This is a genomic window from Falsiroseomonas sp. HW251 (assembly GCF_050563545.1).
Taxonomy (GTDB): Bacteria; Pseudomonadota; Alphaproteobacteria; order Acetobacterales; family Acetobacteraceae; genus Falsiroseomonas.
Genome location: NZ_JBNXUM010000017.1, coordinates 54,565 through 109,873, shown reverse-complemented (window position 1 = coordinate 109,873; position 55,309 = coordinate 54,565). Strand labels below are relative to the sequence as shown.

The 55,309-nt window shown below is 72.0% G+C and carries 51 protein-coding genes and 1 tRNA gene (1 of these 52 cut by a window edge); 32 read left to right on the top strand and 20 right to left on the bottom strand.

Annotated elements, in window-relative coordinates; genetic code table 11:
- Nucleotides 1–1,760, bottom strand: the 5' portion of a protein-coding gene (gene secA, locus ACLF3M_RS20570; protein WP_430658849.1) for a preprotein translocase subunit SecA. Its footprint begins 1,006 nt before the window's first position; 1,760 of the gene's 2,766 nt are visible here — the first part of the coding sequence; its start codon is at nt 1,758–1,760; its stop codon lies off the left edge, out of view.
- Nucleotides 1,761–1,989: 229 nt separating this feature from the next.
- On the opposite strand from secA, the gene ACLF3M_RS20565 reads away from it, so the two are divergent.
- The 6 genes from ACLF3M_RS20565 (at nt 1,990) to ACLF3M_RS20540 (ending at nt 7,138) form a co-directional block, all read left to right on the top strand.
- Nucleotides 1,990–2,931: a peptidylprolyl isomerase gene (locus ACLF3M_RS20565; RefSeq protein ID WP_430658848.1), complete on the top strand. Its 942-nt coding sequence runs from the start codon at nt 1,990–1,992 to the stop codon at nt 2,929–2,931.
- Between the two features lie 147 nt (nt 2,932–3,078).
- Nucleotides 3,079–4,284 carry a bifunctional glutamate N-acetyltransferase/amino-acid acetyltransferase ArgJ gene (gene argJ, locus ACLF3M_RS20560; RefSeq protein ID WP_430658847.1) on the top strand — a complete coding sequence of 402 codons (1,206 nt, stop codon included), beginning with the start codon at nt 3,079–3,081 and terminating at the stop codon, nt 4,282–4,284.
- A 104-nt stretch (nt 4,285–4,388) separates the two neighbouring features.
- Nucleotides 4,389–4,583 (top strand): hypothetical protein, encoded by a 195-nt coding sequence (locus ACLF3M_RS20555; protein ID WP_430658846.1) that lies wholly within the window; start codon nt 4,389–4,391, stop codon nt 4,581–4,583.
- A gap of 60 nt (nt 4,584–4,643) precedes the next feature.
- Nucleotides 4,644–5,147, top strand: a complete 504-nt coding sequence (locus ACLF3M_RS20550; RefSeq protein ID WP_430658845.1) for a hypothetical protein — start codon at nt 4,644–4,646, stop codon at nt 5,145–5,147.
- Between the two features lie 205 nt (nt 5,148–5,352).
- Nucleotides 5,353–6,351: a bifunctional GNAT family N-acetyltransferase/(deoxy)nucleoside triphosphate pyrophosphohydrolase gene (locus ACLF3M_RS20545; protein WP_430658898.1), complete on the top strand. Its 999-nt coding sequence runs from the start codon at nt 5,353–5,355 to the stop codon at nt 6,349–6,351.
- A 25-nt stretch (nt 6,352–6,376) separates the two neighbouring features.
- Nucleotides 6,377–7,138, top strand: a complete 762-nt coding sequence (locus ACLF3M_RS20540) for a competence/damage-inducible protein A (RefSeq protein WP_430658844.1) — start codon at nt 6,377–6,379, stop codon at nt 7,136–7,138.
- 33 nt (nt 7,139–7,171) lie between these two features.
- Here the strand turns inward: ACLF3M_RS20540 and ACLF3M_RS20535 are convergent, their stop codons facing one another.
- Both ACLF3M_RS20535 and ACLF3M_RS20530 read right to left on the bottom strand, forming a co-directional pair.
- The gene (locus ACLF3M_RS20535) at nt 7,172–8,143 is read right to left on the bottom strand and encodes a peptidase M14 (protein ID WP_430658843.1); all 972 of its coding nucleotides are present in this window, start codon (nt 8,141–8,143) and stop codon (nt 7,172–7,174) included.
- 127 nt (nt 8,144–8,270) lie between these two features.
- Nucleotides 8,271–9,026: a DsbA family protein gene (locus ACLF3M_RS20530; protein ID WP_430658842.1), complete on the bottom strand. Its 756-nt coding sequence runs from the start codon at nt 9,024–9,026 to the stop codon at nt 8,271–8,273.
- Nucleotides 9,027–9,201: 175 nt separating this feature from the next.
- Between ACLF3M_RS20530 and ACLF3M_RS20525 the strand changes: the two genes are divergently transcribed.
- Entirely contained in the window at nt 9,202–10,599 is a 1,398-nt protein-coding gene (locus tag ACLF3M_RS20525) for a gamma-glutamyltransferase (protein WP_430658841.1), read from the top strand.
- A complete protein-coding gene (locus ACLF3M_RS20520; protein ID WP_430658840.1) occupies nt 10,599–11,780 on the top strand; it encodes a pyridoxal phosphate-dependent aminotransferase in 1,182 nt (393 codons plus the stop codon). The genes ACLF3M_RS20525 and ACLF3M_RS20520 overlap by 1 nt, the downstream gene beginning before the upstream one ends.
- Here ACLF3M_RS20520 and ACLF3M_RS20515 read toward each other — a convergent pair.
- The 3 genes from ACLF3M_RS20515 to ACLF3M_RS20505 all read right to left on the bottom strand — a co-directional run bounded on the left by ACLF3M_RS20515 (nt 11,758) and on the right by ACLF3M_RS20505 (nt 14,726).
- Nucleotides 11,758–12,621 carry a 4-(cytidine 5'-diphospho)-2-C-methyl-D-erythritol kinase gene (locus tag ACLF3M_RS20515; RefSeq protein ID WP_430658897.1) on the bottom strand — a complete coding sequence of 288 codons (864 nt, stop codon included), beginning with the start codon at nt 12,619–12,621 and terminating at the stop codon, nt 11,758–11,760. The two genes, ACLF3M_RS20520 and ACLF3M_RS20515, sit on opposite strands and share 23 nt — an antisense overlap.
- A 9-nt stretch (nt 12,622–12,630) precedes the next feature.
- On the bottom strand, nt 12,631–14,349 hold the full coding sequence (locus tag ACLF3M_RS20510; RefSeq protein WP_430658839.1) for a tetratricopeptide repeat protein: 1,719 nt from the start codon (nt 14,347–14,349) through the stop codon (nt 12,631–12,633).
- A gap of 62 nt (nt 14,350–14,411) precedes the next feature.
- Entirely contained in the window at nt 14,412–14,726 is a 315-nt protein-coding gene (locus tag ACLF3M_RS20505; protein WP_430658838.1) for a hypothetical protein, read from the bottom strand.
- Between the two features lie 191 nt (nt 14,727–14,917).
- On the opposite strand from ACLF3M_RS20505, the gene ACLF3M_RS20500 reads away from it, so the two are divergent.
- A complete protein-coding gene (locus ACLF3M_RS20500; RefSeq protein ID WP_430658837.1) occupies nt 14,918–15,565 on the top strand; it encodes a Tat pathway signal protein in 648 nt (215 codons plus the stop codon).
- Between the two features lie 72 nt (nt 15,566–15,637).
- Here the strand turns inward: ACLF3M_RS20500 and ACLF3M_RS20495 are convergent, their stop codons facing one another.
- Together ACLF3M_RS20495 and ACLF3M_RS20490 are read right to left on the bottom strand one after the other, a co-directional pair.
- Nucleotides 15,638–16,246, bottom strand: a complete 609-nt coding sequence (locus ACLF3M_RS20495; RefSeq protein ID WP_430658836.1) for a glutathione S-transferase family protein — start codon at nt 16,244–16,246, stop codon at nt 15,638–15,640.
- A gap of 62 nt (nt 16,247–16,308) precedes the next feature.
- Complete coding sequence (locus ACLF3M_RS20490) at nt 16,309–16,779, bottom strand: GlcG/HbpS family heme-binding protein (protein WP_430658835.1); 471 nt, start codon at nt 16,777–16,779, stop codon at nt 16,309–16,311.
- Nucleotides 16,780–16,847: 68 nt separating this feature from the next.
- Here ACLF3M_RS20490 and ACLF3M_RS20485 point away from each other — a divergent pair, with 68 nt between their 5' ends.
- A complete protein-coding gene (locus ACLF3M_RS20485; protein WP_430658834.1) occupies nt 16,848–18,494 on the top strand; it encodes a gamma-glutamyltransferase family protein in 1,647 nt (548 codons plus the stop codon).
- 172 nt (nt 18,495–18,666) lie between these two features.
- Entirely contained in the window at nt 18,667–20,796 is a 2,130-nt protein-coding gene (locus ACLF3M_RS20480; protein WP_430658833.1) for an ATP-binding protein, read from the top strand.
- A 4-nt stretch (nt 20,797–20,800) separates the two neighbouring features.
- Here the strand turns inward: ACLF3M_RS20480 and ACLF3M_RS20475 are convergent, their stop codons facing one another.
- The 5 genes from ACLF3M_RS20475 to ACLF3M_RS20455 form a co-directional block, all read right to left on the bottom strand.
- Entirely contained in the window at nt 20,801–23,890 is a 3,090-nt protein-coding gene (locus ACLF3M_RS20475) for an efflux RND transporter permease subunit (protein WP_430658832.1), read from the bottom strand.
- 5 nt (nt 23,891–23,895) lie between these two features.
- Complete coding sequence (locus ACLF3M_RS20470; protein WP_430658831.1) at nt 23,896–24,981, bottom strand: efflux RND transporter periplasmic adaptor subunit; 1,086 nt, start codon at nt 24,979–24,981, stop codon at nt 23,896–23,898.
- A gap of 61 nt (nt 24,982–25,042) precedes the next feature.
- Nucleotides 25,043–25,672 (bottom strand): TetR family transcriptional regulator, encoded by a 630-nt coding sequence (locus ACLF3M_RS20465; RefSeq protein ID WP_430658830.1) that lies wholly within the window; start codon nt 25,670–25,672, stop codon nt 25,043–25,045.
- 75 nt (nt 25,673–25,747) lie between these two features.
- Nucleotides 25,748–26,980, bottom strand: a complete 1,233-nt coding sequence (locus ACLF3M_RS20460; RefSeq protein ID WP_430658829.1) for an NAD(P)-binding domain-containing protein — start codon at nt 26,978–26,980, stop codon at nt 25,748–25,750.
- 59 nt (nt 26,981–27,039) lie between these two features.
- Complete coding sequence (locus ACLF3M_RS20455) at nt 27,040–28,173, bottom strand: 2-aminoethylphosphonate--pyruvate transaminase (protein ID WP_430658828.1); 1,134 nt, start codon at nt 28,171–28,173, stop codon at nt 27,040–27,042.
- 106 nt (nt 28,174–28,279) lie between these two features.
- Between ACLF3M_RS20455 and ACLF3M_RS20450 the strand changes: the two genes are divergently transcribed.
- From ACLF3M_RS20450 to ACLF3M_RS20435, 4 genes are all read left to right on the top strand, one after another.
- Complete coding sequence (locus ACLF3M_RS20450; protein WP_430658827.1) at nt 28,280–29,365, top strand: ABC transporter ATP-binding protein; 1,086 nt, start codon at nt 28,280–28,282, stop codon at nt 29,363–29,365.
- Nucleotides 29,366–29,393: 28 nt separating this feature from the next.
- Nucleotides 29,394–30,671 carry an ABC transporter substrate-binding protein gene (locus ACLF3M_RS20445; RefSeq protein ID WP_430658826.1) on the top strand — a complete coding sequence of 426 codons (1,278 nt, stop codon included), beginning with the start codon at nt 29,394–29,396 and terminating at the stop codon, nt 30,669–30,671.
- 94 nt (nt 30,672–30,765) lie between these two features.
- Entirely contained in the window at nt 30,766–31,638 is an 873-nt protein-coding gene (locus ACLF3M_RS20440) for a carbohydrate ABC transporter permease (protein WP_430658825.1), read from the top strand.
- The gene (locus tag ACLF3M_RS20435; RefSeq protein ID WP_430658824.1) at nt 31,635–32,441 is read left to right on the top strand and encodes a carbohydrate ABC transporter permease; all 807 of its coding nucleotides are present in this window, start codon (nt 31,635–31,637) and stop codon (nt 32,439–32,441) included. The genes ACLF3M_RS20440 and ACLF3M_RS20435 overlap by 4 nt, the downstream gene beginning before the upstream one ends.
- On the opposite strand, the gene ACLF3M_RS20430 is transcribed toward ACLF3M_RS20435, so the two are convergent.
- Nucleotides 32,434–33,192, bottom strand: coding sequence for a metallophosphoesterase family protein (locus ACLF3M_RS20430; RefSeq protein WP_430658823.1), 759 nt, complete (start codon nt 33,190–33,192; stop codon nt 32,434–32,436). The genes ACLF3M_RS20435 and ACLF3M_RS20430 overlap by 8 nt on opposite strands.
- Before the next feature lie 108 nt (nt 33,193–33,300).
- Here ACLF3M_RS20430 and ACLF3M_RS20425 point away from each other — a divergent pair, with 108 nt between their 5' ends.
- Together ACLF3M_RS20425 and ACLF3M_RS20420 are read left to right on the top strand one after the other, a co-directional pair.
- Entirely contained in the window at nt 33,301–34,260 is a 960-nt protein-coding gene (locus tag ACLF3M_RS20425) for a Bug family tripartite tricarboxylate transporter substrate binding protein (protein WP_430658822.1), read from the top strand.
- 2 nt (nt 34,261–34,262) lie between these two features.
- On the top strand, nt 34,263–35,057 hold the full coding sequence (locus tag ACLF3M_RS20420; protein ID WP_430658821.1) for a maleate cis-trans isomerase family protein: 795 nt from the start codon (nt 34,263–34,265) through the stop codon (nt 35,055–35,057).
- A gap of 8 nt (nt 35,058–35,065) precedes the next feature.
- Here the strand turns inward: ACLF3M_RS20420 and ACLF3M_RS20415 are convergent, their stop codons facing one another.
- From ACLF3M_RS20415 to ACLF3M_RS20400, 4 genes are all read right to left on the bottom strand, one after another.
- Nucleotides 35,066–36,766: a solute carrier family 23 protein gene (locus tag ACLF3M_RS20415; protein WP_430658820.1), complete on the bottom strand. Its 1,701-nt coding sequence runs from the start codon at nt 36,764–36,766 to the stop codon at nt 35,066–35,068.
- Nucleotides 36,767–36,839: 73 nt separating this feature from the next.
- Nucleotides 36,840–38,540 (bottom strand): solute carrier family 23 protein, encoded by a 1,701-nt coding sequence (locus ACLF3M_RS20410; RefSeq protein ID WP_430658819.1) that lies wholly within the window; start codon nt 38,538–38,540, stop codon nt 36,840–36,842.
- A 161-nt stretch (nt 38,541–38,701) separates the two neighbouring features.
- Complete coding sequence (gene glnA / locus ACLF3M_RS20405) at nt 38,702–40,141, bottom strand: type I glutamate--ammonia ligase (RefSeq protein ID WP_430658818.1); 1,440 nt, start codon at nt 40,139–40,141, stop codon at nt 38,702–38,704.
- A 191-nt stretch (nt 40,142–40,332) separates the two neighbouring features.
- A complete protein-coding gene (locus ACLF3M_RS20400; protein WP_430658817.1) occupies nt 40,333–40,671 on the bottom strand; it encodes a P-II family nitrogen regulator in 339 nt (112 codons plus the stop codon).
- 313 nt (nt 40,672–40,984) lie between these two features.
- On the opposite strand from ACLF3M_RS20400, the gene ACLF3M_RS20395 reads away from it, so the two are divergent.
- From ACLF3M_RS20395 to ACLF3M_RS20325, 15 genes are all read left to right on the top strand, one after another.
- Nucleotides 40,985–42,175, top strand: coding sequence for an aminotransferase (locus ACLF3M_RS20395; RefSeq protein ID WP_430658816.1), 1,191 nt, complete (start codon nt 40,985–40,987; stop codon nt 42,173–42,175).
- Nucleotides 42,172–42,570, top strand: a complete 399-nt coding sequence (locus ACLF3M_RS20390) for a hypothetical protein (protein ID WP_430658815.1) — start codon at nt 42,172–42,174, stop codon at nt 42,568–42,570. Before ACLF3M_RS20395 ends, ACLF3M_RS20390 begins: the two co-directional genes overlap by 4 nt.
- A gap of 41 nt (nt 42,571–42,611) precedes the next feature.
- Nucleotides 42,612–42,881: a MoaD/ThiS family protein gene (locus ACLF3M_RS20385; protein ID WP_430658814.1), complete on the top strand. Its 270-nt coding sequence runs from the start codon at nt 42,612–42,614 to the stop codon at nt 42,879–42,881.
- Nucleotides 42,882–42,883: 2 nt separating this feature from the next.
- Nucleotides 42,884–43,960, top strand: coding sequence for a WD40/YVTN/BNR-like repeat-containing protein (locus tag ACLF3M_RS20380; RefSeq protein ID WP_430658813.1), 1,077 nt, complete (start codon nt 42,884–42,886; stop codon nt 43,958–43,960).
- 39 nt (nt 43,961–43,999) lie between these two features.
- Nucleotides 44,000–44,075, top strand: a tRNA-His gene (locus tag ACLF3M_RS20375).
- Nucleotides 44,076–44,199: 124 nt separating this feature from the next.
- Nucleotides 44,200–44,985 carry an SDR family NAD(P)-dependent oxidoreductase gene (locus ACLF3M_RS20370; RefSeq protein WP_430658812.1) on the top strand — a complete coding sequence of 262 codons (786 nt, stop codon included), beginning with the start codon at nt 44,200–44,202 and terminating at the stop codon, nt 44,983–44,985.
- A gap of 6 nt (nt 44,986–44,991) precedes the next feature.
- Complete coding sequence (locus tag ACLF3M_RS20365) at nt 44,992–45,672, top strand: zinc metallopeptidase (protein ID WP_430658811.1); 681 nt, start codon at nt 44,992–44,994, stop codon at nt 45,670–45,672.
- A 153-nt stretch (nt 45,673–45,825) separates the two neighbouring features.
- Complete coding sequence (locus ACLF3M_RS20360) at nt 45,826–47,193, top strand: CmpA/NrtA family ABC transporter substrate-binding protein (RefSeq protein ID WP_430658810.1); 1,368 nt, start codon at nt 45,826–45,828, stop codon at nt 47,191–47,193.
- 170 nt (nt 47,194–47,363) lie between these two features.
- Nucleotides 47,364–48,212: a nitrate ABC transporter permease gene (gene ntrB, locus ACLF3M_RS20355; RefSeq protein ID WP_430658809.1), complete on the top strand. Its 849-nt coding sequence runs from the start codon at nt 47,364–47,366 to the stop codon at nt 48,210–48,212.
- Nucleotides 48,213–48,216: 4 nt separating this feature from the next.
- Nucleotides 48,217–49,080 (top strand): ABC transporter ATP-binding protein, encoded by an 864-nt coding sequence (locus tag ACLF3M_RS20350; RefSeq protein ID WP_430658808.1) that lies wholly within the window; start codon nt 48,217–48,219, stop codon nt 49,078–49,080.
- 15 nt (nt 49,081–49,095) lie between these two features.
- Nucleotides 49,096–49,578 (top strand): cyanase, encoded by a 483-nt coding sequence (gene cynS / locus ACLF3M_RS20345; RefSeq protein ID WP_430658807.1) that lies wholly within the window; start codon nt 49,096–49,098, stop codon nt 49,576–49,578.
- 102 nt (nt 49,579–49,680) lie between these two features.
- The gene (locus tag ACLF3M_RS20340) at nt 49,681–50,493 is read left to right on the top strand and encodes an aspartate dehydrogenase (protein ID WP_430658806.1); all 813 of its coding nucleotides are present in this window, start codon (nt 49,681–49,683) and stop codon (nt 50,491–50,493) included.
- A gap of 195 nt (nt 50,494–50,688) precedes the next feature.
- Complete coding sequence (locus ACLF3M_RS20335; protein WP_430658805.1) at nt 50,689–51,306, top strand: MarC family protein; 618 nt, start codon at nt 50,689–50,691, stop codon at nt 51,304–51,306.
- Between the two features lie 75 nt (nt 51,307–51,381).
- A complete protein-coding gene (locus ACLF3M_RS20330) occupies nt 51,382–51,882 on the top strand; it encodes a DUF5872 domain-containing protein (protein WP_430658804.1) in 501 nt (166 codons plus the stop codon).
- Nucleotides 51,866–52,219 (top strand): DUF3140 domain-containing protein, encoded by a 354-nt coding sequence (locus ACLF3M_RS20325; RefSeq protein ID WP_430658803.1) that lies wholly within the window; start codon nt 51,866–51,868, stop codon nt 52,217–52,219. Before ACLF3M_RS20330 ends, ACLF3M_RS20325 begins: the two co-directional genes overlap by 17 nt.
- A 3-nt stretch (nt 52,220–52,222) precedes the next feature.
- On the opposite strand, the gene ACLF3M_RS20320 is transcribed toward ACLF3M_RS20325, so the two are convergent.
- Together ACLF3M_RS20320 and ACLF3M_RS20315 are read right to left on the bottom strand one after the other, a co-directional pair.
- Nucleotides 52,223–53,911 (bottom strand): methyl-accepting chemotaxis protein, encoded by a 1,689-nt coding sequence (locus tag ACLF3M_RS20320; RefSeq protein WP_430658802.1) that lies wholly within the window; start codon nt 53,909–53,911, stop codon nt 52,223–52,225.
- A 68-nt stretch (nt 53,912–53,979) separates the two neighbouring features.
- Complete coding sequence (locus ACLF3M_RS20315; RefSeq protein WP_430658801.1) at nt 53,980–55,158, bottom strand: M20 aminoacylase family protein; 1,179 nt, start codon at nt 55,156–55,158, stop codon at nt 53,980–53,982.
- Between the last annotated feature and the right edge of the window lie 151 nt (nt 55,159–55,309).

Sequence of the window (55,309 nt, the reverse complement as noted above, 5' to 3'; positions counted from 1 at the left end):
CGCGACTGCCCGGGATCGCCCTGGCGGCCCGACCGGCCGCGGAGCTGGTTGTCGATGCGCCGGCTCTCATGCCGCTCGGTGCCGATGACGAGGAGGCCGCCGGCCTCCTTCACCTTCGGGCGCACCGCCTCGACCTCCGCCTTGTGCCGCGCCAGCGCGCCTTCGTATTCCGGGCTGTCAGCGTTGCCTATCTCGGCGCGCGCCAGCATGTCGGCGTTGCCGCCGAGCTGGATGTCGGTGCCGCGGCCCGCCATGTTGGTCGCGATCGTCACCGCACCCGGCCGGCCGGCCTGGGCGATGATGCCGGCCTCCTGCTCGTGGTAGCGGGCGTTCAGCACCTGGTGCGGGATCTTCTTCTTCTTCAGCAGCGAGGCGATCAGCTCCGACTTCTCGATGCTGGTGGTGCCGACCAGGATGGGCTGGCCGCGGCCGCGCGCCTCCTCGATCAGGCCGATCACCGCATCGTACTTCTCCTGCGCGGAGCGGTAGACCTCGTCGTCGTTGTCGATGCGCGCGACGGCGACGTTGGTCGGGATCTCGACGACGTCGAGCTTGTAGATCTCCGCGAACTCGTCGGCCTCGGTCGACGCCGTGCCGGTCATGCCGGACAGCTTGGGATAGAGCCGGAAGTAGTTCTGGAAGGTGATGGAGGCGAGCGTCTGGTTCTCCGGCTGGACCGGCACGCCTTCCTTCGCCTCCAGCGCCTGGTGCAGGCCGTCGGAATAGCGCCGGCCTTCCATCATGCGGCCCGTGAATTCATCGATGATGATCACCTTGTCCTGGGTGACCCCGTATTCCGTGACGGCCTTGACGATGTAATCCACGTCCTTCGTGAACAGCACATGCGCGCGAAGCGACTGGTTGGCGTGGTGCACCAGCGAGACGTTGTGGATGTCGTAGAGCCCGCCCTCGGTCAGCAGCCCGGCCTCGCGCAGCATCTCCTCGAGCTTCTCGGTGCCGTCCTCGACCAGGTGGACGGTCTTGAACTTCTCGTCCTTCTCGAAGAGGGAGGTGTCCTTGACCAGGTCCTTCATCACCGCGTTGACGCGGTTGTAGAGGTCCGACGTGTCGTCCGTCGGGCCCGAGATGATCAGCGGCGTGCGGGCCTCGTCCACCAGGATGCTGTCGACCTCGTCGACGATGGCGTAGTTGAAATCGCGCTGGACCATCTCATCCAGGCGATACTTCATGTTGTCGCGGAGGTAGTCGAAGCCGAACTCGTTGTTCGTGCCGTAGGTCACGTCGGCGGCATAGGCCTCGCGGCGCTCCTGGTCGGTCAGGCCGTGCACGATCACGCCCGTGGTCAGGCCGAGGAAGCCATAGACCCGGCCCATCCATTCGGAGTCGCGCTTCGCGAGATAGTCGTTGACGGTGACGACATGCACGCCCTTGCCGGAAAGCGCGTTCAGGTAGACCGGCAGCGTCGCGACCAGGGTCTTGCCCTCGCCGGTCTTCATCTCCGCGATCTTGCCGTCGTGCAGGACCATGCCGCCGATCATCTGCACGTCGAAGTGGCGCAGGCCGAGCACGCGCTTCGCCGCCTCCCGCACCGTGGCGAAGGCCTCGGGCAGCAGGTCGTCCAGCGTCTCGCCTCTGGCCAGGCGGTCCTTGAACTCGGCGGTCCTGCCGCGCAGTGCCTCGTCCGACAGGGCGGCCATCTGGGGCTCGAGCGCGTTGATGGCCGGAACCCGGGCCTGGTAGCGCTTGACCACGCGGTCGTTCGAGGTGCCGATGAAGGCGCGGATGAGGCGTTGGAACATGTCGTCCTGTCGTCTCCGGCCGGGGCCGGTCGCGCGCCCCGGACGGGGCGGGGAAGGCGGTACGGGCAGCCGGGCATGGAGGCGCGGCGCCGGCGTCGCCGCGGCGGTCGAGAGATAGGCGCGGCCAGGGGGCGCGTCAACGCGACGGGCCCCGCGGGACAGCCTCGCCCTGCCTTGTAGGGGCGGGACGCATCCGCCATCTTCCGGCGCCCTCCGGAGTTACACCTTGATGCGCCGTCCGGCCCTGTTCCTTGCCGCCGCCCTGCTGCCGGCCAGCCCCGTCCTCGGCCAGGCGCCGGCGCCCGCTGCGCCGCCTGTCGCCGCGCCGCCCGCCGCCGCACCGCCCGCTGCCGCGCCGGCCGCCGACCCCGTGCTGGCCCGGGTGGACGGGCAGGACATCCGCCAGTCCGACCTGGACGCCGAGGCGCAGCGCCTACCGGATGAGCTGCGCTCGGTCCCGCCAGCGGTGCTCCAGCCGCTGCTGCTCGACCAGATCATCACGCAGAAGGCGATCGTCTCCGCGGCCCGCCGCGCCGGGCTGGATCGCGACCCCGCCGTGCAGGCCCGCATCCGCCGGGCCGAGGACGAGGCCCTGCAGCAGGCCCTCATCATCCGCGAGGTCCAGCCCCTGCTGACCGAGGAGGCGCTGCGCGCCCGCTACCAGCGCGAGGTCGCCAGCCGCCCGGTCGAGGACGAGATCCGCGCCCGCCACATCCTCGTGCCGACCGAGGCGGAGGCGCGCGCCGCGCTCGCCGAGGTGCGTCGTCCCGGCGCCGATTTCGCGGCCGTGGCGCGCCAGCGCTCCACCGGCCCGGGCTCGCGGGAGGGCGGGGATCTCGGCTTCTTCAAGCGCGGCGACATGATCCCGGAATTCGAGGCCGTGGCCTTTGCCCTGCAGCCCGGCCAGATCTCGGCCAATCCCGTGCGGACCCAGTTCGGCTGGCACGTGATCAAGGTGGAGGAGCGCCGTTCCATGGCGCCGCCCACCTTCGAGGAAAGCCGCGACCAGCTTCGCCAGCAGACCTTCGAGGAAGCGGTGAACCAGGCCGTCGACCGCATCCGGGCCGACGCGACCATCGAGCGTCTGGCCGGCGGCGAGGCCCCGGCCCGCCCGCCGAGCCCGCTGGACAACGCCGCCCCGCCGCCCCCGCCCCAGCAGCAGCGGCGGTAGATAAACCTCCCGCCCCGCTTCGCTTTTTCCACCCTCCCCCGCTTGCGGGGGAGGGCATGGAGGGGGCTTCATCCGCGCGCCCTCGTGACCTCCCACCCTGGACCTGCGCCCATGGCCTCCGGCAAGGACCTGCCCGTCTCCCCTCTCATGCTCCCGCTTCCCGAGCTGCCGCCCGTTCCGGGCGTCATGCTCGCGACCGGCGTTGCCGGCATCCGCTACAAGGCGCGCGAGGACGTCACCCTGATGACCTTCCCCGCCGGCACGACCGTCGCGGGGGTCTTCACCAGGAACAAGTGCCCCGGCGCGCCGGTGGATTGGTGCCGCGCCGCGCTGAAGGGCGGCAAGGCGCGCGCCCTGGTGGTCACCGCCGGCAATTCCAACGTCTTCACCGGCAAGGCCGGCCGCGAGACCTGCCGTCAGACCGCCGACGCGATGGCGAAGCTCGCGGGCTGCAAGCCGATCGAGGTCTTCCTCGCCTCCACCGGCGTGATCGGCGAGAAGCTGCCGACGGAGAAGCTGACCGCGGCGCTGCCCGGCGTGCAGGCGGCGCTCCGCGCCGATCTCTGGCCCCATGCCGCGCGCGCCATCATGACGACCGACACCTTCCCCAAGGGCGCCACGCGCACCGCGAGGATCGGTGACGCCACCGTGACGGTCAGCGGCATCGCCAAGGGCAGCGGCATGATCGCGCCGGACATGGCGACGATGCTGTGCTTCCTGGCCACCGACGCGAAGGTCCCGGCCGGCGCGCTGCAGGCCATCCTGAAGAAGGGCACGGACCGCAGCTTCAATTGCGTCACCGTCGATTCCGACACGTCCACGTCGGACACCGTGCTGCTCTTCGCGACCGGCGCGACGAAGCATCCGCGCGTCCCGGCCGAGGGCGGTGCGATGCTGCGCGACTTCGCCCGCGCGGTGAACGAGGTGCTGATGGACTTGGCTCTCATGGTCGCGCGCGACGGCGAGGGCGCCCAAAAGCTCATCGAGATCAACGTCGCCGGGGCGGTCAGCGCGCGATCGGCGCATCGCATTGCCATGACAATCGCCAACTCGCCTCTGGTGAAGACCGCGGTCGCCGGCGAGGACGCGAATTGGGGCCGCATCGTCATGGCCGTCGGCAAGGCCGGCGAGCCGGCCGACCGCGACCGCCTGTCGGTGGCCGTCGGCGGCACCTGGATGGCACGGGAAGGGGAGATCGTGCCGGGCTACGACGAAGGCCCCGTGGTCGCGCACATGAAGGGGCGGGAGGTCCGCATCGACGTCGACCTCGGCCTCGGCAACGGCAAGGCGCGGGTGTGGACCTGCGACCTCACCCACGGCTACATCGACATCAACGGGGCCTATCGCAGCTAGCCCGCGATCGCTCTGAGTGGGCACGCCGCAGGCGGGCGACACGAAGGGCGTGAATCGCCGGGTCCAACGGGCGGCCGGCCCCGCCGTCGTCGTGGAAGGCTGCCATGGTCAGGCTGGTGCCGGTGATCCTGCTGCTTGCCCTCGCGGCCTGCGCGAACCGGGGCATCCCCGCCAACCAGAGCTCCGAGCGGCCGGACTGGCTGCCGGTCCAGCCCGACCACTACGACCGCTATCCCGCGCCCGAGGACTGGAACCAGGCGAAGCGCCGGCCGGCCGAAGCCCCGCCGCGGCGGGGCTGATCGCCCTCGCCGGCGCGTCGTTCCGCGCCGACAATGCATCGTCGCGACTCGGGAAGACGGATGCGCCACCGGAGAAGCCTGCTCGGCCTGGCCTGCGCCGCCGCCCTGCCGGGTTGCGTCGTCGTCGAAGCGCGGCCAGGGCCGCCGGCCGCTCCTGCGCCGCCGCCGCCCGAGATCGGCAGCCTGGCGGCCTACGCCACCGTGCAGGCGGTGGAGCCCGCGATGCGCCTGGTGCGGCTTGGCACGGCGGGTGGCGGCGTCTTCGACATGACCTTCCCGGACGGCCGCAACCTCGCGCGGCTCCGGCCCGGCATGACGGTGATCGCGGAATACGACGCGGCCGGCCGCCCCCTGATCGCGACCAGCCTGGGCGCGGCGCGCGAAGCGGCGCCCGGTCGCATCCGCGGCATGCTGGCCGAGGTGCTCGATGGCGGCGCTTTCCTGGTGCTTGTCGGGCCCGATCGGGTGCCGCGAACCGTCGCGGTGCCCAGCCAGACGATGATGGCCTTCGCAACCCGGCTCGGCACCGGCGCCGAGGTCGCGGTGACCCTGCTCTCGTTCTGATCGCGCCGCGGCGTGGCGCGCTGAGCGCAGCGCGCGGCAATCGACCGCGACCGCGCGGGCCGCCGCCTTACCCCCGTGCCGGCCATCCGGTATGACGGCGCACGCCAGGGGCGGGATTCGCGCCGCGGCGAGGCATCTGCATTGACGGGGCGGATTTGTCCTGACCGATACGCACGACCCGCTCGCCCCCCCGCCCTTCGAGGCGCTGCGCACCGAGCGCCTGACGCTCCGCCCGCTGCGCGCCGCGGATGCCGCCGACCTCCACCGCCTGGTCAACGACTGGGAAGTCGCCAAGACGCTCGCCCGCGTGCCCTTCCCCTATCCGCGCGAACTCGCGGATGAGTGGATCGCCTCCACCCATGCGATGATGGAGGAAGGCCGCGCCTGGCACCTGGCGATCGTCGGCGTCGAGGCGGCCGGCACCGCGGAGGAGAAGGAGGTCCTGGTCGGCTGCGTCGGCCTGACGCTCGACGCTGGTGCGAAGCAGGCTGAGCTCGGCTACTGGGTCGGACGGAGATTCTGGGGCCACGGGGTGGGGCCGGAGGCCGCGGCGCGGCTCTCGCGCTGGGCGCTCGCGCATCTCGACATCCGGAAGCTGGTCGCTTCCGCCCTGCTGGAGAACGCGCGCAGCCGGAAGCTGCTCGCGCGCATCGGCTTCCGCGAAATCGGCGAGGGCGCGCAGGACTTCCTCTCGCGTGGCGGCGCCATGCCGGTCGCGCTGTTCGAGATGACGCGCGCCGACCTGCCGGCGAATGCCCCGCCGCCCGCGCCCGCCGCCCCCGTGCGGGAGGCGGCGCCGGAGGGCAAGCGCATCGTGCTCGTCTCCGCCGTGGCGCTCATCGACGGGGATGGCCGCGTCCTGCTGGCCCGCCGGCCCGAGGGCAAGGCGCTGGCCGGCCTCTGGGAGTTTCCGGGCGGCAAGGTGCATCCCGGCGAGACGCCGGAGGTCGCGCTGATCCGCGAGCTGAAGGAGGAGCTGGCGATTGACGTCGCGGAAAGCTGCCTCGCCCCCTTCGCCTTCGCCTCCCACGGCTACGAGAATTTCCACCTGCTGATGCCGCTGTTCCTTTGCCGCCGATGGTCGGGCCAGCCGACGCCGGTGGAGGGCCAGGCGCTGGCCTGGGTGCGCCCGCAGAAGCTGGCGGACTATCCGATGCCGCCGGCGGACAAGCCGCTGGTCGCGCTGCTCAGGGATTTCCTGTAACCTTCGGCGCAGACACGGAGGGCCGATGACACAGCGGAACCCAACCGCCTGCCTGCTCGTGATCGGCAACGAGGTGCTCTCGGGCCGCACGCGCGACGCCAACATCCAGTTCCTCGCGACCCGTCTCGGCGCGATCGGCATCCCGCTGCGCGAGGTCCGTGTCATCCCCGACGTCCGTGCGACGATCGTCGCGACGGTGAACGAGGTGCGCGCCAGGTTCGACCACGTCTTCACCACGGGCGGGATCGGCCCCACCCATGACGACATCACGAGCGAATGCATCGCCGAGGCCTTCGGCGTGCCATGGGAGCCCCACCCGGAGGCCTGGGGGCGGCTCGAGCGGCACTACAAGCCCGGCGAGTTCAACGCCGCGCGCCAGCGCATGGCGACCATGCCGCGCGGCGCGGAACTGATCGACAACGCGATCTCCATCGCCCCGGGCTTCACCATCGGCAACGTCCATGTGCTGGCCGGCGTCCCGCGCATCATGCAGGCGATGTTCGAGAGCCTGGCGCCGAGCCTGCAGGGCGGCCCGCCCATCGCGTCGCGCACCGTGCACGCCGACGGCGTGATGGAAGGCCGGATCGCGGAGGGGCTGGCGGCGATCCAGGCGCGCTGGCCGGCGCTCGATATCGGCAGCTACCCCTATTACCGCATGGGCGGCGGGGGCGTCGCGCTGGTGGCGAAGGGCGCCGACGCCGAGGCGGCCGAGGCTGCGGCGCGCGACATCACCACGCTGCTGCGTGCGGTCGGCGGCAAGCCCGTGCAGGGCGAGCCGCCGGTCTGACGCTTCCCGAGGGGGTAGGCCGCCGGGAGTGCTCTATGCCTCGAACCTCGCCAGGCGGACCGCGGTATGTCCGCGCATCGCGCGGGGGCTCGGCATCACGAGCAGGCAGTCGTCATGCGGCGTGCGGATCTCGATCTCGCCGTCGAGTGCGATCAGCGTGTTGCGCCGGGCGATCACGTCACCGCCGCGGAACTCCCGCAGGAAGGCGAAGTCGCTGCCCTGCGCGGTCACGGTCCGCGTCACCCTGGCGATCCGGCCGGGCGGCGTCGGCAGGTTGGGCGGCAACGGCGCGCCCGGCTCGGCCATGTCGAGGCCGCGCAGCAGCCGTGCCGCCGTCACCTCCATCTGCGCCAGCGTCTCGGGCTGCCAATGCGGCCCGGCCTCGACCAGCAGCGCGCTCGCGCCGCCAGCGAAGCGCGCATGGTCGATCATGCGCATCCCCGCCGCATGGCCTTCGTCGCACACCACGACGGCCGGCGTCCCGAGCATCCGCCCGAGCTCCCGCGCCGCGCCAGGCCCCGCGATCATCAGCGGATCCGACGGCCAGAGCATGGAATGCAGGTCGAGCAGCACGTCGGCGTCGCGCACCAGCGGCAGCAGCGCCCGCGCGCGGTCCAGCTCCACCGACCGGCGCGATCCCGCCAGCATGTCCTCGGCCCAGACGCGGTTCAGATCCTCGTCCACGAAGCGGCTCGCCGTGGGATCGGCGCGGTCGAAGCGCTCGAAGGCCGCGAGGTTGGCGAAGCACAGCGTCAGCCGCCCCCGCCGGGGGCGCACGCCTTCCGCGAGCCAGCGCGCCAGCAGCAGCGCGCCCGCGATCTCGTTGCCATGCACAAGCGCGGTGACGAGGAGATGCGGTCCCGGCATCGCCGAGGCGAAGCTCCAGGCGCCCTCGATGCCGGTGTTCCCCTGCCGCCAGGCCGCGACGTCGGGCAGCGGCAGCCGCACCTCCAGCCGCGGCGGCGCCAGCGGTACGGGGACCTCCGGCAGCATGTCAGGCGTCACGACGCGGGGACGCGCGCGGCATATGCCGCGTCGGCCCTTCCGTTGCGTCGCGTCTCGCCCGCATCCCGCGTGCTCCCGTGCTACGGCAGTGTAGCCCGCGGCGACCGGGGCGCAATCCGTGTCCCGGTCAGCGTGACGCGCGCGCCTGCGAGACCATGCGCTCGAGCTGCGCCAGTTCGAGAGCGCCGGGCACGAGCTGCGCCGCATTCGCATCGGGTCCGATCACCAGCGCCGGCGTGCCGTCCACGCCGAGCGCCTGCGCCAGGCGCAGATTGGCCTCGATGCGCTGCGCTATCGTGGGGTCGTCCATGTCGCGCCGCAGCCGGTTCCAGTCCAGGCCCACGCGCTGCGCCTGTTCGCGCAGCACGGCCTCCGTCGGTTCGCCGCGCAGCGCTATCAGCGCGTCGTAGTAGGCGGCGTAGCGGCCCTGCCGGTGGGCGGCCAGCAGCGCGCGTGCCGCGACCACGCTGCTCGGCCCCAGGATCGGCAGGTCCTTCATCACGACCCGGATGTTCGGGTCGCGCCGCAGCAGCGCGTCCATCGCGGGCTGCATCTGCTTGCAATACGGGCAGCGCGCGTCGAAGAACTCGACGATCGTGACGTCTCCGCGCGGGTTGCCGCGCACGGGGTCGGCGGCGTCCGAGAAGAGCGCGCCGGCATTGGCCCGGATCGCGTCCCGCTGCGCCCCCGCCCGCGCGCGCTGGTCCGCCGCGTCGAGTCCCGTCAGGGCTTCGCGCAGGATGGACGGGTCCTCGCGCAGCGCGCGGCGGAGGATCTCCACGATCTCCGATCGCTGCGCCTCGGTGAAGGCGGATTGCGCCGCGGCCGGGACGGCCATCGGCAGCAGGACGAGCAGGAGCAGCAGGGCGGGGAGCTTGCGCATGCCGTGGTCATGTGGGCTCCCGCGCGCGGGCGCAAGGCCCGCGCCGGCGTGGGCGCGCCGGGGGGCGCGGTTGCCCGCTCCTCCGGATGCGGTTATCCCCGCGATCTGGACGTGCGTGAGGCGACCCGGCCGCCCGGCGGGCGTGCGCGGCGCCGGGTGCGAGGGCAGGGGCAGGATGGGGCGCAGCGCGCATAGCAACGGCCGGCATGGCAGCGGCCGGGCCACGGGCACGCGACGGCGCCTGGTCCCGGCGGCCGGCCTCGCGCTGATGCTGGCCCTGCCGGGCTGCAGCACCATCAACAGCGCCACCACCGCCGTCGGCAATTTCCTCGGCGGCAGTTCCGGCCCGCCGGCCGGCGCCGAGGGCTTCGTCCGCGGCTTCCTCGGCTATGTCGTGGCGGAGGAGCCCCGTGCGGCGCTGGCGGCCCGCAACGTGCTCTCGGCCGGCGGCACGGCGGCGGATGCCGCCGCCGCGGCGGGCTTCATGATGACGGTCACGCTGCCCTCCCGGGCCGGGCTTGGCGGGGGCGGGGCCTGCCTGATGTTCAACCCGCGCCGCGCCGGCACGGAGGCGATCGTCTTCCCCCCCGGCGCGCGGTCGAGCGTGCCGGCCGATGCGGATCGCCCTGCCGCGGTGCCGATGATGGCGCGCGGGCTCTTCCTGCTGCACACCCGCGGCGGGCGGCTCCCCTTCGAGCAGGCGGTCGGCCCGGCCGAGCAGGCCGCGCGCTTCGGCGTGGAGGTCAGCAACGCGCTGGCCACCGACCTCGCCGCGGTCGCCGGCCCGCTGTTCGCCGACCCCTGGTCGCAGGCGATCTTCGCCGGGCCGAACGGCCAGCCGCTGACCACCGGTGCCCGGCTGGTGCAGGGCGACCTGGCCGCGACCTTCGCGACGCTGCGCACCTCGGGCATCGGCGACATGTACCAGGGCGGCCTGGCGCGGCGGCTCGAGGAGACCTCGGCCACGGCCGGCGGCGGGCTGACGGTGGCCGATCTCCGCGCCTCGGTCGGCCAGGTCGTCGCGCCGCAGCAGGTGCGTGTCGGCAACGACGTCGTGTCCTTCCTGTCCGCCACCGATCGCGGCGCGGCGGCCGCGGCCTTCAACGATGGCAACCCGCAGGCCGGTCCCGCCGGCGGGGCCACGCTGCCGGCCTCGACCGGACTGGTCGCAGTGGACCGGGAAGGCATGGCGGTGTCCTGCGCCTTCACCATGAACAACCTTTTCGGCACCGGGCGCGTCGCGCCGGGGACGGGCATGGTGCTGGCCGCGGCGCCGAATATCGGCCGCGTCACGCCGCCGCTGCTGTCGGCGGCGGTCGCGCACAACGCCAATCTCCGCGCCTTCCGTGCCGCCGTCGCGGGCAGCGGGCAGGAGATGGCGGCGGCAGCCGTCGCGGTGCCGATGGCCGCCATGCTGCGCGGCCAGGACGCCACCAACGCCGTGCGCGCCGTCCCGGAACCCGGCCGCGCCGTCGCGGTGGGCTGCCTGCGCTACCTCCCCGGCGCGCCGGAGGCCTGCGCCGCCTCGGCCGATCCGCGCGGGTCGGGGCTGGCCGTCGGCTCCGATCGCTGATGGCGCTCAAGGTCGGGCGCGGCGCGGCGGCGCCGCCCTTCCTCGTGATGGACGTGATCGCCGCCGCCAATGCGCGCGCGGCGTCGCTGCCGCCCGGCGCGTATCCCGATTCCCTGGGCATCCTCCGCATGGAGGTCGGCCAGCCCGGCACCGGCGCGCCGCGCGGGGCGGCCGAGGCCGCGATCCGCGCACTGCAGGCCGGCGCGCCGATGGGCTACACCGAGGCGCTCGGCATCGCCTCGCTGCGCGCGCGCATCGCGCGGCATTACGCCGAGAAATACGGCGTCGCGGTCGCGAAATCGCGCATCGCCGTGACGGTCGGCGCCTCGGGCGCCTTCCCGCTGGCCTTCCTCGCGGCCTTTGATCCGGGCGATCGCGTCGCCATGGCCTCGCCCTTCTACCCGCCCTACGCCAATATACTGACCGCGCTCGGGATGGTGCCGCAGCTGCTGCCCTGCGATGCCTCGACGCGGTTCCAGCCCACCATGGCGATGCTGGAGAAGCTGGATCCCCGCCCTGCGGGGCTGATCGTGGCGAGCCCGTCCAACCCCGCCGGCACCATGCTGCCGCCCGAGGACTTGTCGGCCATCGCGCGCTGGTGCCACGCGAGCGGTGTGCGGCTGATCTCGGACGAGATCTACCACGGCCTGACCTGGGGCACCGTCGCGGAGAGCACGGCCGCTTCCTTCAGCGACAGCGCCGTCGTGGTGAACAGCTTCAGCAAGTATTTCAGCATGACGGGCTGGCGCATCGGATGGCTGGTCCTGCCCGAGGACCTGGTGCGCCCGGTCGAATGCCTGGCGCAGAACATGTTCATCTCCGCACCCCATGTCGCGCAGGTCGCCGCCGAGGCGGCCTTTGACTGCACGGAGGAGCTGGAGGCCAACAAGGCGTCCTATGCGCGGTCCCGCGCGGCGCTGCTGGCGGGCCTGCCCGCCGCCGGCTTCGACCGCATCGCGCAGGCCGACGGCGCCTTCTATCTCTGGTGCGACATCGGCGCGCTGACGAACGACAGCGCCGGCTTCTGCGCGCGCATGCTGGAAGGCGCGGGGATCGCGGCGACGACAGGCTCCGATTTCGACCGGGAGCGCGGCGCCCGTTTCATGCGCTTCAGCTATTGCGGGCGGGAAGCCGAGATCGTGCAGGCGCCGGCGCGGCTCAGGGCATGGCTCGGCAGGTAGCGCCGCCCCAACGCCACCATCCCTCGTGCAGTGCTGCTGCCGCGCGCGCCGCTTCCTCCGGGGTGGCGAAGATCCCGAAGCAGGTCGCGCCCGAACCGCTGATCCGTGCGAGCAGGCAGCCCGGCTGCGCGGCGATCGCGGCCAGCACCTCGGCGATCGTCGGGCAGAGCGAGATCGCGGCGTCCTGCAGGTCGTTGCCGAGCGGGCGCAGCCAGTCCGCGAGCGCGGCGGCATCCGCGATCCGCGCGGGCATCTCCAACGGCGCCGAGAAATCGCCGCGCCGCGCCCGGAAGACCGAGGGTGTCGGCAGCGCGATGCGCGGGTTCGCCAGCAGCAGGCCGAAGGGCGGCAGCGGCGGCGGGTCGGACAGGATCTCGCCGATGCCCTGCATGCGCACCGCGCGGCTTTCCACGCAGACCGGGACGTCGGCGCCGAGCGTGGCCGCGACCGCGCGCAGCCCATCGGTCCCGCAGCGCGTGCCCCAGAGCGCATCCAGCGCGCGCAACGCCGCGGCGGCGTCTGCCGATCCGCCGCCGATCCCCGACGCGATCGGCAGATGCTTGTCGAGCGTGATCGCCGCACCCTCCGTGGCGCCCGTCGCGGCGGCCAGCGCGCGCGCGGCGCGGAGCACGAGGTTGTCGGGCTCGGCCTGCAGCGCTTTGGCTTCCGGGCCGGTCAGCGCCAGGGTCAGCGCCTCCTGCGGCGTCGCCGCGATCACATCGCCGGCTTCGGCGAAGACGGCGAGGCTGTCGAGCAGGTGGTAGCCATCCGCGCGCCGGCCGGTGACGCGGAGATAGAGGTTGACCTTGGCCGGGGCGGGCTGAGTGATCACGCGGGGCAGCGAGATCGCTCAGTCACTCCGCTGCGCTGTGGCGGAGGGCGGCGTCGGAAGGCCGTTGCGCAGCTTCGCCTCGATCTTCGGGATGTCGGCGTCCTCGGGGTCGGCGCGGAGCGCGCGCAGCCATTGGAAGCGCGCCTCGTTGCGCCGGCCGACCGCCCAGTAGACGTCGCCGAGGTGATCGAGGATCACCGCGTTGCGCGGCTCGAGCTCGACCGCGCGCTCCATCCAGCGCACCGCGCCGGGCATGTCGCCCAGCTTGAACAGCGCCCAGCCCAGGCTGTCCACGATGTTGCCGTCGTTGGGCCGCAGCTCCACGGCGCGTTCCAGCATGCGCCGCGCTTCCTGCAGGTTCGTGCCGCGCTCGACCCATGTGTAGGCGAGGTAGTTCATGACATAGGGCTGCTCGGGCGAGAGCTGCAGCGCGCGCTGGAAGTCGGCCTCGGCCCGCGCCCAGCGCCCGGCGCGGTCGTTGGCGATCCCCCGGGCATAGAGCAGCGGCCAGACATCGGTCGCCGGCGCCTGCACGCGATCATAGGCCTGGTCGTAGGCGTCCGCCGCGTCGGAATAGCGCCCGCGCTGGCGCAGGATGTCGCCGAGCCGGGCATAGGATTGCGGCGCCTCCGGCACGGCGCGCGCCAGTTCGCGCAGCAGCCGCTCGGCGTCCTCCGTCCGTTCGCTGCGATCGAGCAGCTGCGCGCGGCGCAGCGCGGCGACGCGGGAGACGGGATCGCCGGCGGGGATCGTCTCCAACACCGCCATCGCCGTCTCGGGATGGCGCTGGTCGGCATACATCTCGGCGATCAGCAGCAGGGTCGGCGGGAAGTTCGGGCGCAGGCGCAGCGACAGCCGCGCCAGGATCAGCCCGGGCTCGCCATTCGCCTGCCCGCGCAGCGCGGCGGCGAGCGAGAGCTCGGCCTCCGCGATGCCCTCGACAGCTGAGGACACGCCGCGCTGCGCGAAGAGCGCGCGGCGCGCGGCCTCCGTCGTGCCGAGGATTCCGAAATCGCCGAGGCCCCGGCCGAGCTGTTCGGCGAGGCGCAGCGCCTCCTGCTCACGCGCGTTGCGCGCCAGGACGCCGCCGGCGAGCTGGATCAGGCGCAGCGAGACCTCGGGCGATTCCGCCAGCGCCATGCGGGCATAGCGCTCGGCGTCGCGGCCGCGGCCGGCCTGGTCCAGGATCAGGGCGAGATGGAGCGCGTGGATGCCGCGCAGCCGCCCGCCTTCGGCCAGCGGGCGCAGCACCGCGACGGCCTGGTCGGTCTGGCCCTTGCCCTGCAGGGTCCAGGCCAGCAGCAGGGGCTGCAGCAGCGCCGCCGGCCCCTGGCGCGGCAGGGCGCGGATGCGCTGCTCTGCCCGGTCCCAGCGGCCGGCCTGCGCTTCCGATCCGACCAGGAGGAGTTGCGCCGCCTGGTTGTCGGGCAGGCGCCGGGCCAGCTGCAGCGCTTCGGGCCGGCCATCCAGCAGCGCCGCGACGAAGGCGCGGGTGACGATCTCGGGCTGCTCGGGATCGAGGCGCAGCGCCTCGATCATCCGGTCGGCGGCGGTCGCGGTGTCGGTCTCGGTCTGCGCGAAGCGGCCCGCGAGGTAGGGCCCGAACACGCCGGGCGGCTCGGTCGTGGTAGCCGCACCGGGCGCGGTGGCGGGGGCGGGCGCGCCGGCCGCGGCGCAGGCCGAGAGCAGGGCCGCCGCCAGCAGCAGCGCGCGACGGGGAGGGAACGGGCGTGACATGCCGCGACCCTAGCAAAGCCCGCGCCCGCCGCGCCATGCGCGCGGCGGCACGTCGTTGGGATTCAGCCGGGCAGGGAGGGCGCCTTGACCGGCCCGTGCAGCAGGCCTTCCGCCCAATCCGCCATGCGCAGCGCCGCATCGGTCGGCGCTTCCGGCCGGACCAGCGGCTGGTTGCGCAGGCCGGATGCCGCGGCGTCGGCGAAGCCGAGCAGGCGGGCGACCGCCTCGGCCAGGCCCGGCTTGGGGTCGGGCGTCAGGCGCGCGATCTCCGACATCGCCGCGGCCAGGGCGGCCTGGGTGACCATCAGTTCGGCCCGCATCTCGACCACCGTGGCCGAGAGCCGCTTCAACTCGTCCTGTTCCGTCCGACCCGACATCTCACGCTCCTGTGATCGGAGGACAGGGTGACGTGCGCGAGCGAAACGGTCCATCGCCTTGTCTGTCTCGAAAGGTCGCGGCGGTTCCGTGCGCTTTCCCGCGTGATCCTCGTGAATCCGCATTCACGACCTCGACATCCCCGTTCATGATGTCGCCGCCGGACATCGAATTCGCTCACGGAGGAGACTTCATGCGTCGCTTGCTGGTTGCCGCGCTTGCCTTGGCGGCGGGCCTGGTTGCGGGGGTGCTGACGCCGGGCCAGGCACAGGCGCAGAACCGTTTCTGGCTGGTCAACGACACCGGCCGCGTGATCGAGCGCGCGTTCGTCTCCTCCTCCCGCGTGTCGGATTGGGGTCCGGACATCCTGGGCGCGGGCGTGTTGCCGCCCGGCAACCGGGTCTGGGTGACGCCCAATTTCGGGGATTGCGTGCTGGACATCCGCGTCACCTATCAGGGCGGCGGCGAGGAGAGCCGGATGGCGGTGAACGCCTGCGGCCTGTCGCAGATCGTCTTCGGCCGCGGTGGCGCCGGGGCGGGGGCGACGCTCGGCGGCGGCGCGGGGGCGACGATCAGCCCGGGCCGGGGCAACCCGTCCTTCGTTTTCACCAATGGCAGCGGCGCGACGATCCGCGAGGTCTATGTCTCGCTGGCGACCGAGAACAACTGGGGGCCGGACCGGCTGGGCGCCAACACGCTCGCGCCTGGCCAGCGGCTCCAGGTCGCGCTGCCCGCCGTCGGCGTCTGCCAGGTGGACATGCGCGTGGTCTACATGAACGGCGCCGCCCAGGAGCGCCGCCGCATCGAGACCTGCAGCATCAACGAGTTCGTCTGGCGCTGACGGCGCCGGACCGGCCCCTGCCCCGGCCCTCCCCCGCAACGGCGGGGGAGGGAGAAGGAGGGCGGCGAGGTCTCACCCTTCCCGCAGCTTCCGCGCTTTCAGCGCCGCCGGGCGGTCGAGGCAGGCATCGAGCCACGCCTTCGCCTTGGGATACGGCGCATAGTCGAAGCCGTTCATCCAGGAGCCGTAGAGCACCGCCGCCAGGTTGCAGTCCGCGATGGTGAAGTGCTTGCCGGTCAGGTACGGCCCACCGGCGGCCAGGTGCTTCTCCAGCACGGCCAGGCGCTGGCCGAGCGCCTCGGCGTTGGCCCTGGCGGCGGCGGCGTCGCGCTTCTCGGCCGCCAGGATATAGGTGTTGTAGGCCCATTGCTGGTGCACGGGCTCGATCTCGGTCGCGGCCCAGAGCGTCCATTGCAGGACGCGCGACGCGTCGTTGCCGACCGGCATCAGCGGCGCGCCGGCCTTGTCGGCGATGTGCAGGTTGATCGCCAGGCTCTCGAACAGCGTCAGCGCGCCGTCCTGCAAGGCCGGGATCTTCCCGTTCGGATTGACCTTAAGGACCTCGGGCTTGTGCTCGGCGCCGAAGCCGACGGGCACGATTTCATAGGGCAGGCCGGCTTCCTCGGCCGCCCAGATGCAGCGGAAGGCGCGGCTTCGCGCGATGCCGTGGATCTTCAGCATGGATGTCTCCGTTCCCCTTGGGATGGAAAACGGAGTCGCGCGATTCGCCTCTCGCGTCCAGATCAGGCCAGCGGATCGCCCGTCTCCGGAACGAGGTTCGCGGCGCGGATGCCGGCCACGGCGCAGACCTCGTCCTTGTCGGACGCGTCGCCCGAAACGCCGACCGCGCCGAGCACGACGCCCTGGTCGTCCTTCACCAGCACGCCCCCGGGGACGGGCACCGCACGGCCGCCGGTCAGGTCCGACAGCGCGTTCATGAAGCCCGCCATCGCCTGCGACCGCCGCGCGAGCTCCCGCCCCGCCAGGCCCATCGCCAGGCACCCATTCGCCTTGCCCCAGGCGATATCCTCTCGCGCAAGGCTCGCCCCGTCCTCGCGATAGGCCGCCTTCAGCTTGCCCGCGCCGTCCAGCACCACGACGGTCAGCGGCGCCAGGCCGAGCTCGCGGCCCTTGGCAAGCGTTGCATCCGCGATGGTGCGCGCGGCGGCCAGCGTCAGGCCGTGCCGGAAGCCGGCGGGCGAGGCGTGGGGCATGGATCGGATCTCCCTTGTGGTGCGCGCCCCTCTGCCCGCCGGCGCGCCGCGCGTCTAGGCTTCCCGCCATGCCACGCCCCGCCCGCCGCATGCCCCGCCCCGCCGCGATGATCGTGGCCCCGCAGCCCGAGGCCGTGGAGGCCGGCGCGGAGGCGCTGGCCGCCGGCGGATCGGCGCTGGACGCGGTCCTGGCCTGTGCGCTGACCCAGGGCGTGGTGGATCCCATGATGTGCGGGCTCGCGGGGCTCGGCGTGCTGACGCTGTTCGACCCGAGGACCGGCGGGACGACGGTGCTGGACGCGCTGTCCACCTGCCCCGCGGCGGCGACGCCGACGATGTGGGTGGACCGCTACCTCGGCGAATGCAGCGACGGCTATGGCTACCGGCTGCGCGACGCCGTGAACGAGATCGGGCATGGCGCGGTCACCACGCCCGGCATCCTGCGCCTGATGGACCTCGTGCATCGCCGCTGGGGGAGGCTGCCCTGGCGCGGGCTGTTCGACGCCGCCGTCGGGCATGCCGAGGGCGGCTGGGCGATCCGGCCGCATGTCCATTACATGTTCACCGCTGATGAGGCCGCCTATGGCCGCCTGTCGATGCTCGACAAGCTGGCCTTCACCGCGGAAGGCCGCGCGCTCTATCTCCGCGAGGACGGCACGCCGAAGCGGCCGGGCGAGGCCGTGCGCAACCCCGCCATGGCTGCGACGCTGCGCGCGGTGGCGGAGGGCGGCGCCGAGGCCTTCCACGACGGCCCGATCGCGGAGGTCATCGCAAAGGGCATGGCCGCCCATGGCGGGCTGCTGTCGCGCGCCGACCTCGCGGGCTTCCGCGTGACCGAGACGGCACCGCTGCGCATCGCCTTCCGGGGCTTCAGCATCGCCGTGCCGCCGCCGCCGACGGGCGGCATCGTGGTGGCGGAGGCGCTGACGATCCTGTCGCGTTTCGACCTCGCCGCCATGGGCCACAACAGCGCCGAGTTCATCCGCGTCGTGACCGGCGCGATGCGCATCGCGCTGGCGGATCGCGAGGCGCATATCGGCGACCCCGTGCTGCACCCGCCGCCGCTGCGCGAACTCCTGTCCGACGACTACGCGGATGCCTGCGCCGATCGCATCCGCCGCGGCGAGACCGCCCGCGCGCTGACGCTTTCCGGCGAGCCGCGCGACACCACCACGATCTCCGCCGTGGATGCCGACGGGATGGTCGCAACGATGACGCATACGCTGGGGATTCCGTCCGGCGTCATCCCGCCGGGCACCGGTATCATGCTGAACGGCGCCATGAACTGGTACGATCCGCGGCCCGGCCGTCCGGGTTCTATCGCGCCGGGGTCGAAGCGCTTCTCCTCCATGGCGCCGCTGATGGTCTTCGACGGCGAGAAGCCTGTCGTCACGCTCGGCGCGCCGGGCGGCGCCTGGATCGGCGTCGCATTGATCCAGGTGCTGCTCAACCTGCTGGAATTCGGGATGGGGATGCAGGAGGCCGTGCAGGCGCCGCGCTTCTCCGCCACCACGCCGGCGATCGATGTCTCCAACCGCATCCCGCGCCGCGTCACGGCGGAGCTGGAACGGAGGGGCCACGAGGTGAAGCGCAGCGCCTTCTCCTATCCCTTTGCCGCGCCGCATGGAATCGCGCTGTGGGACGGCAGGCTGGAGGGCGGCGCCGATCCGCAACGCGACGGCATGGCGCTGGCGGTGGAACGGAACGCCGGCTGAACCCTCCCGAAGTCGTCATCCTGCCCGGCGTTCCGGCCGGGCCGGACCGGGGGCAAGGTCTCACGCCTCACGGATGCGGGACGCTTAGTTGCACGTCGCCTTGCCGACCGGGCGTGCGCGCGCCGCAACGCCCGCGCCGCCTTCAGCCGCCCTCCGCCGTGCGGCGCTTGGGTTGCCGCTGGTCCTGGTCCTCGCCTCGCTTCTCGTGCCGGCCCTGCTGTTCGCCGCGGCCGCCTGGCAGAACCGCATCGACGTGATGCGCGAAGGTGCCGACAGCATCGTCCGCACGACGCTCATCCTGCAGGAACACGCGCGCAAGGTCTTCGAGACGCAGGAACTCGCGCTGGCCCGCGTCGACGACCGCGTGCGCGACCTGACCTGGGACCAGATCGCCGCGCCCGAGACGAGCGCCTTCCTCGCGCATCTCCGCGAGCCCTATGAGCAGGCGGTCTCGATCTGGGTCGCCGACCGCGACGGCGTGGTGCGCGCGGGCAGCCAGCCCTGGGATCCCGCGGTGACGATCGCGGATCGCGAATTCTTCCGCCTCCATGCCGCCGGCGATCCCGGCCCGCTTGTCTCCGACGCCTATCGCGGCCGCATCACCGCCGTCGCGAGCTTCGCGCTGAGCCGCCGGCGCAGCACGCCAGACGGGCGCTTCGACGGAACGATCCACGTCGCGCTCAGCCCCGACTATTTCTCCCGCTTCTTCGCGGAAGCCGCGCCGCCGGTCCGTCACGCCGCGGCGCTGACGCGCGCCGATGGCGCGGTGCTGGCGCGCGACCCGCCGAACGGCCCGGCTCGGCTCGGCCCCGCCAGCCCGCTGATGCAGGCGATCGCGCGCAACAGCGAGGGCGGCTTCGAACGCGGCATCTCCTCGGTGGACGGGCAGGAGAGGCTCTTCGCCTATCGCCGGCTCGGCAACTGGCCGCTCCATGTCAGCTTCGGGGTGGAGATGCATGAACTCGTCGCGCGCTGGCGCCGCAACCTCGTGCTCTATGGCGGCGTCGCGATCGGCGCCTCGATGCTGCTGTTGCTCGCCTCCTCCCTCGCGATCCAGCGCGCGCGTGCGGAACGCGCGGCCAGCACGCGGCTCGCCGCCACGATCGAGGAGCTGAAGCGCGAGACCGCGGGGCGCGAGGCCGCGGAGACGCGCGTGCGCCAGGCGCAGCGGCTGGAAGCGCTGGGGCAGCTCGCCGGCGGCATCGCGCATGACGTGAACAACGTGCTGCAGGCCGCGGCGTCCGGCGCGCGGCTGATCCAGCGCCGGCCCGCCGAGGCCGACCAGGTCAAGCGACTGGCGGGGATGGTGCTGGAGGCGTCGGAGCGCGGCGCCTCCGTCGCGCGACGGCTGCTGGCCTTCGCGCGGCAGGGCGAGCTGCGTGCCGCCGCGGTGGAAGCGCGTGCGATGCTGGAGGACCTGGCCGAAGTGCTGCGCCACACGCTGGGTGCGGGGATCGAGGTGCGGCTGGCCGTCGCCGCGCCGCTCCCGCCGCTGCATGCCGACAAGGGCCAGCTCGAGACCGTGCTGCTCAACCTCGCGACCAATGCGCGCGACGCGATGGAGGCCGGGGGCGTGCTGACGCTCTCCGCCGGGGAGGAACGGTTCGAGGCTCGCAATCCCGCGGGATTGCCGCCTGGCAGCTATCTCCGCCTCTCGGTCGCCGACACCGGCGCGGGGATGGACGCGGCGACCCTGGCCCGCGCGAGCGAGCCCTTCTTCACGACCAAGCCGCCGGGTCGCGGCACGGGGCTGGGCCTGGCCATGGCGCGCGGCTTCGCGGAGCAGTCCGGCGGGACGCTCGCGATCGGCAGTGCGCCCGGGCGCGGGACGACGGTGACACTCTGGCTGCCGCGCAGCGAGATCGCGGAGCGGGCCCCGGCGCCGGACTTCGCGCTCGCGGCGCGCGGCGCGCCGCGCGTGCTGCTGGTGGATGACGAGCCCCTGGTGCGGGAGACGCTGGCGGCGGAACTGGCGGAGCGTGGCTGGCGCGTCGAGCAGGTCTCGGAAGGGCCGGCGGCGCTGGCCGTGTTGCAATCCGTCGAGGAACCCTTCGACCTGCTGGTGACGGATCTGTCCATGCCCGGGATGAACGGCCTGGCGCTGATCCGGGCGGCGCGGCGCCAGCTTCCCGGGCTGCCCGCGGTTCTGCTCACCGGGCTCGTCGGGGACGGCACCGCGGCGCAGACCGCGCTGGCCGAGGCGATGCGCGGCGGACCCTTCGCGCTGCTGCGCAAGCCGATCGACGCACGGGATCTCGCCGCGCGCGCCGAGGCGCTGCTGCAGCCCGAGGAGGCGGGGTAGCGGACTACTCCGCCGGGACGGGATGCAGGCGCGGCAGGGCGGTGGCTTCCCGCCCCGGGCGGCGCCCCAGCGCCAGCGCGTTCAGCGCCGGCACCACGAGCAGCGTGGCGAGCGTCGCGATGGCGAGGCCGCCGATCATCGCGACCGCCATCGGCCCCCAGAAGACCGACAGCGTCAGCGGGACGAAGGCGAGGATCGCGGCGAGCGCGGTCAGGATGACGGGCCGGGCGCGGCGCACCGTGCTTTCGATGATCGCCTCCCTCAGCGGGATGCCGGCCTCCGTGTCCTGGCGCACCTGGTCCACCAGGATCAGCGTGTTGCGCATGATCATGCCGGCCAGCGCGATGACGCCCAGCAGCGCGACGAAGCCGAAGGGCATGCCCATCACCAGCAGCGCGAGCGCGGCACCGGGGATGCCGAGCGGCGCGGTGGCGACGACCAGCGCGGTGCGGCCGAAATGGCGCAGCTGCACCATCAGCACCAGCAGCATCGCCGCGACCATCACCGGGAACAGGGCGAAGAGGCTGGCATTGGCCTTCGACGATTCCTCCGACGCGCCGCCGGTCTCGATGCGCATCCCGACCGGCAGCGTCGCGCGCAGCGCGTCGATCCGGGGCAGCGCCGCGGCGGTGACGTCGGGCGCCTGCAGGCCGGGCGCGATCTCCGCGCGCACGGTCAGGAAGGGCTCGCGGTTGCGGCGCCAGAGGATCGGTTCCTCCATCGAGGGCTCGAGCCGCGCGAGCTGCGCGAGCGGGACGGGCCCAGCCGCGGTGACGATGTTGAGGTCGCCGAGCGAGCCGAGCGCGCCGCGTTCGCCGGCCGGCGCGCGCAGCACGACGTCCACCAGGCGGTCCCCCTCGCGCAGCCTTGTCGAGGTCGAGCCGGACAGCAGGCCCTGGACGGATTGCGCGACGGCATCGGGCGACAGGCCGAGCTGCGCGATGCGCTCGTCGTCGAGCACGAGGCGCAGCGCCGGCGCGCGCTCGCCCCAGGCGAGTTGGACGTCGCGCGTGCCGGGCGTGGCGCGCAGCGCCGCCATGACCTGGTCTGCGGCCGCGCGCAGCTCGCCGGGCGTGCCGCCCACGACGCGGAACTGCACGGGGAAGCCGACGGGCGGGCCGAAATCGAGACGGGAGACGCGCACGCGGCCTTCCGGCACGGCGCCGGATTCCGCGAAGGCGATCAGCTTCTCGCGCAGGCGCTCGCGCGCCGGGACATCGCGGGACTGGATCACCAGCTTGCCGAACGCCTCGTTGGGCAGGTCGGGATTGAGCGCGAGGAAGAAGCGCGGCGCGCCGGCGCCGATGTAGGCGGTGTAGGTCTCGGCATCCGGGTCGTCGGCGACCTGCAGCGCGATGCGCTCCACGGCATCGCGGGTCGCGGCGAAGCCGGCGCCGGCCCGCAGGTTCACATCCACCAGCAGCTCGAGCCGCGCGGAGGTCGGGAAAAACTGCTTCTTCGTCATCCCCATGCCGGCGAAGCCGGCGGCCAGCACCAGCAGCGTCGCGCCGAGCACGACCGCGCGGTGGTCGGTGCACCAGGCGACGGCGGCGCGCAGGGCGCGGTAGAAGCGGCCGTCATAGAGATGCGCGTGATGCGTCACGCGCTTCGGGGTCGGCAGGAGCTTCACGCCGAGCCACGGCGTGAACCACACCGCGACGAGCCAGGACGCGATCAGCGCCGCGCCGACGACCCAGAAGATGCCGCCGGCATACTCGCCGGAGGTCGAGTTGGCGAAACCTACCGGGATGAAGCCCGCGACCGTGACGAGCGTGCCCGACAGCATCGGCCCCGCCGTGCTGCCCCAGGCGAAGGCGGCCGCGCGCAGCCGGTCCCAGCCTTCCTCGAGCTTCACCACCATCGCCTCGATCGCGATGATCGCGTCGTCCACCAGCAGACCGAGCGCGAGGATGAGTGCGCCGAGGGAGACGCGCTCCAGCTCCATCCCCCACCACAGCATCAGCATGAAGACGGCGGAGAGCGTCAGCGGCACCGAGAGCGCCACGATCAGTCCCGCCCGGAGCCCGAGCGAGAGCAGCGAGACCACCAGCACGACGACCAGCGCGGCCGCGAACTTAGTCAGGAACTCCGTGATGCTCTCGGCCACGATGTGCGGCTGGTCGGCGATCGCCTGCAGCTCCAGCCCGACCGGCAGGTCGGCGCGGATCGCGGCGAGCTCGCGGTTCAGGCTCTCGCCCAGCGCCAGCACGTCGAAGCCGCGCTGCTTGGCGACCGAGACCAGCACGGCCGGCCGGCCTTCGTGGAAGATCGCGGCCGCGGGCGGGTCGGCCAGGCCGCGGCTGACATCGGCGATGTCGCCGAGCCGGATGGTGCGCCCGTCGGGCGCGCTGACCGGCACGGCGCGGATCGCGGCCACGCCGTCCGGCGCGCCGCCGACGCGCAGGTGGACGCGGGTGCTGCCGGTCTCCACGACGCCGGCGGGCGCCACGGGATTCTGGCGGGACAGCGCGTCGAGGATCGCGGTCGGCGGGACGCCGAGGGTGGCGAGGCGCGCATGCGACGCTTCCACGTAGATCCGCTGCTCGATCTCGCCCGAGATCGCGACCTTCTCGACGCCGGGGATGCGCAGCAAGCGCAGGCGGATGCGCTCGGCCTGGCGGACGAGTTCGGCGTTGTCGGCGCCGGTCAGCGCCAGGACGGCGGAATAGACGTCGGAATACTCGTCGTTGAAGGTGGGGCCGCGCACGCCGGCCGGGAGGTTCGGCACGATGTCGCCGACCTTCTTGCGGACCTGGTACCAAAGCGTCTGCACCTCGCGCGGCGGGGTGGTGTCGCGCAGCACGACAGTCGTCGTCGCGATTCCGGGCCGGACATAGGTCTCGAGCCGGTCGAGCCAGGGCAGGTCCTGCAGGCGGCTCTCGATGCGGTCGGCGACCTGGGCCTGCATCTCCTCGGCGGTGGCGCCCGGCCAGGACGCGCTGACGACCATGACCTTCAGCGTGAAGGACGGATCCTCGGCGCGGCCGAGCTTCTGCCAGGCGCCGAGGCCGAGCGCCGCCAGCAGGATCATCGCGAAGAGCGTGAGCGCCCCGTTGCGCACGCCCCAGGCGGAGAGGTTGAAGCGTTCGGTCATGGCGCTCACCGCAGCGTCGCGGCGAGGCGGGTCTGCACGACGCGGACCCGGCTGTCGGGATCGAGCAGCTGGGGCCCGAGCGCGACCACCTTCTCGCCCGCGGTCAGCGCACCCGAGACCTGCACCGTCGTTTCTCCAATGGACGTCACGCGCACCGGCACCGCCTCGATCCGGTCGCCCGCGACGCGCCACACCATGGGCCCCTGGCCGCGGTCATGCAGCGCGCCGAGCGGCAGCGTGGCGACAATGCCGGCGTCCCGCGCCAGGCGCACCGTGCCGGTCATGCCGAGCGCGAGCCAGTCCGGCGCATCCGGCAGCGCGAAGCGCGCGGCATAGGTGCGGAGCGCGCCATCGGCCTGGGGCGAGAGCTCGCGCAGGGTGGCGGCAAGCGGGGCATCGGGCCTTGCCCAGAAGCGCGCCTCGGCCGCCGCGCCGCGCAGGGCGGGCAGGGCGGATTCCGGCACGCGCACGACGAGCTCGCGCTCCGACGGGTCGGCGATCCGGAGCACGGCCTGGCCTTCGGGAACGACCTGCCCGGCCTCCGCCAGCAGCGCCGTCACCACGCCGGAAGACGGCGCGCGCAGCGTCGCATAGCCCAGCCGGTTTCGCGCGAGTTCCAGCGAGGCGCGGGCCGAGGCCACGCGCTCGGCCGCCGCGCTGGCTGCGGCCTGGCGCTGGTCGTCGAAGGCGGCGGCGACATGGCCGGCGGCGAGCAGCGTGCGCGACCGCGCGGCGTCGTTGGCGGCCTGGCGGGACTGCGCCTCGGCGCTGGCGAGATCCGCTTCGGCACTGCGCAGCGCCAGCGCGAGGTCGGCGGGGTCCAGGCGGGCGAGCTCCTGGCCCGCCGTCACGCTCTCGCCGACCTCGACAAGGCGGGTCGCGATGCGCCCGCCCGTGCGGAAGCCGACATCCACCTCGCGCCGGGCGCGGACCGTGCCGGTGTAGGCCGCGCGGGTTTCCGCCGGCGCCAGGGCGACATCGGCGACCTGGACGGGGCGCGGGGCGGTGGCAGGGTTGGCCTGGGCGGCCGGCGGCTCGACGCGGCAGGCCGCCAGGAGCGGGAGGAGGAGCAGGGGGGCGGCGGCACGCATGGCGACCTCGGGGAGGTTGGTCGCTTTATAATGATCTCTGACTGATGAAAGTCAATAATCGTCAGTCAGCAGTCTTCAGTCCTGCCACGATCAGGGCCACCACGCGGTCGAGGTCGGCCGCCAATTGGTCCTCCGAGGTGTCGTGGCCCAGGCATTCCGCAATCAGCACGGGGTGCACGAAGGCGATGATGGCCTGCTTGATCGCGATCGCCGTCGTCTCGGGGTCGCGCCGCGCGAAGATGCCGGCCGCCATGCCGTCCATCAGCACATGGCGGAAGGCCGTCACGCAGGCATGGATGAAGTTCTCGACCACGCCCCAATGCTCGGCCATGGCCGCGGTCACCATGTCGTGCAGCCGCTTCTCCGCGAAGAACAGGCCGACATGGCGCTGGTGCAGCGTGCGGAGCAGCTGGGCCAGGCGTTCGGGCGGCGGCGTGTCGGAGCGCGCGATAGCCCAGATCTCGGCCTCGACGCCGGACAGCATGCGCCGCGCGATCGCCTCGTTGATCGCGGACTTCGAGGGAAAGAAGCGGTAGACATTGGCCGGCGACATGCCGAGTTCGCGCGCGATGTCGGCAACCGCGGTCTTCTGGTAGCCCATGGTCTTGAACAGCCGCTCGGCGGTGTCCTCGATCCGGGCGCGCGTCTCCTCCGCGGTCGGACGGCGCATCGCGTCGGTGGCGGCGTTCATGACAAGTGATGTAATCCTTCAGGCGTCAGAAAGCCAGTGCTGAGGCGAATCGCGGCGGCCGAACCGCTTAGCATGTCATGCTGGGCGCGGTCCCCTGGCCCGCAGGTGGTCGGCAAGATGGGCCGCGTCGGCAGCGACGCCGTTGAAGAAGGCGGAGTTCCGCCGCGACAGCCCGCTCAGCCCTAGGAAGGCAAGGCCCGGGACCGGCGTGATGCCCTTCTCGTGCCGGGGCTGCCCGTTCGCCCTGAGGACGGGCAGCCCGATCCAGCTGAAGTCCAGGGCATATCCGGTGGCCCAGACGACCGAGGCGACGCCCTCGGCGCGCAGGTCCAGTGCTATGGGCGGCCAGAGCAGCGCGGGCGGCAGCGCGGCCAGGGCGCCGGCTTGCGGGTCCTCGGGCGCGTCCATCCCGGTCGCCGCGACATGCCGGTCGACGGTGTCGAGAAAGTCCAGGAAGGCGGCGTCGCCTTCCGCGATGCGCTGGGCGAGGTCGGGCGCGCAGCGCAGCACGCCTTCCTGCGCGTCCGTCGCACGCCCCAGCAGCACCATCCCGCGCGCGGCGAAGTCGCGGAAATCGATGGTGTAGCCCCCATAGGCGCCGCTGACGGTCAGCGACCCCGGCTGGCCCGGCCCCTGCGCCGGCGCGTCCCAGAGGCCCATCTCCATCCGCCACCACACCTGGTCGTGCCCGCGGTAACGCCGCGGCAGCCGGCGGTGGCGCCCGACCGAAAGGAAGACGCGCCGGCCGGACCGCAGCAATTCGTCCGCGATCTGCACGCCGGAGGTGCCGGCGCCCACCACGAGTACGCCGCCGTCGGGCAACTGCGCGGCATTGCGGTAGGCGTTCGCATGAAGCTGGAAGCCGCCCAGTTCCGCCGCGAAGGCGGGCCAGGTCGGCCGTTGGAAAGGGCCGGTGGCGACCACGACATTGTCGGCTTCGATTGCGCCGGCGGAGGTTTCGGCGCGAAAGCCGCCTTCCGTGGTCGCCCGCAGCGCCCTGACCTCGACCCCGCAGCGCACCGGTGCCGCGATGGCTTTGGCATAGGCGTCGAGGAAGGCCACGATCTCGTCGCGCGATCCGTAGCCCTCGGGCTCGCTGCCGGTCCAGGCGAAGCCGCCGATCCGCGTGCCCCAGTTCGGCCCGAGCGAACGCAGGCCGTCCCAGCGCTCCGACCGCCAGCGTTCCGCGACGCGCGCGCGTTCCAGAACCAGGTGCGGCATGCCGCGCGCGGACAGCTGTTCGCTCATGGCCAGGCCGGCCTGGCCGCCGCCGATCACCAGCGTCTCGATCCGTGGCGGAAGCTGCATGGCGCCATCCTGCTCCGAGCGTGCCGCGTAGCGCCTGGCGCGCGGTCAGCGCAACGAATTCAATCCGCCCGTCCCATGGTGGTGACGCCCATCTCCCGCAGCGTGTCTGCCATGGCGTCCAGCGCGCGGCCGATGTCGCGCTCGGTCACGATGCCGATGCAGGCCAGCCGGAAGGTGTTCGCCGCGGCGAGGCGGCCGGGGAAGATGATGAAGCCGCGCGCCTTCATGCCGTCGTAGAGCTTGCGGAACGAGTAGTTCGGGTCCGGCGGGTCGTGGAAGGTCGTAACGATGGGCGACGCCACCTCGTCCTCCAGCAGGGTGCGGAACCCCATCTGGCGCATGCCGTCCACCAGGCGGCGCCAGCTCTTCCGGAAGCGGGCCTGGCGGGCCTCGATGCCGCCCTCCTCGGCGTGCTCGCGCAGCGCCTCCGCCATGCCGAGCAGAAGGTGCGTCGCCGGGGTGAAGCGGAACATCCCCGTCCGCTCCAGGTGCTGGTCCTGGTCCCAGAGATCCAGCGTCAGGCTCGGCGCATTGCCCTTCGTCGCCTCCAGCGCAGTCTTCTTGGCCACGACCCAGGCGAGACCGGGCGGCGCCTGCAGCCCCTTGTTGGCGGAGCAGACCACGGCGTCGTAGCCCAGCGTCCTCGCGTCCAGCGCGAAGGCGCCGAAGGAGGCGACGGCGTCGATCAGCAGCGCCACGCCGCGCCGTCGGCACACCGCCGCGATCTCCTCGATCGGGTTCAGGATCCCGGTCGAGGTCTCGCAATGCACGACCATGACATGGGTGATGGCGGGGTCCGCGACCAGCATGGCCTCGAACTGCTTCGCGGTCGGCGGCGTGAAGGGCGCGGTGCGGAAGCTGGCGTAGGGCACGCGGATCTTGCGGGCGATCTCGACGAGCCGGTCGCCATAGACGCCGTTGGTGTGGATCAGCAGCTTGCCGTTCTCCGGCACCAGCGTGCCGATCGCCGCCTCGTTGCCAGAGGTTCCGCTGCCCACGATCGGCACGGCGGTGTGCGTGCCCGCGCCGTTGCAGAGATCGAGGATGTAGCGCCGGCTGAAGGCGATGGCGTCGAGCATCTCCCGCTCGCCCGAGGCGTAGTCGTGCAGCATCGCCCGCTTGACCCGCATCGACAGCGTCGCGGGGCCGGGGGTGAGCATGAGTGGCTCGTCCTCGGGTCGCTCCTGGTCCATCCCGGTCCCCTCCACGGCGGCTGCCGTGACGATGGCATGGCGGGGCGGGCTGCGGAACCGGCCGGTCTGGTGCGCCGTCGCGGTTGCCGCCTATCCTCGGCCACGCATGGCGATTCCCCCCGAGATCAACGGCCCCCGCGGCGCCATCCGGCTGGACGGCATCGGCAAGGCCTTCGGCGAGACCCGGGCGCTGAGCGGCGTGTCGCTGCACGCGCCGGCGGGCAGCTTCCTCGTCCTGCTCGGACCCTCGGGCTGCGGCAAATCCACGCTGCTGCGCGTCATCGCGGGGCTGGAGGCGCCGACCGAGGGACGGCTCTTCCTGGATGGCCGCGACGTCACGGGCTTGCCGCCGGCGGCGCGCGGGATCTCCATGGTGTTCCAGTCCTACGCGTTGTTTCCGCACCTGTCCGTCGCGGAGAACATCGTCTTCGGGCTGCGCGCCCGCGCCGTCCCCCGCGCCGAGCGCGAGGCGCGCCTCGATCGCACCGCGACGATGCTGGGGCTGGAGAAGCTGCTGCATCGCCGGCCGAGCCAGCTTTCCGGCGGCCAGCAGCAGCGCGTCGCGCTCGCCCGCGCAGTGGTCGCGGAGGCGCCGATCTGCCTGATGGACGAGCCGCTGTCGAACCTCGACGCCAAGCTGCGCGCCGAGATGCGCCGCGAGATTCGCGCGCTGCAGCAGCGGCTCGGCATCACGATGGTCTATGTCACCCATGACCAGGCCGAGGCGATGAGCATGGCCGACCAGGTCGTGCTGCTGCGCGAGGGGCGGATCGAGCAGGACGCGACGCCCGCCAATCTCTACGCGAACCCTGCTTCCGTCTTCGCGGCATCCTTCATCGGCACGCCGCCGATGTCGCTGCTGCGCCTGGTCCCTGGCGGCGACGGCGCGATCATCGCGGGCGCGCCGGACCTTCGCGTGGCGCCCGGTTCGGCCGCCGGCGCGCTGCTCGGCGTGCGGCCGGAGGAGGTGACGCTGGCGGACGAAGGCGGCCTGCCGGCGACGCTGCTGGATTCCGAGTTCCTGGGCGCGGAGACCGTGATGACCTGCGCGATCGGCGACGCCGGCGAGAAGCTTGCGGCGCGCGTGCAGGGCAACCACGCGCTGCCCGCCGGCACGAGGCTGCGGCTGAAGCTGCCGCCGTCGCTGCATCTGTTCGAAGCCAATACCGGTCTGCGGCGCGCCGCGGCCTGATATCATCAAGAGGAAGGAGGACCACGTCATGACGATCACCCGCCGCACCACGCTTGGCCTGGTAGGCGCCGCGCTCGCCGCGCCGGCCGTGCACGCCCAGGCACCGACCGAGATCACCTTCAACTACCCCATCGCGGTCGGCGGCCCGATCCCGCGCCTGATCGACGGCTATTGCGAGGAGTTCGCGCGGGAGAACCCGGGCTTCCGCATCAGGCCCGTCTATGCCGGCAGCTACCAGGACACGCTGACCAAGACGCTGACAGCGATACGCGGCGGTGATGCGCCGCAACTGGCCTGCCTGCTGTCCACCGACATGTTCACCCTGATCGACGAGGACGCGGTGCTGGCCTGGGACGACCAGCCCGGCGTCGAGCGCGCCTGGCTCGACGGCTTCTTCCCCGGCTTCCTCGAGAACAGCCGGACGGCCGGCAAGACCTGGGGAATCCCGTTCCAGCGCTCGACCATCGTGCTCTACTGGAACAAGGAGCTGTTCCGCGAGGCCGGGCTGAACCCCGATGTCGCGCCGGCGAACTGGGCGGAGCAGCTCAGCCACGCGCAGAAGCTGACGAAGCGCCAGGGCGACAACACGTCGCAATGGGGCATCCAGATCCCGTCCTCGGGCTTCCCCTACTGGCTGTTCCAGGGGCTGACGACCCAGAACAACGTCCGCCTGATGAACCAGGAGGGCAACCGCGTCTTCTACAGCGACCCCAAGGTGGCCGAGGCGCTGAAGTACTGGGCGGACCTGTCCAACGTGCACCGCGTGCAGCCACCGGGCATCGTGGAATGGGGCACCACGCCGCGCGACTTCTTCGAGCGCAAGGTCGCGATGATGTGGACCACCACGGGCAACCTGACCAATGTCCGCCGCACCGCGCAATTCCCCTTCGGCGTCGGCATGCTGCCGGCCGGCGTGCAGCTCGGCAGCCCGACAGGCGGCGGCAACCTCTATGTCTTCAAGTCCGCTAATGCCGCGCAGCGCGAGGGCGCGGTGCGCTTCGCGCGCTTCCTGACGACGCCGGAGCGTGCCGCGCATTGGGGCATCGAGACCGGCTATGTCGCGGTGACGCCGCAGGCCTGGGACACGGGAGCCATGCGCGCCTACGTGGCCGACTTCCCCGCGGCGGCCGTCGCGCGCGACCAGCTGCCGCATGCCGTGGCCGAGCTCTCCACGCATGACAACCAGCGCGTGACCAAGGCGCTGAACGACAACCTCCAGGCCGCGCTGCTCGGCCGCAAGCAGCCCCAGGCCGCGATGAACGACGCCCAGCAGGAAGCGGACCGGCTGCTGCGGCGGTTCAGGTAGGATCCGTGCCCCTTCCCCGCACACCGTTCTGCCCCCTCCCGCGCTGTTGCGGGGGAGGGTTGGGGAGGGGGCACCAGCGCGCCGTCGTCACCCCATGAACCGCACCACCCTCCACGCCTGGCTGCTGCTGACGCCGGCGTTGGTCCTGCTGATCGCCTTCACCCACTACCCCGCCGTGGCGACGGTCTGGCATTCCTTCTTCTCGACGCCGCGCGCCAATCGTCCTGGCGTCTTCGTCGGCGCCGACAACTACATCGACCTGCTGGACGATCCGATCTTCTGGCAGTCGCTGACCAACAACCTGGTCTTCGCCGCGGCGTCCATTCCGCTCTCGATCGGCCTGGCGCTGGCCATGGCGATCTGGGTGAACGGCAAGATCCAGGGCCGCACCGCGCTGCGCATCGCCTTTTTCACGCCGACCGTGCTGCCGATGATTGCGGTCGCGAACCTCTGGCTGTTCTTCTACACGCCGGATTACGGGCTGCTGGACCAGGTCACGCGCGCGCTCTTCGGCTGGGGCCCGACCAACTGGATCGGCGAGACGCGCACCGCGCTCGGCGCGATGATCGCGGTGGCCGTCTGGAAGGAAGCCGGCTTCTTCATGATCTTCTACCTCGCCGCGCTGCAGGCGATCCCACCCAACCTGTACGAGGCCGCGGCGATCGAGGGCGCGTCGCGCGCGCGCGTCTTCTGGCGCGTGACGATGCCGCTGCTCGGCCCCACCACGCTCTTCATCCTGGTCAACGCGGTGATCAACGCCTTCCGCCTGGTCGACCATGTCATCGTCATGACCAAGGGCGGGCCGGACAATGCGACGCAGCTGCTGCTGACCTACATCTACGAGATGGGCTTCCGCTTCTGGGACACGGCGGCGGCCTCGGCGCTCACCGTGATCCTGCTGGGCTTCCTGGCGCTGACCGCGCTGTTCAACTTCCTCGTCGTCGAGCGGCGCGTCCACTATCGATGAGCTTCACGCGCCTCATCGAGACCCTCGCGGCCTGGCTGCTCGGCATCATCTGGATCGCCCCGCTTCTCTATGCGCTCTGGGCGGCCTTCCACCCCAGCGCCTACACCACCCGCTTCGAGCTCCTCGCGCCGCTGACCCTGCACAACTTCGCCGCGGCCTGGGATGCCGCGCCCTTCGCGCGCTACTTCCTGAACACCTTCATCCTGGTGACGCTGATCCTGGTGGCGCAGCTGATCCTCTGCACGCTGGCCGCCTTCGCCTTCGCGCGCAGCCGCTTCCCCGGCAGCGGGATCCTGTTCTCGCTGGTGCTGCTGCAGCTCATGATCATGCCGGACGTGCTGCTGGTCGAGAACTACCGCACCATGCGGGACCTCGGCCTGGTGGACACGATCCTGGCGATCGGCCTGCCCTACATGGCGAGCGCCTTCGGCATCTTCCTGCTCCGCCAGACCTTCCGCCAGGTCCCGAAGGAGCTCGAGGAAGCCGCCATCGTCGAGGGCTGCGGCACGCTGGCGATCCTCTGGCGCGTCTATGTGCCGTTGGCGAAGCCGACCTACCTCGCCTATGGGCTGACATCGGTCAGCTATCACTGGAACAACTTCCTGTGGCCGCTGGTCATCACCAACACCGTGGAGACGCGGCCGCTGACCGTGGGGCTGTCGGTCTTCGCCTCCACCGACCAGGGCATCGACTGGGCGATCATCTCCTCAGCGACGCTGATGACCTCGGCGCCGCTGCTGCTGGGTTTCCTGCTGTTCCAGCGTCAGTTCGTGCAGTCGTTCATGCGCGCCGGGATCAGGTAGGCATGGAGATGAAGCCCGTGCGCAGGACCGCGGCCCAGACCGGCGCGCCGCGTTCCTCCGCTTTTCGCGCGGCGCTCTCCCAGTCATAGGGCACGGCCAGCAGGTCCACGCGGTCCGCGCCGCCCTCGTCCAGCGTCAGCACGGCGTAGCGCGCATGCGGCGACCGCGCTTCCGCGACATGCGGGTTCTCCCCGCGCGTGATCCGGAAGCCCGGCAGGCCGAGGCTGCCGGGGTTCACCACCAGCGGCCCGCCGGGAATGCGCACCACGCCGGCCTGGTGGCTGTGGCCGCAGAGCACGATGCGCGCGGCCATCCCGTCCTCGCCCAGCCGTGCGCGCAGCGTGTCCAGCGGCGCCGGCACCAGGCGGCCGCCGACGGGCTCCTCCAGCAGGTTCTGCGTGTCGGAACTGGGCGTGCCATGGCAGGCCAGCACGCCGGGTGCCGGGACGATGCGCTCCGGCAGTTCGAAAAGCCAGGCACGCTGGTCCGGCGTGGTCTCGGCATAGGCGACCGCGTCCTGGCCTGGCTTGTGGTTCGGCCCGTGTTCCGTGATCCAGCGGTCGTGGTTGCCGCGCACCGTCGCGATGGCGCGGTCCATCAGCAGCGCCACCGTCTCATTCGGCCACATCATCCCCGACGCGCAATCGCCGAGGCACAGCACACGCTGCACGCCCCGCGCCGCGATGTCGTCCAGCGCCGCCTCCAGCGCGGCGACGTTGCCGTGGACATCGGTGATCACTGCAATGCGCATGGCCCCCCTTTTCGCTTGTCCGGGCAGTCTAGCCCGGCATCGCCGCCTTGACAGGCCGCGCCCCCTGCGGGCGAGGATGGCGCAGGCAAGGACCGGGAAGGAACGACCATGCAACGACGCACGCTGCTCGCGGCCAGCGCCGCAGCCCTCGCCACGCCCGCCCTGGCGCAGGAGTTCAGCCAGACCGTCCGCCTCATCGTCCCCAACGCGCCGGGCGGCACCAGCGACATCCTGGCCCGGCTCATTGCGCCGTCCCTGCAGCAGCGCATCGGCCAGAACGTGGTGGTCGAGAACCGGGCCGGCGCCGGCGGCAACATCGGCGCAGACGCCGTCGCGAAAAGCCGGCCGGACGGCCACACCATGCTGGTGCTCGACGTGTCGGTGCTGGCGACCAACCCGTTCCTCTTTGCGCGCATGCCCTTCGATCCGGAACGCGACCTCGCCGCGGTGCAGATGCTGATCTACGCGCCCTACATCCTGGCCGTGAACAACCAGCTTCCGGTGCGCAACGCGGCGGAACTCGTCGCCTATGCAAAGGCCAATCCCGGCAAGCTGAACGCCGCGAATTCCGGCACGGGGACGCTGACACACCTGGTCGCGCTGTCGCTCGCATCATCCTGGGGCACGACGATGGAGCACGTGCCCTATCGCGGCGGCGCGCCGGCGCTGGTCGCGCTGGTGTCGAACGAGGCGAACGTGACCATGGCCGGCGCGACGCAATCCATGCCCTATGTCACGGGCGGGCAGATGCGCGGCATCGCGGTGACGGGTCCGCGGCGCTTCGCGAACCTGCCGGACCTGCCGACCTTCCGCGAACTCGGCTGGCCGGAGCCCGATGCCGGCACCTGGCAGGGCCTTCTGGTGCAGGGCCAGACGCCGCCGGCGATGATCGCGCGGATCGAGCGGGAGATCGCCGCGGTGCTCAACGAGCCCGCGATCAAGACGCGCATCGGCGAACTCGGCGGGGAGGTGCAGGCCGACGGCGCCGCGGCCTTCCGCACGCGGCTCGCGCAGCAGACCGAGAGCTACGAGCGCATCATCCGCGCCAACAACGTCAGGCTGGAGTAGCGATGGCCGTCGAGTATGCGCCGCGCGGCCTGCTCGGCGTCCTGACCCCGCAGGCCAACACCACGGTGGAGCCGGAATTCGCTGCGCTCCTGCCGCCCGGTGTCGCCATGCTCAACGCCCGCATGACCAGCGCGAAGCCGACGATCGTCGCGCGGCTGCTTGACTACCTGGCGTCGCTCGAGGCCTGGTCGGACCAGTTCGCCAACGCCCCGGTCGGCGCCATCGCCTTCGCCTGCACCGGCGCGTCCTATTTCGCGGGCGTCGAGCGGGAGACACAGGCGGTCGAGCGCATCTCCGCCGCGCGCGGCGTGCCCTTCGTCACGGCGGGACACGCGGTGCGCGACGCCTTCCAGGCGCTGGGTGCGACGCGCATCGGCCTCGTCAGCCCCTATCCGCAGGACCTGACCGACGCCGGGGTCGCGTATTTCACGGCGCTCGGCTTCCGCGTTGTCCGCGTCAGCGGGTCGCAGCAGAAGGACGGCGTCTTCCACCCGATCTACGCGATGACGGGGCAGGGCGCGCATGACGCGCTGATCGCGCTCGATCCCCGCGGGCTCGACGCGATCGCGATGCTGGGGACGGGGATGCCGACGCTGGCGCCGATCCTGCGCACGCCCTTCCATGGCGGCGTGCCCGTGCTGTCCTGCATGTTGGCGCTGGGCTGGCGCAGCATCTGCGCGCTGGATGGCGTCGCGCCGGATGCCGGGAGCCTGCTGGCCTGGGTGCGCGGCGAGGGCTGGCGCGCGCGCTACGAGGCGCGTCTGGCGCCGCGCGGGGGCGGTGGGCGGCCCGACTGAATCTGCCCCTACTGGTCCACGCTGAGGACAAGCTCGACCGTCCCGCCCTTCTCCCGCACGCGCAGCCGGTCCGACAGGCGGCGCACCATGAAGCCCGCGAGCCGCGCCGGCGCGTTCTCGTCCTCCAGCATCTCTTCCGGCGTCGGCGGCGCCTGCGCCAGCACGAGCGCCGGCCCCTCATAGGCGATGCGCAGCGTGATCACCGCCTCGTCCAGCGTCAGCCGCAGCCGGGCATCGCCCGCAACGACGCCCGATGTCGCCAGCGCATCCATGCAACTCGCCGCGAGATGCGCGACGCGCGAAACCACTTCCCGCCGCGCGCCCCAGGCCATGCCGGCGCGGGTGACGAAATCGTCGACCTCGCTGCTCGGGATCGCGGCATGCGGCGCGGTCAGCGTCACGTCGCGGCGAACGCCGAAGCGCAGGACGGCGTTGAGCAGCAACGCCACCATCGTGCCGAAGCCCGTCGCGGTCATCAACGGCCGCAGCTCCGGCGGCAGCCAGCCGACCAGCGCCGGCACCGATTCCACCGCCAGCGCCGCGGCGATCGCCAGTCCGATCGCCAGGCTCCGCCGCGTGTCCAGCAGGCGCGACGCCGCGAGCTGGATGCCGCCCGCCGTCATCAGCGCACCGGCGTAGAGCAGCGTCGCCGCGATCACCGGCGCGGGCATCTGCGACGCCGTCGCCGCGGCCGCGGGGAAGCAGGCCAGCGCGATGCAGGCCGCCCCGGTGGCATAGGCGATCACGCGGCTGGTCACGCCGGTCGCGTGCTGGATCGCGGCATTGGTCGCACTGACATTGACCGCCGAGGTCCCGGCCAGCCCCGCCAGCATCGTGCCGACCCCGTCGCCGGTGACGGCGCCGACGATCTGCTTCTGGTTCGGCCGGATCCAGTCCGCATCGTTCAGCTTCTGCAGCGTGGTCACGATGCCCGCCGTCTTCAGCGTGCTGGCGATGGACGCGACCAGATAGGCCGGCAGCAGCGCCGGCTCGAACGCATAGCCGCCGCCGACGAAGCGCGGCAACGCGACCACCGGCAGCCAGGAATCGCGGAATTCCTGCGTCACCTCCAGCACGCCGAGCAGCCAGGCAGCGACGCAGCCCGTCGTCATCGCGAACAGCATGCAGGCCCAGCGCAGCACCCCGCGGCCCCAGACGCTGAGCCCGATCGCGACCGCGATGGTGAGCAGCGCGACCGCCAGCTGTTCCAACGTCGGCGGCGCGCCGCCTTCCGCGACCAGCAGCGTCTGCGCCCCCGTGATGCAGATCGCGAGGCCGATGATCAGCACCACCGCGCCCGCGATCTCGGGCGGGATCAGGTTGCGTATCCGCGTCAGCCCCTGGGCGAGCACGATGGTCATCAGCCCGCTGAGGATCGTCATCCCCGCGACCATTGGCAGCCCGCCCGCCCGCGCGGCCAGCAGGGACGGCAGGATGTGCGGGCTCGACATGCTGACAGGCGCCAGCAGCCCGCAGCCCAGCCCCGACCAGCGCGTCGCCTGCACAATGACGCCCAGCCCGCAGGCGATGAAGGACATGCTGATCAGCGCCGCCGCATCGGCCGGCGAGGCGCGGAGCTCGCGTGCCAGCAGGATCGTCGGAAACACCCAGATCAGCACCACGGTCGCCTGCTGCAGGGCCGTGGCGACGACGACCTTGGCGGGCGGATGGTCGTCCAGCCCATAGGCTAGCTCGGCTGGCTTGCGCATCCCATCTCCCGGCGCTGGCGTCGTTCCGGTCCGGGCATCATCCGCCGGCTTCCGCGCGGCCGCAACCGGGAGGCTACTGGTCGAGCGTCAGCAGCAGCTCCACCGTCCCGCCCTTCTCCCGCAGGCGCACCCTGTCCGACAGGCGCCGGATCATGTGGCCGGCCAGCCGTGCCGGCGCGTCCTCGTCGTCGATCATCTCGTCGGGCGTGGGCGGCCGGTCGGCCAGGACCAGCGGCGCACCCTGCCAGGCGATGCGCAGGTCGAGCGTCGTCTCGTCATGCGCGATCGCGATCGCGACGTCGCCGCGCGCCACGCCCGAGACCGCGATCGCGTCCATGCAACTCGCGACGAGGTGGGAGAGCCGCGAGACGACCTCCCGCCGCGCGCCCCAGGCAGCGCCGGCGCCGGTGACGAACTCGTCCACCTCCGCCGGCCGGATCTCGCCGCCCGGCACCGTCAGCGTGACGCGCCGGCGCACGCCGATGCGCAGCAGGGCGTTCAGCCCGATCGCGGCCAGCGTGCCGAAGCCCGTCGCGGTCATCAGCGGCTTCAGGCCCGCCGGCATCCACTCCACCAGGCGCGGCACCGCTTCCACCGCCAGCGCGGCCGACAGGGCGAGGCCGATCGCGAGGCTCCGGCGCGTGTCCATCAGCCGCGCGGCGGCCAGCTGGATGCCGCTCGCCATCATCAGCGCGCCGGAATAGATCAGCGTCGCGGCGATGACGGCGCCGGGCATCTGCGCCGCCGCCGCCGCCGCGCCGGGGAAGCACGCCAGCACCAGGCAGAGCCCGCCGGTCGCGAAGGCGATGACGCGGCTGGTCACCCCGGTCGCCATCTGGATCGCGGCATTGGTCGCGCCGAGGTTCATTGGCGGCACCCCGCCGAGCCCGGCGAGCATCGTCGCGATCCCGTCATTCGTCACGCCGCCGGTGATGCTGCGCGAATCCGGCCGCGTCCAACCCGCGTCGTTGAGCTTCTGCAGCGAGGTCACCACGCCCGCGGTCTTCAGCGCGCTTGCGACCGAGGCGACCAGGAAGGCCGGCAGCAGCGCCAGGTCGAAGGCGAAGCCGAAGCTTCCCAGCGCGGGCAGCGCAACCACCGGCAGGCTCGCCCCGCGGAAGTCGTCGGACACCTCCAGCACGCCGAGTCCGGCCGCCGTGGCGGTGCCCGCCACCATGGCGAAGAGCATGCAGGCCCAGCGCAGCGGCCCCTTCCCCCAGATGCTGAGCGCGACGCCGACGGCCAGCGTGACCAGCGCGACCGCCATCTCCTCGGCGCCCGGCGGCTCGCCATCCGTCGTGCGCAGCAGGATCTGCGCGCCGGTGACGCTGATGGACAGCCCGATGATCAGCACGACGGCGCCCGCGATCTCCGGCGGGATGAGCGAGCGGACATGGCGCAGCAGCCGCGCGAGCAGGATGGTTGCCGCGCCGCTGATCACCGTCATTCCCGCGACGAGCGCCAGGCCGCCGGCCTGGGCGGCCAGCAGGACCGGAATGATATGCGCCGAGGAGGCGGAGACGGGCGCCAGGAACCCGCTGCCCAGGCCCCAGCGGCGCACCGCCTGCAGCATGGTGGCAACGCCCGCGACCACGAAGGCGGTGCTGATCAGCGCCGCCGCATCGGCCGGCGTGGCGTGCACGGCGCGGGCCAGAAGGATGCTGGGGAAGACCCAGATCAGCACGACCGCGGTCTGCTGGAGGGCTGTCGTCGCGATGACCGCCGCAGGCGGACGATCGTCCAGGCCATAGGCCAAGTCGCCTGGCTTCTGCATCCACCCCCCTGGGCGCGCCGTCCTGCCGTGGCGCAACCTGTTGCCGCCCCATATCGTCCAGAGCCGCCGATCCCGCAACCGCCGGCGGCCATGCCTGCGGGCAAGAAAAAGGGCCGGCGCCTCCCGGCACCGGCCCCCATGCGCCGAAGCGCGCCGTCAGGTCAGATGGAGTAGTACATCTCGAACTCGACGGGGTGCGGGGTGTGCTCGAACTTGTACACCTCGGACCACTTCAGCTCGATGTAGGACTCGATCTGGTCCTTCGTGAAGACGTCGCCGGCCAGAAGGAAGTCGTGGTCGGCGGCGAGCGACTGCAGAGCCTCGCGGAGGCTGCCGCAGACCGTCGGGATGCCCTTCAGCTCCTCCGGCGGCAGGTCATACAGGTCCTTGTCCATCGCCTCGCCGGGATGGATCTTGTTCCTGATGCCATCGAGGCCGGCCATCAGCATCGCGCTGAACGCCAGGTAGGGGTTCGCGCCCGGATCGGGGAAGCGGACCTCGACGCGCTTGGCCTTCGGGCTCGTCGCATAGGGGATGCGGCAGGACGCCGAGCGGTTGCGGGCGGAATAGGCCAGCAGCACCGGCGCCTCGAAGCCCGGGATCAGGCGCTTGTAGGAGTTGGTGGTGGGGTTGGTGAAGGCGTTCAGCGCCTTGGCGTGCTTGATGATGCCGCCGATGTAGTAGAGCGCCGTCTCGCTGAGGTCGGCATAGCCGTTGCCCGCGAAGACCGGCTTGCCCGCCTTCCAGATGGATTGGTGGACGTGCATGCCGCTGCCGTTGTCGCCGTAGATCGGCTTCGGCATGAAGGTCGCGGTCTTGCCGTAGCTGTGCGCGACGTTGTGCACGCAGTACTTGTAAATCTGCATGAAGTCGGCCTGCTGGACCAGGGGGCCGAACTTGGTGCCGAGCTCGTGCTGGGACTGCGCGACCTCGTGGTGGTGCTTCTCGATCGGCAGGCCCATCTCACCCATGGTGGAGAGCATCTCGGCGCGCAGGTCCTGCTCGCTGTCCACCGGCGGGACCGGGAAGTAGCCGCCCTTCACGACGGGGCGGTGGCCCATGTTGCCCTCGGGGTAGTCCTTCAGGGAGGAGCCGGGGCCCTCGATGCTGTCGAGCTGATAGATGCCGTAGTTGCCGCCCGTGCCGAACTTCACGCTGTCGAAGACGAAGAACTCGGCCTCGGGGCCGAAGAAGGCGGTGTCGCCGATCCCCGTGGTCTTCAGGTAGGCCTCGGCGCGCTTCGCGGTCGAACGCGGGTCGCGCGAATACATCTGGCCGGTCGAGGGCTCCACGATGTCGCAGAACAGGATCATCTGCGGCTTGGCCGAGAAGGGATCCATCACGGCGGTGGAGGCGTCGGGCATCAGGATCATGTCGGACTCGTTGATCGCCTTCCAGCCGGCGATCGAGGAGCCGTCGAACATGATGCCGTCCTCGAAGACGTCCGGCTCGATCGTCGAGACGTGCTGCGCGGTGTGCTGCCACTTGCCGCGGGGATCGGTGAATCGGAAGTCCACGTACTCGACGCTGTGCTCCTTGATCATCTCCATGACCTTGGAGACGGCGGCGTTCCCGCCACCAGTTGCCGGCTTCTTCGCCATCGTGTGAGGTCCTGTCCCGTCTAGTGTCCCGGTCCCTGCTTGCGCCGCGACGAGGGCCGGTCCCCGCCGCGGGCCCTTCCCGCCGTCGCCCGGGCCTGGATCATCCAGCCCCGGGCGCCCCCGGCGATAAGGTGGGCCGGTCGTCCGGCCCGAGCCGCCGGCGGAAGCCGGCGGCGATCCCTGTCCGTCCGCTACACCGCGTCGTCGCCGCGTTCGCCGGTGCGGATGCGGATGACCTCCTGGATGTCGCTGACGAAGATCTTGCCGTCGCCGATGCGCCCCGTGCGCGCGGCGGCGGTGATCGCCTCGATCGCGCGCTCCGCGAGGTCGTCGGGGCACACTACCTCGATCTTCACCTTGGGCAGGAAGTCCACGACGTATTCGGCGCCGCGGTAGAGCTCGGTATGGCCCTTCTGGCGGCCGAAGCCCTTCGCCTCCACGACGGTCAGGCCCTGCAGGCCGATTTCGTGCAGCGCGTCCTTCACCTCGTCGAGCTTGAAGGGCTTGATGATGGCCTCGATCTTCTTCATCGGCTCCGTCGCTCCGCACGCCGCGCGTGACGCGCCCGGCTGCGATCCTTCCCCCCGGTGGTCCCGCCGCGCCCCGTCCGAACTGGGCCGGTCGGGGCCCGCGGACGTCCCCGGGCCGGCGGGGTTTTGCATGGGCCGTGCCAGCCCGGCAACGCCACCGCCTCGGGATTCTCGCATGGGCGCATCGTCAGGTGACCACAACGCAGGCAAATTGCCTAGTGCGTCGGCATGGCACAGCAACAGGCGTTGCGCTGCCGCGCCGGCATCGCCATTCTCCGCGGCCCATCAAGACCGCCCTTCCCGGATCCGCGACGTGAAGTCCCAGAACGACCTGCTCTCCGCCACCGGCACCACGATCTTCACCGTCATGTCGGCGCTGGCCGTCGAGCATGGCGCGATCAACCTCGGCCAGGGCTTTCCCGACTATGACGGCCCGGCCGACGTGCTCCAGGCCGCCGCCGCCGCGCTGCTCGACGGCCGCAACCAGTACCCGCCGATGACCGGCGTGCCGGAGCTGCGCGAGGCCGTCGCCGCCGCCAACCGCCGCTTCTACGGGATCGAGGTGGATCCAAAGACGGAAATCGTCGTGACGTCCGGCGCGACGGAGGCGCTGACGGCCTGCCTGATGGCGGTGCTGAACCCCGGCGACGAATGCGTGCTGATCGAGCCGCTCTACGACACCTACCTGCCCGTGGTGAAGCTGCTCGGCGCCATCCCGAAGCTTGTTCGCCTGTCGCCGCCGAAATGGGAGCTGCCGCGCGCCGAGCTCGCCGCCGCCTTCGGCCCGAGGACCAAGGCGATCCTGCTCAACACGCCGATGAACCCGGCGTCCAAGGTCTTCACCGCGGCCGAGCTCGCCTTCGTCGCGGAGCTTCTGCAGAAGCACGACGCCTACGCCATCTGCGACGAGGTCTATGAGCACCTGACCTTCGACGGCTGGAAGCACATCCCGCTGATGACGCTGCCGGGCATGCGCGCACGCTGCATGCGGATCGGCAGCGCCGGCAAGACCTTCAGCCTGACGGGCTGGAAGGTCGGCTACGTCACCTGCGACCGCTCGCTTGCGCCGAACGTCGCCAAGGCGCACCAGAACCTGACCTTCACGACGCCGCCCAACCTGCAGCGCGGGGTCGCGGTGGGGCTGATGAAGGACGACGGCTACTTCGCGGAACTCTCCTCCACCTTGCAGCGGAAGCGCGATCTGCTGGCCGATGGCCTGGCGCGGCTCGGCTTCGGCGTCCTCGAGACTCGCGGCAGCTACTTCATCACGACCGACGTCCGCCCGCTCGGCTGGACCGGAGACGACGTGTCGTTCTGCCGCACGCTGACGGAGGAGGCGAAGGTCACCGCGATTCCCGTCACGGCCTTCTACGCGGGACCGGACGCGCCGAGCCACTACGTCCGCTTCGCCTTCTGCAAGAACGAGAAGCTGCTGGAAGCCGCGCTGGGCCGGATCGAGGCCTGGCTCGAACGGCGCCGCGCCGCGCCCGCCGCCGTGGCATGAGGCGCGCGGCCGTCCTGTTCCTGCTCGTGGCGGGCGGGGCGGCGGCGCAGGCGCCGTCCGCTTTCGACGGCACCTGGGACGTGACGGTGGCCTGCACCAATGCCGCTGACGGCGCGCTGGGCTACACGCTGCGCTTCCCCGCGCGCGTGGAGGCCGGGCTGCTGGTCGGCGACTATCGCGGCGACGGCACGCTGCACCTCGAAGGCCCGATCCGTCCGGACGGCACCGCCCGGCTGCGCGCGGTCGGCACCACGGGTGATCCCAACCGCGCGGTCGGCCGCGTGCCCCGCCAATCCGACTACCGCTACACCGTCGAGGCGCGCTTCGCCGGCAACAGCGGCACCGGCCGTCGGCTCGAGACGCGGCCCTGCGACCTGACCTTCCGCCGTCGGTAATCCGCTCGCCTTTGGCGCCGCCCCGGCGGTAGCCTCGGGCCATGGCGCGCATCGCCTTCACGCCGAACCTGCGCCGGCACCTCGACTGTCCCGCGGTCGAAGGGGCCGCGGCGACCGTGCGCGAGGCGCTCGACCTTGCCTTCGCCGCCAATCCGCGGCTGCGCGGCTACCTGCTGGACGAGCACGGCAGGCTGCGCAAGCACGTCACGATCTTCGTGAACGATGCCGCCGTCGCCGACCGCAGCGCGCTGTCCGATCCGCTTGCGCCAGACGACGAGGTCTTCGTGTTCCAGGCGCTTTCGGGAGGATAGCGATGTCCACGCGGCTGCTGGTCGCCACGCGCAAGGGGCTCTTCGTCTGCCCGGCCGAGGGCGAGGGCTGGCGGCTCGGCCGCCCCGCCTTCCTGGCCGAGCCCGTCTCCGCCGTGCTTCATGACCCGCGGGACGGCGCGCTCTATGCCGCGCTGCGCCTCGGCCATTTCGGCTGCAAGCTGCACCGGTCCGACGATGGCGGCGCGACCTGGACCGAGGTCGCGGTGCCCGCCCTGCCGAAGGAGGGCGAGAACCCCAAGGCGCTCGACATGATCTGGACGCTCGCCGCCGGCGGTCCGGACGAGCCCGGCGTGATCTGGGCCGGGACGCTGCCCGCCGCGCTGTTCCGCAGCGCCGATCGCGGCGCGACCTGGGACCTCGTCCGTGGCCTGTGGGACGTGCCGGAGCGCGCGGGCTGGGTCGGCGGCGGCTACGACGATGCCGGGCTGCATTCCATCGTCGTGGACCCCCGCGACCGCCGCCGCATGGCGATCGCGATCTCGACCGGCGGCGTCTGGGTCAGCGGCGACGGCGGCGGCACCTGGCGCCTGGCGGGGAAGGGGCTTCGCGCGGAATACATGCCGCCCGCCCAGGCCTTCGACCAGGGCATGCAGGACGTCCACCTGCTGCAGGCCTGCGCCGCGGCGCCTGACGTGCTCTGGGCGCAGCACCACAACGGCATCTTCCGCTCGACCGATTTCGGCGAGAGCTTCGAGGAGGTCACCGCCCCCGCCCCGTCACGCTTCGGCTTCGCGGTCGCAGCGCATCCGCGCGACCCGCTGACCGCCTGGTTCGCGCCGGCGGTGAAGGACGAATGCCGGGTTCCGGTGGACGGCCGGATGGTCGCCACGCGGACCCGCGACGGCGGCCGCACGCTGGAGGTGCTGGGCCGGGGCCTGCCGGAGCGCGACTGCTACGACCTGGTCTACCGCCATGCGCTGGCGGTGGACGGGGCGGGGCGGCGGCTGGTCATGGGCTCGACCACCGGGAACCTCTGGGCGAGCGGGGATGGCGGGGAGAGCTGGCGTCAGCTTGCCACCTACCTGCCTCCCATCGCCGCCCTGGCCCTGGCCGGTTGACGGCGGCGCCCCCGCGGCCCTAAACCGCCGCCCTCTGCGGCGGCCATAGCTCAGTTGGTAGAGCGCCAGGTTGTGGTCTTGGATGTCACGGGTTCGAGTCCCGTTGGTCGCCCCAGTTTCCCTGCACGCCCGCTTGCGCCACGCCGAACGCCTGCTGCGGGGCTGTTGCGTGGGCCGCTATCGCGGCCCTGGTGGCGTGGGTAGGCTTCGCCAAGCCAACTCCCAAGGACGTCCCCAGCATGCAGATCCGTCTCGATGGCCGCACGGCCCTGATCACCGGCGCTTCCAAGGGCCTCGGCCTCGCCATGGCCGAGCATTTCGTGGAGGCCGGCGCCGCCGTCGCCATCGTCGCCCGCCGCCAGGCCGAACTCGACGCCGCGAAGGCGCGCATCGTCGGCCGCTTCCAGGGCGCGCGCGTCGCCGCGATCTCGGCCGATGTCGCGACCGCCGAGGGCTGCGCGAAAGCCGTGGAGCAGACCGTCGCGCAACTCGGCCCCGTGGACATCCTGGTCAACAACGCCGGCACCAGCCAGCGCGGACCCTTCCCGGAGGTCCCGGACTCGCTCTGGCAGTCCGACCTCGACCTCAAGCTGTTTGGCGCGATCCGCCTCTCCCGCGCGGTCTGGCCGGGCATGGCGGAGCGGCAATGGGGCCGCATCATTAACGTCCTTGCCATCGCCGCGAAGGCGCCCGCGGCCGAGACCGCGCCCACCGCCGTCTCCCGCGCCGCCGGCATGGCGCTGACCAAGGTGATGGCGAACGAAGGTGCCAAGGTCGGCATCCTGGTCAATGCGATGCTGGTCGGCCTGTTCGACAGCGAGCAGCACCAGAAGCGCCACGCCGCCTCCGACACCGGCGAGAGCTACGAGGCCTGGCTCGCCAAGGCCGGCGCCGGCCTGCCGCTCGGCCGCTACGGCCGTCCCGAGGAATTCGCCGCACTCGCGACCTTCCTCGTCTCCGACGCCGCGAGCTACATCACGGGCACGGCGATCAACGTGGATGGCGGGCGCAGCCCCGTCGTCTGACCCGCCATGGCGATCCTCGGCATCGTCGCGCTGCTCGGGCTGCTGGGCCTGGTCTTCGGGCCGCAGCTCTGGGTGCGGCATGTGCTCGAGAGCGCCGGCGCCGACCGGCCCGACCTGCCCGGCACCGGCGGCGAGCTCGCGCGGCACCTGCTGGACGAGGCCGGGCTGCACGACGTCGGCGTCGAGGAGACCGATGCCGGCGACCACTACGACCCCGAGGCCCGCGTGGTGCGCCTGCTGCCCGCGCATCGCGACGGCCGTTCCCTCGCCGCCGTGGCCGTCGCGGCGCATGAGGTCGCGCATGCCGTGCAGCATGCCCGCGGCGAGCCCGGCTTCCGCCGACGGCAGGCGCTGGTGCGGATCATCGCGCCGCTCGACCGCGTCGCGCAGGTCACGCTGCTGCTGACCCCGCTGGTCTTCGTCGCGGCGCGCGCACCCGGGCTGGCGCTGCTGCAGCTCGGCCTGGTCGTCGCGCTCTTTGCCGGGCGGCTGGCCGTGCATGCGGTGACGCTGCCCGTTGAGCTCGACGCCAGCTTCGGCAAGGCGCTGCCGGTGCTGGAGCGCGGCGGCTATGTGGCGCCGGAGGATCTGCCGCGGATCCGCCGCGTGCTGCGCGCGGCGGCGCTGACCTATGTCGCGGCGGGGCTGGCGACGCTGCTGAACGTGCTGCGCTGGTTCGGGCGATAGCGCTTCTGACGCATTGATGGGCAGGTCGCCCGCGGGTTGTGCGAATCGTGCCCTGCATTCGTTTGGGCTGCCTGAATAGGCGGCGGCATATGGGTTGCTGGTTCCGGCGCAGGCGGCCATCTCGCCGCAACGCCAGCCGGAGGACCCGTCATCATGGCCCGCCGTTTTCCGAATCCCTTCGACGCCGACGCGTCGCTCTGCGTCTGCGGCCGGACGCACGCGTCGAGCCTGGCCTGCGACGGGCTGCCCGACGCGCCATCCCGTGACGGCACGCATGAGTACGGGGAGGTCGCCGAGCAGGCGGTGCTGCGCGCGCTCTATCCCGACGACACGACGCGCCGCGCGATGATCCGCGCCGTCGGCACCGGCACGCTCTTCGCCGCGATCAACGCCTTCTTCCCGCTCGGCGCGGCGCGCGAGGCGCTGGCCCAGGCGCCGGGCCCGGTCGAGAGGCGCGACCTCAAGATCGGCTTCATCCCGATCACCTGCGCCACGCCCATCATCATGGCCGACCCGATGGGCTTCTACCGCAAGCACGGCCTCAACGTGGAGGTCATCCGCACCGCGGGCTGGGCGGTGATCCGCGACCGTGCCATCGCGCGGGAATTCGACGCCGCGCACATGCTCGCCCCCATGCCGGTCGCGATGTCGCTCGGCGTCGGCGTGGCGCAGCCCGTGCCCTTCGCGGTCGCGGCCATCGAGAACATCAACGGCCAGGCCATCACTCTCGCGACCAAGCACCGGGAGAAGCGCAACCCGCGGGACTGGCGCGGCTTCCGCTTCGCGGTGCCCTTCGACTTCTCGATGCACAACTACCTTCTGCGGAACTACCTCGCGGAGGCCGGGCTCGATCCCGATCGCGACGTGCAGATCCGCGCCGTGCCGCCGCCCGAGATGGTCGCCAATCTCCGCGCCGACAACATCGACGGCTTCCTCGGCCCCGATCCCTTCAACCAGCGCGCCGTCTTCGACGGCGTGGGCTTCATCCACATCCTAACGAAGGAGCTGTGGGACGGGCATCCCTGCTGCGCCTTCGCCGTGCCACGAGGCATGGTGACGGAGACGCCGAACACCTTCGCCGCGTTGCTGCGTGCGATCGTCGAAGCCACGGCCTATTCGCAGAAGGCCGAGAACCGTCGCGAAGTCGCGAACGCCATCGCCGGCCAGAACTACCTGAACCAGCCGCCCACGGTGGTCGAGCAGGTGCTGACCGGCACCTTCGCGGACGGGTTGGGCCAGGTGCGCCGCGTGCCCGACCGCATCGGCTTCGATCCCTTCCCCTGGCACTCCATGGCGATGTGGATCATGACGCAGATGAAGCGCTGGGGTCAGCTGCAGCGCGACGTGGATTACCGCCAGGTCGCGGAGCAGGTCTTCCTCGCGACCGACGCGGCGAAGGCGATGCGCGATCTCGGCCAGCCCGTGCCGGACGGGACGGTGCGGGGCTTCACCGTGCAGGGCCGGGCCTTCGACCCCGCGAATCCCGCGCCGTGGACGGAGAAGAACATCCGGACATCCTAGGCGCGCTGCGCCGCCTCGTGTGGCGCCTCGCTCCCCCGCTCCTCGATTTACCTCCCCCGCCACCGGGGGAGGGTCAGGGTGGGGTTCGAGAATAAGCACATCCTCATCCTCCGTACCCCCACCCCCTCCCTCCCCCGCTTGCGGGGGAGGGGGCCGCCAGCGGTGAAGGCATGTCCAGTTCGACCAATCTCCGCGCCGCCCTTCTGTCGCTGCTGCTCCTCGCGCTGTTCCTCGGCGCCTGGGAAGTCGCGTCGCGCTCCGGCGCGTCCGGCACGGGCGAGCCGATGGATCCGGAATACGCCGCCCTGCTGGGCCAGGCGGCCGCGGCCGGCGGGACCACGCCTTTCCCGATGCCGTCGCAGATCGGCGCGCGGCTCTGGGAGCTTCTGCGCGATCCCTTCTACATCCGCGGCCCGAACGACCAGGGCATCGGCATCCAGCTCGCCTGGTCGCTGGCGCGCGTGGCCGCGGGCTTCCTGATCGCCGCGGTCGTCGCCATTCCGCTCGGCTTCCTGATCGGCATGTCGCCGCTGCTCTCCGCCGCGCTGAACCCCTTCATCCAGGTGCTGCGTCCCGTCAGCCCGTTGGCCTGGATGCCGCTCGCGCTCTACACGATCAAGGACAGCAGCGTGTCCTCGATCTTCGTGATCTTCATCTGCTCGGTATGGCCGATGCTGCTGAACACGGCCTTCGGCGTGGCCTCCGTCCGCCGCGAATGGCTGAACGTCGCGCGCACGCTGGAAGCGGGGCGGCTGAAGACGGCCTGGCGCGTGATCCTGCCCGCCGCCGCGCCGACCATCCTGACGGGCATGCGGATTTCCATCGGCATCGCCTGGCTGGTGATCGTCGCGGCCGAGATGCTCGTGGGCGGCACCGGCATCGGCTACTGGGTGTGGAACCAGTGGAACAACCTCTCGCTCGCCGACATCGTGATCGCGATCCTGCTGATCGGCCTGGTCGGCCTGCTGCTCGATCGCCTGCTCGGCGTGCTCGCGCGTGCCGTGGCCTGGGCGGAGTGACGCGATGAGCAACGCCTATGTCTCCGTCGAGGGCATCGCGCGCCGCTATCCCGGCGCGACCATCTTCGAGGACCTCTGGTTCGACATCCGCCGCGGCGAGTTCGTCTGCCTGGTCGGGCATTCCGGCTGCGGCAAGACGACGGTGCTGAACATCCTCGCGGGGCTCGAGGCGCCATCGGACGGCGTCGTCATCGTGGACGGGCAGGAGATCACCGGCCCGTCGCTCGACCGCGCCGTGATCTTCCAGGGCCATGCGCTCATGCCCTGGATGACGGCGGAGCAGAACGTCGCCTTCGCGCTGTCCTGCCGGCACCGCGACTGGCCGAAGGCGAAGCTGCGCGATGCGGCGCGAGAGGCGCTGCAGAAGGTCGGGCTCGGCCATGCCGCGGACAAGAAGCCCTCGCAATTGTCGGGCGGGATGAAGCAGCGCGTCGGCATCGCCCGCGCGCTGGCGATCGCGCCCAAGATGCTACTGATGGACGAGCCCTTCAGCGCGCTGGACGCCCTGACCCGCGGCGCGCTGCAGGAGGAGGTCTCGCGCCTCGTCACCGAGGCGGACCAGACCGCCTTCATGATCACGCATGACGTGGACGAGGCGATCCTGCTCGCCGACCGCATCCTGCTGATGACCAACGGTCCCGATGCGCGGCTGGCGGAGATCGTCGTCAACACGCTGCCGCGCCCGCGCGACCGCGCCAACCTGCACCACATGCCGGGCTACCACGCGCTGCGCGACCACATCCTGGACTTCCTGATCACCCGCAGCCGCACGCTGGCGGGCCGCCCGCCCGAGGGATGGAACCCGCGCGACGTCCCGGAAGTCCGCCCCGCCCAACCCGCTTCCCCGCCGCCGCGCGCCGCGGCCTGAACAGGAGAGAACGCCATGACCCGTGCCGACCTCACCGAGAAGATCCTCGACATCAAGCGCGAGAAGGGCTGGAGCTGGAAATACGTTTGCGGCGAGATCGGCGGCGTCTCCGACACGCTGATCGTCGGCGCCCTGCTCGGCCAGATGAAGCTGGTCAAGCCGCTCGCCGCCAAGGCCGCCAAGCTCTTCGGGCTGACGGAATCCGAGGAGCGCATGCTGAACGAGGTGCCCTATCGCGGCACGCCGATGCCCCCCACCGACCCGCTGATCTACCGCTTCTACGAGATGGTGATGGTCAACGGCCCCGCCTGGAAGGCGCTGATCGAGGAGGAGTTCGGCGACGGCATCATGTCCGCCATCGACTTCGACTTCCAGTTCGAGCGCATGGCGCATGAGAAGGGCGATCGCGTGAAGATCGAGATGACGGGGAAGTTCCTGCCGTACAAATACTATGGCGCGGAGCAGGGCATCCCGGCCTACGGGTACAAGGAGGAGTAGGCTGCCCTTCCTGCCCGCCCCTTTCTTCCCCTCCCCCGCTGTTGCGGGGGAGGCCGGGAGGGGGCATCAACCCGCGCCACCACCACGCGGGAGACGAACCACATGGCGCAGCCCCTCACCGTCGGCATCGCCGGCCTCGGCGCCATCGGCCTGCATCTCGCCCGTGCGCTCGATGCCGGCGTGGACGGCCTGAAGCTCATCGCCGTCGCGGCCCGTGACCACGCCAAGGCGCGCGACAACCTCGCGGCCTTCCGCAACCCACCGGCCATCGTGGACATCGCCGGCCTGGCCGAGGCCGACATCGTCGTCGAGGCGGCGCCGGCTCCCATCTTCGAACAGGTCGCCACCGCCGCCATCGCCCGCGGCCGCATCTTCGTGCCCAGCAGCTGCGGCGCCCTGCTGCCGCGCATGCACCTGGTCGAGGAGGCGAAGAAGACCGGCGCGCGCATCATCGTCCCCACCGGTGCGCTGCTCGGCCTGGACGCCGTGCGCGCCGCGGCGGAAGGCGACGTCGCCTCCGTCACCATCGAGACACGCAAGCCCCCGCGCGGCCTGGTCGGCGCGCCCTATCTCGAGCAGCACGGCATCGACGTCCTGGCGGTGACGGACGAGACGAAGCTCGTCTTCAAGGGCAACGCCTACGACGCCGCGCAGGGCTTCCCCGCCAACGTCAACGTCGCAGCCGCGCTCGCGCTCGCCGGCATCGGCCCGCTTCGCACCACGATCGAGATCTGGGCCGACCCTCACGTCACCCGCAACACCCACACCATCCGCGTCGAGGCCGCCGCCGCGCGCCTGACCATGACCATCGAGAACGTGCCGTCAGAGGAGAATCCCCGCACCGGCAAGATCACGCCATTGTCCATCCTGGCCTGCCTGCGCGGGCTGACGAGCACGCTGAAGGTGGGCAGCTAGGGTCAGGACTGGGCGCGGCGTTCCAGGAAGGGCGTTCCCTCCCCCGCGCTCTCTTTTCCCTCCCCCGCAAGCGGGGGAGGGTTAGGGAGGGGGTGCGAGGATCAGGGCGCGCTTGACGAAGCACCCCCACGCCGTCCCTACCCCGCCAGCGGGGGAGGGAGGCACTTAGGCGGGGACGGGAACTTCTTTCGACGGATGCTCGAAACCTTCGGCTTCACCCTCGTCGCGCTGCTGGTGATCGTGGATCCCTTCGGGACCGCGGTCATCTTCGCCTCCATGACCGCCAACGACACCGTCGCGCAGCGCCGCCGCCAGGCGATCCGCGCGACCGTCATCGCCGCCATCGTCCTCGTCGCCTTCTCCGTCCTCGGGGGCTGGCTGCTGCACGCGCTCGGCATCGGGCTACCGGCGATGAAGGTGGCGGGCGGCCTGTTGCTCTTCCTGCTCGCCGCCGACATGGTGATGGGCCAGACCTTCCTCCGCGCCACGCCCGAGGAACAGAAGGCCGGCGCCGAGACGCAGGACATCTCGGTCTTCCCGCTGGCGATCCCGCTGCTGGCCGGGCCCGGCGGCATGACCAGCATGATCCTGATGCGCGAGCAGGCGCGAGGCGACCCCGCCGCCTATGCCGCCGTGCTGCTCGCGCTGCTGGTCGTCCTCGCGCTGACGCTGGCCTGTCTGCTCGGCGCCGCGACGGTGGCACGATGGCTCGGCCGCACCGGCGGCCATGTCATCGGCCGCGTGCTCGGCGTGCTGCTGGCGGCACTCGCCGCGCAGATCGCGCTCGACGGGATCAGGCAATCGCTGGGCTGATCACAAGCCCGTTCGTCCGCGCTGACACGCGGCGCCTCCGCGCCACCTTCGCGCCGGGACCGCCGGAGGAGCAGCATGGGCAGCACGGCGAAGCGCACCGACCCCGCGCTATGGGATCGCGTGAAGCGTCAGGTCACGGCGGGCGACAAGGGCGGCGAGCGCGGCCAGTGGTCGGCGCGCAAGGCGCAGATCGCGGTGCAGGAATACAAGAGGCGCGGCGGCGGCTATGCCGGCGCCAGGCAGGCCGACAACAGCCTCGGCCGGTGGACGCGGGAAGACTGGGGCACCGCGTCGGGCCGCCGGTCGCGTGACAGCGGTGAGCGGTACCTGCCGCGCCGCGCGCGCGAGGCGCTCTCGCCCGAGGAATACCGCCGGACGAGCGAGGCCAAGCGACGCGACGGCAAGGCCGGCCGGCAGTTCTCCCGGCAGCCTGCCGATATCGCGGCGAAGACCTCGCGCGCGCGGCGCGCCGGTGGCGAGAGCAAGGCCGCGCTGATGGAGGAGGCGCGCCGCCGCGGCATTCCCGGCCGGTCGCGCATGGACAAGGAGGCGCTGCGCCGTGCCCTCCGCCGCTGACGAGCAGCACGCCGCGATCCGTCGCGACTTCGCCGAGGCCGTCAACATGGCGCCCGCGGAGCTCGATCGCTGGCTCCGCACCGAGGAAAGCCGCGCCGTCGGATACCACAACGAGGGCGAGGCCGAGGCGGTGGGGCATGCGTCTGGCCGGCGCATCGTCGAGATCCGCCGCAAGCGGCAGGCCGACCTCACCGCCGAAGACTACGCCCATATGCGCAAGGTCGTGGGCTATGTGCACCGCCACCTCGCGCAGGGCGGGCCGGCCGAAGGCGTCGAGACCTCGCGCTGGCGATACAGCCTGATGAACTGGGGCCACGACCCGCTGAAGCGGGGCTGAGGCCTACGCCGCCCTGATCCCCGCGAGGAAGCGGTCCACCTGGCCACGCAGCGTCTCCGCGCGCTTCGCCAACTCCCCGCTGGCGGCGCGGACCTGCGTCGCCGCGGCGCCGGTTTCCTGCGCGGCCTCCGCGGTGCCGGCGGCGTGGCGCGTGACCTCGGCCGTGCCGGCCGCGGCCTCCGACACCGCGCGGCCGATCTCCTGCACGGCCGAGGCCTGTTCCTCCGCTGCCGCGGCGACCTGGGCGGTCAGACCGTCCATGCCATCGATCGTGCCGGCGATGCCGCGGATGGCAGCGACCGCGCGTGCGGTCTCGGCCTGCATGGCGGCGATCTGCGCGCCGATCTCCTCCGTCGCCTTCGCGGTCTGGGCCGCCAGCTGCTTCACCTCGCTCGCGACCACGGCGAAGCCCTTGCCGGCCTCGCCGGCGCGCGCCGCCTCGATCGTGGCGTTCAGGGCGAGCAGGTTCGTCTGCCCCGCGATGCCGCCGATCAGCTTCACGACCTCGCCGATCCGCTGCGCTGCCTCGGCCAGCCCCGCCACGGCGTCGTCGGTGGTGCGGGCATCCTCCGCGGCACGGCGTGCAACGCGCGCGCTTTCCGAGACCTGGCGCGCGACCTCGGCGATCGAGGCCGACATCTCCTCCGCCGCGGCGGCGACGGTCTGCACGTTGACGCTGGCTTCCTCCGATGCGGCGGTCAGCGTCGCTGCGCGTTCCGTGCCGCCCTGGGCGGTCGCCTGGAGCTGGCGCGCGGTCGCCTCGAGCTCCGTCGTCGCGGCGGCGACGACGCGCAGCCCTTCCGCCGCGTCCGCCTCGAAGCCGCGCCCCAGCGCGCCGAGGCGTTCGCCGTGCGCGGCCTTGGCGGCGGCTTCCGCCATGGCGGCGGCGGCGAGGCGGTCGGCCTCGATCGCGGCGAGGCGGAAGCCTTCCAGCGCCTCGGCCATGCGGCCGACCTCATCGCGGCGGCCGGTATCGGTGACGAGGCTGTCCCGGTCGCCTTCGCGCAGCGCCGTCATCCGCGCCGTCAGCCGGCCGAGCGGCCGCGAGACCCCGGCGATCATCAGCCACAGTGCGACCGCGAGGGAGAAGCCCGCCCCGGCCAGGAGCGACAGGACCACGCGCCACCAGGAGGCATGCGTCTCCTCGGTCGCGGCATCGGATTGCGCGACCATGGTCCGCTCGATCCCGGTGGTCAGGTCGTGCATCTCGCCGCGCAGCTCCGCGTAGAGCGGGGTCCGCACGTCCCGGAGCAGCCGCAGGGCCTGCTCGCGCTCGCCGGCGATCGCCGCGCGCTCGATGTCGCGGGATGCCTGGCTGACCCGTTGATGGAGCGCCTCGATCGCGCGGATCTGCGCCGCGATCGCCGGGTTCTCCCGCGCGGCCATCGCCAGCGCCTCGGCCACCTGCCGTCGGACCAGGTCCAGATCGCGGGCCAGCGCGTCCTTCTGCGCGCGGTCGCTCTCCGCGATCATGCGGTTCAGGACGCGCTCGTCGTCGAGCACCGCGATGTTCGCCCGCGCGACGGCGACGGCGCTGCGCGCCTGTTCGTCGAGGATGCGGGAATAGACGGCATCCGTCTCCGCGAGCCGGACGGCACCGTGGAAGCCGGCGCCGAGCCCCGAGAGGACCATCAACCCCAGCGCGAGCAGCGCCTTGGCCGCGACCGGCAGGTTCTCGATCCAGGCCCGCATGGTACGACCTCCGCCCCGGCCGCCGCTGGGCCTGGACGCCGGGATAGCCGCGGGCGGTTGAGGAAGCGTTACGCCCCGCGCGGCATCAGCTGCTCCGCCAGGGTCGCGAACCAGCTCGCGCCGACCGGCAGGATCCCGTCGTTGAAGTCGTAGAGGGGGTGATGGACCATCGCCTCCTTCGGCCCGCGGCCGCCGCCGAGGAAGAGGTAGGCGCCGGGCCTGACGTTCAGCATGAAGCTGAAATCCTCGCCGCCCATGGTGGGCTGGGGCAGGGGGCGCGTGCGCGCCTCGCCCACCACGGCGCGGGCGGCGCGCGCGGCCATCTCGGTGCTCTCGGCCTCGTTCACCGTGGCGGGATAGGCGCGGGTGAAGCTGCATTCGGCCTGGCAGCCCATCGCGGCCGCGACGCCGGTGACGATCTGCCTGAACTTCGCTTCCAGCAGGTCGCCGACTTCCGGCAGGAACCAGCGCGCGGTGCCGAGCAGCTTCACGCTTTCCGGGATCACGTTGAAGGTATGGCCGCCGGCGAAGTGGCCGATGGTGATGACGCCGGCTTCCAGCGGATTGACGTTCCGCGCGACGACGGACTGCAGCGCGGTGACGACATGCGCGGCGGCCAGGATGGGATCGGCGCCGTTGTGCGGCATGGCGCCATGCGCGCCGGTGCCGGTGATCGTGGCCTCGAGGTTCGCGACCGCGGCCATGACGGGACCGGGCGCGTGCAGGAAGATGCCCTCCGGCGCGCCGGGCCAGTTGTGCATGCCAAAGATGCGCTCGGCCGGGAACTTCTCGAACAGGCCGTCGCGGACCATGACGTCGCCGCCGGCCAGGTTCTCCTCCGCGGGCTGGAAGATGAGGTAGACCGTGCCGTCGAAGTTGCGGGTCTCCGCCAGGTACTTCGCCGCGCCGAGCAGCATGGTGGTGTGCCCGTCATGCCCGCAGGCGTGCATCTTGCCGGGCGTCTTCGAGGCATAGGGCAGGCCGGTCATCTCCTCGATCGGCAGCGCGTCCATGTCGGCGCGGAAGCCGAGCGAGCGGCCGGAATCGCCGGTGCCGCGGATGACGCCGACGACGCCGGTCTTCGAGAATCCCTCATGCACCTCGTCCACGCCGAATTCGCGGAGTTTCCGGGCGACGACCTGGCTGGTGCGGATTTCCTCGAAGCCGAGCTCGGGGTGCTCGTGAAAGTCGCGGCGCCATGCCGTCATCTCGGGATGGAATTCGGCGATGCGGTTGATGACGGGCATGGGCTCTCCGGCGGTCCAGGGAAGCCCTCTCCCCCCGCTTCTCAGGGGGGAGGGGGTTGGGTGAGGGGGACGTGCCAGGACGCAAAGGCGCTCTTCATTCTGCGCCCCCCTCACCCACCCCTCTCGGGTGGAGAGGGCTTGTCCGACGCGG

Excerpts from the sequence above, each read along its gene's own strand:
- ACLF3M_RS20565 (WP_430658848.1), top strand. The coding sequence starts at position 1,990 with ATGCGCCGTCCGGCCCTGTTCCTTGCCGCCGCCCTGCTGCCGGCCAGC.
- argJ (WP_430658847.1), top strand. The coding sequence starts at position 3,079 with ATGCTCCCGCTTCCCGAGCTGCCGCCCGTTCCGGGCGTCATGCTCGCG.
- ACLF3M_RS20555 (WP_430658846.1), top strand. The coding sequence starts at position 4,389 with ATGGTCAGGCTGGTGCCGGTGATCCTGCTGCTTGCCCTCGCGGCCTGC.
- ACLF3M_RS20550 (WP_430658845.1), top strand. The coding sequence starts at position 4,644 with ATGCGCCACCGGAGAAGCCTGCTCGGCCTGGCCTGCGCCGCCGCCCTG.
- ACLF3M_RS20540 (WP_430658844.1), top strand. The coding sequence starts at position 6,377 with ATGACACAGCGGAACCCAACCGCCTGCCTGCTCGTGATCGGCAACGAG.
- ACLF3M_RS20530 (WP_430658842.1), bottom strand. The coding sequence starts at position 9,026 with ATGCGCAAGCTCCCCGCCCTGCTGCTCCTGCTCGTCCTGCTGCCGATG.
- ACLF3M_RS20525 (WP_430658841.1), top strand. The coding sequence starts at position 9,202 with ATGGGGCGCAGCGCGCATAGCAACGGCCGGCATGGCAGCGGCCGGGCC.
- ACLF3M_RS20520 (WP_430658840.1), top strand. The coding sequence starts at position 10,599 with ATGGCGCTCAAGGTCGGGCGCGGCGCGGCGGCGCCGCCCTTCCTCGTG.
- ACLF3M_RS20510 (WP_430658839.1), bottom strand. The coding sequence starts at position 14,349 with ATGTCACGCCCGTTCCCTCCCCGTCGCGCGCTGCTGCTGGCGGCGGCC.
- ACLF3M_RS20505 (WP_430658838.1), bottom strand. The coding sequence starts at position 14,726 with ATGTCGGGTCGGACGGAACAGGACGAGTTGAAGCGGCTCTCGGCCACG.
- ACLF3M_RS20500 (WP_430658837.1), top strand. The coding sequence starts at position 14,918 with ATGCGTCGCTTGCTGGTTGCCGCGCTTGCCTTGGCGGCGGGCCTGGTT.
- ACLF3M_RS20495 (WP_430658836.1), bottom strand. The coding sequence starts at position 16,246 with ATGCTGAAGATCCACGGCATCGCGCGAAGCCGCGCCTTCCGCTGCATC.
- ACLF3M_RS20490 (WP_430658835.1), bottom strand. The coding sequence starts at position 16,779 with ATGCCCCACGCCTCGCCCGCCGGCTTCCGGCACGGCCTGACGCTGGCC.
- ACLF3M_RS20485 (WP_430658834.1), top strand. The coding sequence starts at position 16,848 with ATGCCACGCCCCGCCCGCCGCATGCCCCGCCCCGCCGCGATGATCGTG.
- ACLF3M_RS20475 (WP_430658832.1), bottom strand. The coding sequence starts at position 23,890 with ATGACCGAACGCTTCAACCTCTCCGCCTGGGGCGTGCGCAACGGGGCG.
- ACLF3M_RS20470 (WP_430658831.1), bottom strand. The coding sequence starts at position 24,981 with ATGCGTGCCGCCGCCCCCCTGCTCCTCCTCCCGCTCCTGGCGGCCTGC.
- ACLF3M_RS20465 (WP_430658830.1), bottom strand. The coding sequence starts at position 25,672 with ATGAACGCCGCCACCGACGCGATGCGCCGTCCGACCGCGGAGGAGACG.
- ACLF3M_RS20460 (WP_430658829.1), bottom strand. The coding sequence starts at position 26,980 with ATGCAGCTTCCGCCACGGATCGAGACGCTGGTGATCGGCGGCGGCCAG.
- ACLF3M_RS20455 (WP_430658828.1), bottom strand. The coding sequence starts at position 28,173 with ATGGACCAGGAGCGACCCGAGGACGAGCCACTCATGCTCACCCCCGGC.
- ACLF3M_RS20450 (WP_430658827.1), top strand. The coding sequence starts at position 28,280 with ATGGCGATTCCCCCCGAGATCAACGGCCCCCGCGGCGCCATCCGGCTG.
- ACLF3M_RS20445 (WP_430658826.1), top strand. The coding sequence starts at position 29,394 with ATGACGATCACCCGCCGCACCACGCTTGGCCTGGTAGGCGCCGCGCTC.
- ACLF3M_RS20440 (WP_430658825.1), top strand. The coding sequence starts at position 30,766 with ATGAACCGCACCACCCTCCACGCCTGGCTGCTGCTGACGCCGGCGTTG.
- ACLF3M_RS20435 (WP_430658824.1), top strand. The coding sequence starts at position 31,635 with ATGAGCTTCACGCGCCTCATCGAGACCCTCGCGGCCTGGCTGCTCGGC.
- ACLF3M_RS20430 (WP_430658823.1), bottom strand. The coding sequence starts at position 33,192 with ATGCGCATTGCAGTGATCACCGATGTCCACGGCAACGTCGCCGCGCTG.
- ACLF3M_RS20425 (WP_430658822.1), top strand. The coding sequence starts at position 33,301 with ATGCAACGACGCACGCTGCTCGCGGCCAGCGCCGCAGCCCTCGCCACG.
- ACLF3M_RS20420 (WP_430658821.1), top strand. The coding sequence starts at position 34,263 with ATGGCCGTCGAGTATGCGCCGCGCGGCCTGCTCGGCGTCCTGACCCCG.
- ACLF3M_RS20415 (WP_430658820.1), bottom strand. The coding sequence starts at position 36,766 with ATGCGCAAGCCAGCCGAGCTAGCCTATGGGCTGGACGACCATCCGCCC.
- ACLF3M_RS20410 (WP_430658819.1), bottom strand. The coding sequence starts at position 38,540 with ATGCAGAAGCCAGGCGACTTGGCCTATGGCCTGGACGATCGTCCGCCT.
- glnA (WP_430658818.1), bottom strand. The coding sequence starts at position 40,141 with ATGGCGAAGAAGCCGGCAACTGGTGGCGGGAACGCCGCCGTCTCCAAG.
- ACLF3M_RS20400 (WP_430658817.1), bottom strand. The coding sequence starts at position 40,671 with ATGAAGAAGATCGAGGCCATCATCAAGCCCTTCAAGCTCGACGAGGTG.
- ACLF3M_RS20390 (WP_430658815.1), top strand. The coding sequence starts at position 42,172 with ATGAGGCGCGCGGCCGTCCTGTTCCTGCTCGTGGCGGGCGGGGCGGCG.
- ACLF3M_RS20385 (WP_430658814.1), top strand. The coding sequence starts at position 42,612 with ATGGCGCGCATCGCCTTCACGCCGAACCTGCGCCGGCACCTCGACTGT.
- ACLF3M_RS20380 (WP_430658813.1), top strand. The coding sequence starts at position 42,884 with ATGTCCACGCGGCTGCTGGTCGCCACGCGCAAGGGGCTCTTCGTCTGC.
- ACLF3M_RS20370 (WP_430658812.1), top strand. The coding sequence starts at position 44,200 with ATGCAGATCCGTCTCGATGGCCGCACGGCCCTGATCACCGGCGCTTCC.
- ACLF3M_RS20365 (WP_430658811.1), top strand. The coding sequence starts at position 44,992 with ATGGCGATCCTCGGCATCGTCGCGCTGCTCGGGCTGCTGGGCCTGGTC.
- ACLF3M_RS20360 (WP_430658810.1), top strand. The coding sequence starts at position 45,826 with ATGGCCCGCCGTTTTCCGAATCCCTTCGACGCCGACGCGTCGCTCTGC.
- ntrB (WP_430658809.1), top strand. The coding sequence starts at position 47,364 with ATGTCCAGTTCGACCAATCTCCGCGCCGCCCTTCTGTCGCTGCTGCTC.
- ACLF3M_RS20350 (WP_430658808.1), top strand. The coding sequence starts at position 48,217 with ATGAGCAACGCCTATGTCTCCGTCGAGGGCATCGCGCGCCGCTATCCC.
- cynS (WP_430658807.1), top strand. The coding sequence starts at position 49,096 with ATGACCCGTGCCGACCTCACCGAGAAGATCCTCGACATCAAGCGCGAG.
- ACLF3M_RS20340 (WP_430658806.1), top strand. The coding sequence starts at position 49,681 with ATGGCGCAGCCCCTCACCGTCGGCATCGCCGGCCTCGGCGCCATCGGC.
- ACLF3M_RS20335 (WP_430658805.1), top strand. The coding sequence starts at position 50,689 with ATGCTCGAAACCTTCGGCTTCACCCTCGTCGCGCTGCTGGTGATCGTG.
- ACLF3M_RS20330 (WP_430658804.1), top strand. The coding sequence starts at position 51,382 with ATGGGCAGCACGGCGAAGCGCACCGACCCCGCGCTATGGGATCGCGTG.
- ACLF3M_RS20320 (WP_430658802.1), bottom strand. The coding sequence starts at position 53,911 with ATGCGGGCCTGGATCGAGAACCTGCCGGTCGCGGCCAAGGCGCTGCTC.
- ACLF3M_RS20315 (WP_430658801.1), bottom strand. The coding sequence starts at position 55,158 with ATGCCCGTCATCAACCGCATCGCCGAATTCCATCCCGAGATGACGGCA.